This is a genomic window from Peptococcaceae bacterium, from assembly GCA_024655825.1.
Classification (GTDB): Bacteria; Bacillota; Peptococcia; order DRI-13; family PHAD01; genus JANLFJ01.
Genome location: JANLFJ010000019.1, coordinates 1 through 55,769, shown reverse-complemented (window position 1 = coordinate 55,769; position 55,769 = coordinate 1). Strand labels below are relative to the sequence as shown.

The window sequence follows — 55,769 nt, the reverse complement described above, 5'->3', positions numbered from 1 at the left end:
GTTCTCGCTTACCCTAGGAAAGATGGTATGCGCCACGATTTCCGGCATGCAAGTAAGGGGCGCCACCTGGACAACTCCATCAAATCCTTCGGCGGCGAAAGCAACCCCCGCACCAATGGATTCCTGCCCGTGTCCTCCCACAAAGTGATTGAGAAACGGGCTGGCATAATGCTTAAACGGTTTGCGGCTTGCTTTTTTCCTGAACAAACCCATGAAAAGGTGCTCGTTAATCCATTCGCTTAAATAAATGGACCTTGTCACCAGGGCTCCCAAATAACCCAGCTTCTTTTCCATTTCCAGGCTTGCAAACGGCTCAAGAAGGGTAAAAATCTCGCCGACAAGCCCCACTTTCAGGACTTCCCCGCTTTCTTCATCAATAGGAACGTGGAGCAGTTTTTGCCTGGCCAGGCCGAAGGCTTCCTCCAACTCACTCCTGTTTTGGGCCCGGTCAATGGTAAGCAGCGAGTGGTTGAATACTTTATCGGCCGTACCTTTTTTCAGTTCACGCGGCCGGATTTCCTGGACCATTCTTTCCAGGTCATCAATAAGGCAGGCCTTGTAATAGGCAAACCTGATCGCTTGAATGACCCTCAACCAGGAAACAGGCCCGATCAGCCTTTTAATCCTTTGCAGGAACCGCCATATCCCTCTTTCCGGAGGTTCCAGCACCAGTGAATCATAGCCGTACCCCAGCTCTTCCAGTATTTCCCTTTCCAGCTGCGCATACAGGCCGAAACGGCAAGGCCCGACACCGCCTGCCATGATGAAAGTGTCAGCCCCCAATTCCCGGGCTTCGATCAAGTTGCCCAGGTTCAGTTTCAGGGGCAGGCAGGCGAACTCCGGCGCGTGCTGCACGCCCAAGCTCAGCGTCCGCTTGCTGGTGGCGGGAGGGACAATCACGCTGAGGTCAAGGTATTCTAAAAGCCCCTTTAATATTACCCATGTATGGCCCATGTGAGGAAAAGTAATCTTTGCCATATGATTTCCTCCAGCAAATCATGTCCAGGAATGCTTCGATGCGGGTATCGACGCCAGCCTCACCGGTGTGTTCATCCAACACAATGCTGAGCTGGGGAATACCTGCCTTTTTGAAGTGTCTTACTATCATATTAACAACAAACGAATCAATTCCACAACCAAATGATGTCAGTATTACAGCCCCTTTTTCTCCCCGCAGCCCTGTAAAGCAGCGTGCTGCGCCCAGCAGCGTTTTCCCGAATGTCCAAAACATTTTTTTGGGCAAACCGCTAACGGCAGCTTCCCGGTTTTCAAAAGGCACCTCCAGGGGGGTCAAAACCAGGCAGCCCCGGCATTTCAGCTTTTTAAGCACATTTAAGTTCAAAAAACTATCTTCAATCAGGTACTGGTGCCCAAGCAAAAGAATAATGACTTCCCCTTCTTCCAAGGAACCGGCAGCCGCGTTTTCCAGGATTGTTCCCTTCCCAAAAAGCGGACTGGTTTTCAAATTGTCTTCCTTTTTTTGCTCCTCCACCGCTTTTTGCCAGGACATCCTTATTTTCTTTACGCCGCACCCCAGGAATCTATCGATCTCTTGAAAGAAAAAGTTTATCCTCGCTGGTGAACCAGCCAAATTAATGGTCGGTTTCAACAGCGGCGGAACAGGGTCCCGGCCTGCTTCCAGCATGTCAGGCAAACCTATCACCTTTGGACAGGCATAGGCCTTCCTTTCGATACTCACAATCCTGGGAACAAAAAGGAAATCCGGTTCCTGACCGGCCAGCTGGACCGCATGTCCGAAAAAAATTTTTACGGGCAGGCAGGCCTCGTCTGCTACCCGCAAGGCCCCTTCATCCAGGACCCGTTTGTTTGTTTTGCCTGAAACAACCACTTCCATATCAAGGCAATTAAAAAAAGTGCGCCAGAGTATAGCAAATTCATAGTATAAAAGCGCACGAGGTATTCCAATTTTATAAATCAACAGCCAGTCCTCCCCACGATTTTGCGATACATGGTTATCCCCTTGTTATCCTTTGCCCTGCTCCCAGTGCTCCACTATTCTCTGGAGCGCCTTTGTCGTTATTTCGGCGCCCTGAACAGGATCGTCTCGGCCATCCATTTTGCCCAGGTCACCCACCCCAACAATAAAGGGAACCTTTTCTCCTTTAAGATCGTTCAGCACATCCACTGTGTCACCAAGGACGCACTTGTCTTTAGATACCGTATTGCCGTCTTTGTCAACCTGGCCTTCGATCACCTGCTTCTCCGCGGTGACTGCGCAGTCAACATCTGCTCCACCTGCTCTACCCGTATTGGAGGCCACAGCCAGCACTCCCATCACTTCCAAATCCGGGTGTTGGGCTACAAATTCAAGCGCCGTTTCACCCCCGCCTTTTTGGCTGGAACCTTTATCGTCAAACATCACCACGACCGGATCATACTTGGCCTGCTTGACCAGCTCCACTATTTTCCTGCCGCTTAGCGGTGTAGGGTTGCCGGCCGATGCAGATATGCACCGTCCCCCAATCCTTTTTACTGCTGTTTCAACGGCCTTTTGGGCTATCCGGTCACCATCGGTAACAAGAATAACCCTTCTTTTTTTGGGCGTTCTCATGAAACTCCTCCCCTGTCAACCCCTGGGTTTGAAAAATGTTGCTGTCAACAGCCCGAATACCACGGCTGCGGCAATTCCAACCGAGGTCGCTTCCAAGCCCCCTCCTATTGCCCCCAACAGCCCTTTGCTTTTCACCCCTTCAATCGCCCCCTGGGCCAGCAGGTGACCGAATCCTGATAGAGGGACGCTTGCCCCTGCGCCGCCCCAATCCACAAGAACCTGGTATATACCCGCCGCGCTTAAGAGTGCCCCTACCGTCACATACCCCACCAGGATATGACCGGGCGTGATGTTAAAAGGAGTGAGGTCCATAAGGAGCTGACCAGCGGCGCAGAGCACTCCTCCAAGTACAAACGCTTTAAAAATGCTCACCATTTTGTTGTCTCCTCTCAATTCAATAGTACTCAAGGACCACCCCGTGGGCGATGCAAGGAATGGAGTCTCCTTGAAAAACGCTGGTGGGGCTCAGCAGGGCGCCCGTTCCCACGAAAAAAACACGATGGTACTTTTTCTCCAGCATCTGCTTGAGAAGATAACCCAGCACTACTGCCGAGCATCCGCAGCCGCTTCCTCCCGCATGCGTATCCTGGTCGGGGTCGTAAATCAGCGTCCCGCAGTCGCTGACATTGTTCGTGCTGTGCCCTTCCGACGCCAAAAGTTCTTTTAAGGCGTTCAAACCCAGCTGCCCCAGGTCACCGGTAACAACCAGGTCGTAATCACTCATTTTTCTTCCCAGGTCCTGGAGGTTGACATTAATTGTGTCAAATGCTGCCGGCGCCATGGCCGTGCCCATATCGCTGGCATTGCTGATCCCCATGTCTTTTACTTTGCCCACAGTGGCGTGAGCGATCCCGACGCCTGTTTTGGACATGTTTAAAACATAAGAACCAGCCCCTGTCACCGTCCACTGGGCGGTCGGAAGGCGCTGGGCTCCAAGCTCTGTAGGATAGCGAAGCTGGCGTTCGGCCGTGCCGTAATGGCTGCTGGCCGAGACGCCCACATTGTCCGCATAACCCGCGTTGAGCAGTGAAGCGCCGAGGGCCAACCCCTCCGCAAGAGTAGAGCAGGCCCCGTAGAGGCCAAAAAACGGGATGCCGAAAAACCTGGCCGAAAAATTAGCGGTAATAATCTGGTTCAACAGGTCGCCAGCCAGGTAAAAATCAAGGTCATGGGCCTTCATCCCCGCTTTTTCTAGAGCCAGTTCCATACTGTGCTGCATCAACCTCTGTTCCGATTCTTCCCATGATTTATCACCTTTGACCAGATTGCTGTCAAGAATCATGTCAAAATGGTCCCGCAAAGGCCCCTGCCCTTCCATCGGCCCAACCGCTGTTCCCCAGGAAGCGATAACCGGACGGGCCGCAAACTGCCATGTTTGTTTGCCGATCTTGTTTTGTGCCATAGTTTCGCAACCGCCCTACTTCACAAAGTAATAGATCAAGCCGATAAAAATGGAGACAATCGTCCCGTAGACAATAACCGGTCCTGCCACCGTAAAAAGGCGCGCTCCCACGCCGTAAACAAAGCCTTCCCTCTTAAACTCCAGGGCCGACGAGGCAATGGAATTGGCAAACCCGGTAATAGGCACGATTGAGCCTGCTCCAGCCACTCTTCCCAGTTCATCATATATACCCAACCCTGTAAGCAGGGCACCGGCAAAAACGAGCACCGTCGAGGCGGCTGTGCCCGCCTCCCTGTCAACCAGCCCTCCTGAAGAAAACAGGTTGGTGAGGACCTGCCCGATGGTACAAATGAGACCTCCCACAACAAAGGCCAGAATCGCGTTTTTAACGACTGCCGGCCTGGGAGCCAGTTTTAACATTTTTTTCTGGTACTCCACCGAATCAACCTGTTGAAAATCTTGCTGCTGTTTTTCAAGCAGCTGTTTTAAATTCATTGCTTTTTGCTTTTCGTCTCCTTCGGCCCTTGCTTCCCAGGCAATAACAACCTGGTGGTCTGCTTGGATTTCCTGCTGGACTTTTGCTTTATCATCCTGCTTCATTTCAGCCCAACCCGGCAAAAGTTTTTTGCGCTGCTCGTAGCGGTTCAATATATCCTGTTCCTTTTCCATCTCTTGTTTCACCACCACAATCTATTCTTGGACTGCTAATATTATTGTTCACACTATGGTTTGTTATTCATGCCTTCCCTACGAACCTGTCCGGGTATTTTCCTCCTGCAAAAGCGCCCTGAACCGTTTTAAAGCCTGCCGCTCAATCCTTGATACCTGGACCTGCGAGAGCCCAACCAGGCTTGCCACTTCCGTTTGTGTTTTATCCTGGAAAAACCGCATCAAAATGATTTCCTTTTCTTTTTCTGACAGTTTGTTCATTATTTCTTTAAGGGCAATTTTATCGAACCAGTTGATTTCCTCCTGGTCGCTGCTCAGCTGGTCAATCACGTAAATCGGATCCCCGTCATCCTGGTAAAGTGTTTCGTGAATGGAGGTCGGCGCCTGAACCGCTTCTAAGCTGGTGATTATTTCTTCCAGGGAAAACCCGGTTTCATCGGCAATCTCCTGCAGGGTTGGTTCACGGCCCCATTCTTTGGTCAGCGCATCCCGAACCTTATTGATTTTATAGGCGTTTTCCTTCAAAGAACGGCTAACTTTAACGGGATTATCGTCCCGCAAAAAACGGCGTATCTCCCCGATAATCATTGGCACCGCATAAGTGGAAAACTTCACGTTATATGAAAGATCAAACTTGTCGATAGCCTTTATTAAGCCGATCGTGCCTATCTGAAAGAGGTCTTCCAGTTCATAGCCCCTGTTGGCAAACCTCTGGACGAGGTTGAAGACAAGCCGCAGGTTGCAGTTTATCAATTTCTCCCGTGCTTCCATGTCTCCCGCCTGGGCTTTTTCCAGCAAACTGGCCATCTCCTCATCGCTAAGTAAAGGAAAACGCGGGAGATTCATTTCCGACAGCCTAACGTTCATATTCATACCTCATTAAGAAACCGCTTTATTTTCAGCTCCGGCGCTGCCAATCCGCTTGCGAAGCGTCACTTTCGTCCCGCAGTTGATCTGCGACTCGACATCCACCTGATCCATAAACGACTGCATGAAGACAAAACCCAGACCCATTCGTTCAGGATCTGAAGAATACGCAGGCTGCATGGCCTGTCTAATATCGGCAATTCCTATACCCTCGTCAGCGACTTCAATCACAATCTCATCTTCGTATAAGGTCCCCACAACCTTGACTATGCAGTCGGGGTTATTCTGGTAGCCGTGGATAATGGCGTTAGAAACCGCTTCCGATGTGGCAACCTTGATTTCCTCCAGGTCATTTAGCGTCAGGTTCAACTGGGAAGCAAGGGCGGCAATGGCTATTCTCGATAAGGCCACGTTTTCTCCCCGGCTCACGAACTGTAATATTATTTTATTTTTTACTATTTTATCCATTTTTATTCCCCCTAAATTGCTTTTTTATCCAGCAAGCGCCAGGCATCAGCTTCCGAGGCACAGACAGGAATAAAAGACTGTACCCCCGACATTTCCAAAATCCTCTTAATATTAGGATTAAGACCAATAAGGATAACCTGTCCGCCTTTTGCCTTTACCTTGCGGTACCTTCCCAGGATAACACCCAGCCCGGAACTATCAATAAAAGTGACCCTTCCCATATCAATGATCAGGTTCTGGGCGACCATTTCATCGAGGGCCTTATCAACCGTTTCCCGGAATTCCCCCGCTGTAACCAGGTCAAGTTCTCCTTTTACCCTAACAGTCAACGTCCTGTTTTTACTATGTAAAATAAACGACATCTTGAGTATCCCCTCCTTACAGCCATTTTAAAATAATATTCTCTACTGTCTGGCAATATTCCTGCTAATTTTTGGCAATTATTTTGGGCGCCAGCATAAGCACTGGCGCCTTCTCTTGATTATCCGGCAACTGTGGTCTTCATCACTTTTTTGAATTCTCGCCACCAGGAACCCTTTTCCACGCTTTCCCCCGCTTGAAGATCCATCCGGCTAAGGACCTCGTCGTTTTTCATGATGGAAACATACCCCACCACATCTCCCGCCCTGACAGGGGCATCAATCATCGGAAACAACTCGACCTTTGCGGTCAGGCCTTTATCCTCTCCTTTGGGTACTGTAAGGCCAACCTTTTTCCCGGGAACAGCGGCTACAGAGTCAACCGTACCCTTGCCAACCCTCACCGAACCCAAAACCTCGTTTTCCTGATAAAAATTCTTAAAGACGAACTGTGAATAACCCCAGTTAAAAAGCGTCTTGGTATCTTCAAACTGCCCGCTTTTAGCCGGAACGCCCATTACTACGGAAACAAACCTCAACCCGTTCCGTTCGCAGGTGGCTGTCAGGCAGTATTTAGCATCCACGGTCCAGCCTGTCTTAAAACCATCGGTCCCGGGATAAAACCAGAGAAGCTTGTTCTTATTATCGTATTGGAACGGCTTGCCGGTTTCCTCGCGTATCCTGTAATGTTTAACCGAGCAAAGCTCCCTGACCAAGGGAAACTTGAGCGCATACAGGCCAAGCAAGCCAAAATCATAAGCCGTGGAGTAATGGTCCGGGTCGTGGAGGCCGTTGCAGTTGACAAAATGGGTTTCTTTCATCCCCAGTTCCTGTGCTTTATTATTCATCATTTCCACAAAGCCTTCGTGCGACCCGGCGATGTACTCGGCCACGGCCACACTGGCATCGTTTCCCGAGGCCATCGCTATCCCCAGCAGCAAGTCCTTCAAGGACAGCACCTCACCCGGAGCCAAAAAGATTTGGGAACCCCCGTAAGAGGAGGCGTTTTCACTTGCTGCCACCATGTCAGTCAGCTTTATTTTGCCGCTGTCAATCGCTTCCGCCGCTAGAACCAGGGTCATCAACTTGGTCATGCTGGCCGGATATGCTTTCAAATGTGGGTTTTTCTCGTACAGGACCCTGCCGGAATAAGCATCGAATAAAACGGCCGATTCAGCCCTCAGGGGAAGCTCGGCACCCGGTGCGGCTCGGGGGAACAGTGAAGAGACAAGCAAACTAAGAAAAATCGCTGCCCATATAACGTTTCTGGTCATATTCTTATTGCGGAACAAAAAACCACCTCCCACCATGTTGTCTTTATTTTTCCCCTGCTAATCGCCGGACTATGTAAAGCTTTACATAGATCATCCCGGAAGGGAAAAACTAACAACCAGGGAGGTGATGTTTTAATTATGGAAAGGTTTTTGGCGGCCTTTTTATTGGTCCTGATCGGCGGCGCCGTTTTCTACCTGCTGATTGCTTATGTAATCCTGCCTGTCATCAAGCTTTTTCAACAACAATCCCGTTTGAAGAAATGATAAAAACTCCTACTCAATCATCCCGTAAACAAGGGGGTTGGCCGGCACGACATGATGAGAAAGGGACAGGCACTTCGCGGCCAGTTCCGCCGCTTCCGGCAATCTCCTGTCGTTATTGTAAAAAATGGTCAGGAGCGGCTGGCCTTTTTCGATTTTATCGCCTGTTCTGGCATGCAGTCTGAGACCCACTGAAAGATCGATTTTTGCCCCTTTTGTCTCCCGGCCTGCGCCCAGCAGCATAGCCGCTTTTCCAAGACCTTGAGCGTCCTTGATTTCAAGATACCCCTCCTGGGGCGCTTCAATCACGCGCCTGTACCGGGCCTGCGGTAAGATGGAGGTGTCTTCTGTCACGGCAGCGTTCCCGCCCTGGGCGCGAATCATTTCCGCCATCTTTTCCAGGGCAGCGCCGGAATCCAGGAGCCTGTCCATGAGTTTTTCCGCCTCTTCTTCCCCTTTTACCCTGCCTGCCGCCAGCAAGAGCAGTCTCCCCAGGATGAAGCAGTGCTGGCGCAGGCGTCCTCTCAATTCACCGCGCAAAACCCTAATGGCTTCTTCCACCTCCAGGGCATTGCCAATCGCGCTGCCCAATGGTTCGTTCATATCCGAGACCACGGCCAGTGTTTTCCTCCCCAGCCCTTTCCCGATGGCTACCATCGCCCTGGCAAGCCTAAAGGCCTCCTCTTTCTTTTTCATAAAGGCCCCGCTGCCGGTTTTAACATCGAGGACAATGGCCTGCGCCCCGGCAGCTATTTTTTTGCTCATAATGCTGCTGGCAATAAGGGGAATGGATTCGACTGTTCCGGTCACATCGCGGAGAGCATATAATTTCTGGTCGACCGGTACCAGGTCCTCGCTTTGCCCGGTTATGGCCAGGTTGATCCTGTTCACCTGGGCAAAAAACTCTTCCTTGGAAAGAGAAGTGCAAAAACCCGGAATGCTCTCCAGCTTGTCAATGGTCCCGCCCGTATGGCCAAGACCCCGTCCCGCCATTTTAGCCACCGGAACCCCTGCCGCCGCAACCAGCGGTGCCAGGACGAGGGTGGTCGTATCAGCCACCCCGCCGGTGCTGTGTTTATCGACTTTAAAACCGGGAATCGGCGAAAGGTCTACCGTTTTTCCCGATGCGACCATGCTCATGGTAAAGCGGGACGTTTCTTCATCATTCATCCCCTGGAAGCAAACCGCCATGCAGAATGCCGCCATCTGGTAATCAGGAATTTCTCCTCCAGCGTAACCGCCTACCAGGTAGTCAATCTCCTCCGGCAGCAAAACCTGACCTTCGCGTTTTTTTACGATTATATCAACAGCCCTCATCATCATTCCTCCTTCCCCTGTTTTTTCACCAGGGAAAGAAAACTCTCCCCCCGGCATTTAAACGGAAGTTGATACAGCTCGCTTATGGTGGCGGCAATATCGGCAAAAGTTTTACGGATTCCCAGGTCGACACCCGCTTTTACCTCGCGGCCATAGACAAGAAGCGGCACATATTCCCTGCTGTGGTCTGTGCTTAGGGTGGTTGGGTCGTTGCCGTGGTCTGCGGTGATTATCAACAACCCTCCCCTTTCCACCAGTTCCATTAAATCCGGCACGTGCCTGTCGAAATCCTCCAGCGCGCCGGCATAACCGTCAACATCATTGCGGTGCCCGTAAGCAGAATCAAACTCCACCAGGTTGGCGAAGACCATGCCGTCTTTTAACCCCTGCCACGCCTCCTTAATCCTGCGTATCCCTTCTTCGTTGCTCCTGGTGGGGATACTGCCGGTAAGACCACACCCGGCAAAAATATCGCCTATTTTCCCGACGCCGATCACTTCATATCCCTTTTCTTTCAGACTGTCCAGCACTGTGGGACGAGACGGCGCCAGTGAATAATCGTGCCTGTTCGCAGTCCTGGCAAAGCTACCCGGTTTCCCCACAAAAGGCCGGGCAATAACCCGCCCCACGGCCCAGGGGCCGGTAAGCAGCTCCCGCGCTGTTTTGCATATTTGATAGATCTCTTCCAGGGAGATCACCTCTTCGTGGGCCGCAACCTGAAAAACGCTGTCTGCAGAAGTATAAACTATGGGATAACCGGTTCGCATGTGTTCTTCACCAAGCTCCTCGATTATTTCCGTTCCCGAGGCGGCGACATTGCCCAGCGTCTTACGGCCGATCCGCTTTTCAAAAACCTCAATCAGCTGTGGGGGAAACCCGTAGGGAAAGGTGGGCATGGGATCTTCGGTGATGATACCCGCAATCTCCCAGTGGCCGGTGGTCGTGTCTTTACCGCAGGACATTTCGGCCATTTTACCGTAGCAACCCCTGGCCGGTTCTACGGCGGGAACACCCTCCAGGGGTACAATTTTTCCCAAACCCAAAGAAGCCAGGTTAAAAAGCTTTATCCCTTTTTTTCTTTCGCAAATATGACCCAGTGTATTGCTGCCCGCATCGCCGTAAAGGCCAGCGTCAGGCAGCGCTCCCACTCCTACGCTGTCCATTACCACAAGGATGACTTTTGCCATTACCCGTTACCTCCAGTCATACCCTTCTTTTTTTCTCTCCCCTTATGCCCGGGGATGAGTCCGGTCATAAACCTCCTTCAACCTGTTTTTTGTCAGGTGAGTATAAATCTGGGTTGTGGCCACATCGGCGTGTCCTAAAAGTTCCTGCACAGAACGGAGGTCGGCCCCGTTAGCCAAAAGGTGCGTGGCAAACGAATGCCTGAGGGTATGGGGGCCAATCTCCCTGTTTATTCCTTTCCGGCGAGCGTGAAGCTTGATGATTTTCCAAAAACCCTGCCGGGTAAGGCGACGTCCCCGGCTGCTCAAAAAAACAGCCTCAACCCCGGGATCTCTTAACAGTTTAGGCCTGCCGTAATCAAGGTATTCCCTAACCCAGCGGGCAGCGCAGGAACCGAGGGGAACAATGCGCTCCTTATCACCTTTACCCCGACAGCGCACGAAACTCATCTCCAGGTTGAGCTGCTTCAAATCCAGGTTCACTAGTTCCGAAACGCGCATGCCAGTCGCGTACAAAAGTTCCAGCATCGCCTTGTCCCTTACAGATACGGGGTTAGCATCAACCGGCTCCTGCAGGAGCATGTCCACCTCTTCCACCGAAAGAACACGCGGCAGTTTTTGGGCCAATTTTGGAGTTTCCAGGTTAACCGAAGGGTCGCTTTCAATAACGTTTTCCAGGTACAGAAAACGAAAAAAACCCCGTAAAGAGGCGACCTGCCTGGCAATTGTGGCGGGAGAATTCTTTTCTTTGCGCAAATAAAAAAGATAAGCCGCCAGAAAGTCCTTGTTTATCTTCTCTACTGCGTCAACGTTTCTATCCCTGCTGTGCCTGCAGAACTTTTCTAAATCCCTGCGGTAAGCCGCCAGTGTATTTGACGAGTACCCTTTTTCCACCTGCAGGTACTCCAGGAAAGCGGTCAACAGCCTGTCCATCTAAAAGCGCCTCCTCTGTGGAAATCTACATTCTATTTCCACAAAAGAGTTGATTTTCCTTTTATGCCTGCCTTCGCAAACCGCCTTATTTTTCTTTAACTTTTGGCGTTGTTTCCTGGTCAGGTTTGTTCTGAATCTCTGCGGGCTGTCCCTGGACCTTCACCGGCTGGCTGATGACATCTTTCTGCAAACCCTGATCAACCGGAGCATTGACCCTGGAATCTCCGGGTGTCAATAAATGGTTAATCCCCAGCCCCAACCCGATAAAAATCGCCACAAGCACCAGAAGCGCCGCCAGTTTTTTCTTCCACCTGGTAATAGTAATGACATACATTTTTCTCCCCTCCCTCATTTAGTTATATATGACAAAAACGGTTCTCTTAGAATACCTGGCCAGGCTTACTTCGATTTTTTTCCATTTATTCATAAACCCGGCCGGTTCAGGTAACCCTATTCCTATAAAAACAGGCTATATATTGAAAGGGGAGGGATTAAACATGGAAGAGATGGCCTGGAAATCCAGGACCCAGGAAAACAACCGCGGTTGCTGGACGGTTTTTCCTGATCTGTGCAAAGGCTGCGGCCTGTGTATCGAAAAATGTCCCGTAAAAGTCATTTGCTGGTCAGAACAGCTGGGATTCATGGGGACGCCTTCCGTTAAAACACGCATGGAAGGCTGCATCGTCTGCGGCATCTGCGAAGCGGTCTGCCCTGACGCCGCCATCCGTGTGGAACGCAAAGACAGGAAGGAAATGCCTCCTGCCCAGGTAGTGTAAACGGCAATAAATTTTAGTCCTGGCCGTAATTGCCGTGAATAGCTTCCACCCTGTAGAAATGCTCCCTTAAGGCGGAAACGGTTTGCTCGCTCACCTCAAACTCCCGCGCCATCTCCGCATCCGACCTGTTTTCGCGCAAGCGGTCGATAAACTCGCGGTAGTCGATGCCTGCCTCGTCGCAGACAAAATGCATACTGGGCTCAACACCCCAGGGCGGTCCGGGAGCCCCTGGGTCATCACCGTCCGGTCCGGGCTTGAGCCTGTAGCTGCAAGTTTCGGTGCCCACAGAAGCAAAGCGCGCCGATCCCAGTTCCGTGGGAACAAAAGAGCCGCCAAGGCAGGCTTCTCCCTGCAGTTCTCTTCCTTTCTTTTTCACGCGTGCATCCCTCTTTTCATTTTGATTTGTCCGGGTAACAGTTGATCTTATTGTTTGCATGGGTTAAGGTAATTAGTACAGAACTTATCGTAAACCTGAATTATATTTTAAGAATCATGGAAACCCACTCCCATACGGCTGTTCCCGTCCAGCTTGACCCCGCCAAAGGTCTGCTGGGATTCCACACCAGCAAGGACAGGGTTGATGAACTGTTGGCCATCCTCGAAAACATCCCCCGGCCGTTGACTGTTCTTGATTCAAGGCCATAATACCCGCCGCGCATTATCAATAAGGGGTTATGGCCGCCAACTGAGAAGCTGGATGAATAAAGGCGAGAGATAACCTTCAATAAACGCTGCGCTCAGCATCAAAAGAGAAAGTCCCGCCATCACCAGCAGGTAACCGGCAAAATAGTGGGTAAACGAAACAGCCCGGTGATCACTCCGCCCCCTGAGCAAATACAGGGAAAAATTAATCGCCGCAACGGACCCCAGGATGTACGCGGGCAAAGAAAGCAAATTTGGCGGTATGATGACCAGTAAAGCAAGCAGCAGCCCCTGGAGGGATTTTTCCCTGACTAAAAAGACAATAGTAAAGCCCAGCACAAAACCGCGGGTAAAAATAATGGCCAGGATAAAAGGAAAGCCAACCACCGTAAGACCAAGAACGAATATCTTTCCCAGGTTGTAAAAGTTTTTATACCCCGCCTGCTTTGTAGCAATCGAAAAATCAAGGCTGCCGGCAAACCTGGACAGCCCTTTATCCATAAACTCCCTCAGGGAGGAGGCCTGTTTTTCGTCCAGGGCATTTACACCCAGTGAACCGAAAACAAGGCCGGCCATAAAACAGGCGCTTAAAAAAAGATAAACCCACCAACTGGCCCGCAGGTGCTGGATAAACCTGCTTTTAAGCTTTTCCAACTTCCTTCTCCTCCCTCCTTTGTAATGTTATGAAGGGAGAGAAAAAAATATAACTACCAGTCCAAACCCGCAATTACAGCTGCTGCCCTGAACGGGCCAGTATAAGCTGGGCCAGGTACTGCACGGCCAGCACATCTTCCAGGGCGCTGCCGCTCGCGGCCACCAGGGTAAGCGGGGCTCCCTGGGCCATTTTCAGCGCTCTTTTAATCCCCTGCCAGGCGGGTGCAGCACCTTTCATCTTCATGGTCCTGGCCACCGTGGCCGTGGTAACCCTGCCCCCCATCTGCCATACCGCATCAAAAATGGTGCCGCCCGCATCGGTAACAGCGACGGCTACCGTTTCGCGCCAGTCTGCCAGCTTTGCCGTTTCCGCTCCCAGGTTAGGCCAGACCCCGCTTGCCTGCAAGCCCTCCGCCTCAATACCGGCCAGCACGTCGGCTGCCCGCGCCTTCCTTTCCTCGTTGCTGCCGGCCCTGGGTTCGGCGACAACCGCTATTTTTGCCTTCTTTTCTCTGGCTTCCCTGGCGGCGGCACGCCCGACCAGGTAGGGATTGGCATACGGCAGCCCCTTCCCGGCGGGCGCAGCTCCCCAAAGGCCGGCGGCTCCAGCTTCCTCCAGGGCTTCCAGGGTTGTCGACATATCAATAACATCCACCAGGATGATAAAACGGCCCATCTTCACCGCCTCCAGGGCTCCTGAAAGATTATAGGCAACAGTCAAAAGGCTTTTTCTATCCTGCGCCAATCCGTCCATAAACACCTCCGGCCCCGGGAACTATTTCAGGTTTTCTAATGATTGCCGTTCTTTCATGAGCCACAACAGCCCAATAATGGACTTGGCGTCCTTGATTTCGCCTGTGTTTAACATTGCGCAGGCTCTGCTCAGGGGAATTTTTTCGAATTCGATAATCTCGTCGGGATCGGGATGGGGCCCGGTTGCTTCCAGCCCTTCCGCCCGGTAAAGATGAATGACTTCATTGGAAAAACCCGGCGCGGTAAAGAATGAAGCGAGTTTTTCCCACTTGGCGGCTTTGTACCCGGTCTCCTCTTCCAGTTCTCTTTGGGCGGTCTCCAGCGGGTCCTCGCCGGTCTCCAGTTTGCCGGCCGGTATTTCATAACACACCTGGCCAATCGGGTAGCGGTACTGCCTGACAAAAATGATTTCCCCTTCGCCGGTTAGCGCTGCTATCGCCACAGCGCCAGGATGCAGCACCGTGTCCCTAACCGTTTTCTTCCCGCTGGAAAGCATCACTTCATCCTGGCGAAAATGCAGGAACTTCCCCTTCATCTCCTTTAAAACTTGCAGGAACTTTTCTTCCACTTAAACCCCCTCCTTGTCACACCGGTCATATTTGCATGCCCGGCCACATATAATTGGACTGACACAGGCCAACGAATAAACCGGCTATTGAGTCCCGGCTTTGTTAAAATCACCGGCCGCCGCTTCCCCCGCCGCCGAAGCAGCCAGGAAAAAAGCAGGATCATCCCCAAACTTGCGGCCCATGTGGTTTAAAAGAAAACCCATCCTGCGGGCCAGGTTTATTCCTTCATCACCCCGCCCCCAGACCAGCTGGTGATTGTTAATCTCCCTCCCTTGCAGCTGGCTGAGGACGGTCTTTTTTTGCCCTTCGTCAAGCGCGGGCAATACCAGGCGGGTTGAAGCGAGTGCCACCCTGGACAGCACCGTCAGGGTATGGTGGCTGACGCCCTTGTGCCTGCCGCGTTTGTCGGCGAAACTAAGCCGTGGTATGGTATAGGAAGTCCCGTTAAGCGAAGAGACGGCATTGATGATCAGCCCCGCTTCAATGCCGGTATGGCCCCAGGTCGTACCTGTACCTACTACGCCGGGTCCCATAAGGGCTACGATCACCTGGGCGTTTAAAATCGCCCTGGCCGCAAGAAGCCCGCTGTAGAGGTTGACTGCTTCGCAATCGCCGCCAAAGGCATGCCCTGTGGTCACGACTCCGCAGATGAACCCTGCTCTTTTCAGGTCTTGCACAGCCTTGCTGATTCCCAGGGGAAGGGCCCCGCCGTCCGTCATCACGTAGGCGACCCGCAGGTCCTTATTCACAGCCTTAATCCCGCAGACGCAGGGTACGAGCATGCTGTGCAGCGATCCCCCGATGACGGGAATGCCTCCCAGGTCTTGAGTCTTCTCCAACAACCCGCGCCAGGGGCTGCCGGGCTCCTCGGCAGCCATAACCTTCAATTGGAAAGGAGTGTAGCGCAGCTTCATAATATGGCCTGCCTTCCGGCCGGTCTGGACCCCGCCGGAGCTTCGCTCCTCGGTCAGGTTGGCCATTACAAAATGATAACCCCCGCTTCCCAGTTTCAGGTCGACCGCCGTCGTATTCAAAAGGACTTGGTCGCCGATCCTGACCTTTCCGGTTTGCCGGGGAAAAGCATACGCCTTTTGGGACCCGCCTTCCACGCGCACTTCAATCTCAAGAAGTTCATCTTCGCAAGAGCATATTTTCGTAACCACTCCAACATGCCTGTTAATCGACCGGTTCACACCTGTCCAGCCTTCGTTTTAATTATCCATTCTTTAACTACCTTTTCCACATCAGAGCGGCATTATCCTTCTCGTCTTGATTTAATCTCTTCCCCACCTGTCGATTTTCCTGAGCCATTCATTTTTTTCTATAATTCTGCTAAAGGAATACTTCTCGCAGGCCAGCTGAAAAACCATCAGCCCGGCCGCCAGCAGCAGTTTGGCCAAAAAAGGCGCCTGCAGAAGGACCAGTCCGGCAGCCATCCCCAGCGCATTCGACCCGGTGTCCCCCAGCATTACCTCACCCCGCAGGTCATAGCGGGCATAAGCGATGAGAATGCCGGCAGCAGCGCTTAAAAACCGGTAATCGCCAATCGGCAAAAGCAGCGACAACGCAAAAAGAAAAATCGTGCCTTTTACCGCTCTTCCCGGCCGCAGGTCAAGGAGATTTATAAAATTAACGCATAACAGCAAAAGCAGCCAGTCAAGCCCCATGGTTGAGCCTTGTTCATATAAAACGACCCAGAGCGCTATCACCCCTGTCCCTAAAGCCTTGACCACACCGGTAGATATTTTCCGTTTCCTGAACAAACGGCCAAAGTGGCCTGTAAGCCCCCTTGGCCCGGCATCGCCCATCATATCGTCAACCAGGCCAAGGAAAGCAGCTCCGTATACGGCAAACATAAAAATGATCAGACTCTTATCCCGGGCTCCGTTTTGAACAAGCGGAAGGCAAACCAGGCTGAGCAATACAGGGAAAACCAGTCCGGCTGTTCCGGGAATGAGCTTGCCCCGCCAGTTGGGTTTTAAGGCGGCCGGAACGCTGGCGGTATCGAGAAAAAAGGGCAGCAAAAAACCAGCGGCCAGGAATCCTCCTCCAAAAAGCAGCAGGCAGCAAACCAGCGGCATGATCACTCGAAAAGCCTCCCGCAGCGGGAACCCAAGGCAAGACATATATCAACGAATTGCCTGCCCCGGTGTAAAAAACCCTGCCAATCCCGGCCGGGCGGGCAGTGTTCCAGCCCTGTCTCCACTTCCAGCACACTGTATCCCTTTCTCAGCGCATCTACGAGCATGCCGACTTCCAGGCCGAACCGCGGCGCCAGAGGCAGTAGTTCCAGCAAGACCTTTTTGGCAAGACACCTCTGTCCTGAAAGGGGTGACTTGATATTTTGTCCGGTCAACATTTTTATGCCCCAGGCGGCCGTTCGCCTGGCGAGCCCAAAACCCTGCCCTCCCTTCCCGGGGGGAAAACCGGCAATAGCCAAATCCGCTTGCCCCGACGTCACCGGCTCTACCAGCAGCAGTGCTTGCCGGGCGCTCTCCTGCAGATCGGCATCGATAATAAGTACAAAATCGCTTTTTATATACGGGCAAGCTGCGTTTAACGCCCCTCCTTTGCCCACATTTGAGGGCAATCTGAGCACCCTGGCGCCGTTTCTTTTCGCAATCCCGGCAGTGTCGTCCACCGAACCGTCATCCACCACCAGGACCTCATCCACTCTGCCGGCCGATTTAAGGGCGCAAATAGTGGCGGAAATCCTTTGGCCTTCGTTATAAGCGGGAATCACGACGGTAAATCCGGGCAAAACTGCGCACCTCCCCTGGTTAAAACCCTGTGGCCCTGTTCGCTTCCTGAGAAAAAGAAAAACCGGCAATGGACAGGATCAGCGCGGCCTGCTCCGGGATGGATCCGCTGGAATCGAGATAAAAAATCCCGTCCGCCCTCTTACCGGCCTCCGCTTCGCCGGGGTTGGAACGGGTCTCCAGATAGTACACCTTGATCCCCCTGGCGGTGTATTCCTGGATTAAGCCGGCCTGGGCTTTTTTGACATCTTCTCTTTCTTCCATGGCCTGGCGGCAGTTGACATAAATCAAAGCGTCCACAGCCGCGCCGTTTCCATACCTTTCTGCTGTGCCTTTGTTTATATCGCTCCCATATTCCGCGACATAAAATTCTGCGCCGGATAACCTGATGCTGTCTAGAAAAAAGCCGGGTGTTCCTGCTTCTCTGTTCTCAATTACCGCGAGCTTTTTTCCGGCAAGGCAGCCGCCAATCACCAAAGGCAGCGTTTCCCTGGCGTACCTTTGGTAATAATCGTTCATCTTTTTCAATTTATTCATTTCTTCCTGGTAAAACCTTGCTTCGTTCCTTAAAAAGAGATAATCCTGTTCCAGGCGCTGGACGATTATCTCCTGCTCTTTGGCAATATCCTTGACAAAACTGTCCCCAACCAGCAGACTGCCGATAACGATGCCCATGCCCAGGGCCATAAACACTGCAACAAGAGAGGCCGCATGGTACTTGGAATCAATAATCACCTCATAGAAACCTCCTTCTTCAGATTCCCAGCGTTATCTTAAACTTGAGCAACAAAAGGCGGCCCAGCTGCGACAGCAGGGTCGATACCGAGAGGATTATCAAAAAAGGAAAAAAGGCGGCACAGACCACCTGGACCACCGGCTTTATGCCCTCTTTTTCTCCGTATAACCGGCTGACCCCTTTAGCATCAACCAGTATGCTGCCCACCTTGATGCGGGTCAGGAGAGTGCTGGCCATACCGTTTCTGCCCTTTTCCCAAAAATCTATAACACTGGAATGGGTACCCACCGCTACGATCAGCTCGGCCCCTCCATGGTATGCCAGGAGCATGGCGGCATCCTCGCTCGTACCGGGAGCGGCGAAAACCTGCGCCTCCAGCCCCATTTGGCCGATGCGCTCCAGACCGGGCGCCTGGCCGTCCGTATAAGCGTGCACAACCACTTCCGCCCCGCAGGCCAGAACCTGATCGCTTACACTGTCCATGTCTCCAAAAATCAGGTGAGGCCTGTACCCGTTCTCGTACAAGGCATCGGCTCCCCCATCCACTCCGACCAGGACCGGCTTCATCTCTCTGATGTATGATTTCACCGCTTTTAAATCTTCGCAGTAACCCTTGCCGCGAACAACAATCAGGGCCTGCCTTCCTTGAAAAGAAGTTTTGAGCGGAGGGATTTCCAGTTTTCCCAGGATGGAACTGCGTTCATACCGGGCATGAAAGAGCGTGTTATCAACAAATTCCTCCAGGCCCTGGTGAAGGTTGGCTTTGCTCGACTCCATCACCCGCAGAATGGACTCGGCAGTCTGCCTGACACCCTGGGCCAGCAGCTTTTTTTTTAAATAAATCCTGTTTTCCCTTATTTCTACAACCTGGTCGTCCGCCAGTTCCAGCACGGCTGCTCCGGCCTGGTCGATGAGGGGAATATGATGTTTTAAAAGGGTAAGCGGGCCAAGATTCGGGTACCTCCCCGAAGTTGAGGGCTGGGCGTTAACAACCGCCCTGACCTTGGCACGAACGAGCGACAGGGCAGCCACCTCGTCGAGATCGGGATGGTCAATCACTGCGATCTCGTGGGGTTGAATGCGTTTCACCAGTTTTTTTGTGCTGCGGTCTACCTTGACCTTCCCGGTAATAACCATAAATTCTTCTCGCGATTTATGCCGTTTAAGATTAGTATGTTCCAGTCATAAAAAATTTCCCCTGGCTTCTTCTGGTAATACTGGCAAAAATAAAAGCTGACAAAAAGTGATTTTGCCAGCTCAATGCCTGATTATCGCCTGCCAGGCCAGTGGATTATGGCGTGTTTTCAACTCACTTTAGTCCCGATCCTCAGCTTGTCAGCCACCATGGCAATAAATTCCGAATTGGTGGGCTTTCCTCGCTGGATATTAATGGTGTAGCCGAAAAATTTGTTCATCATCTCCACATTGCCGCGGTCCCAGGCCAGCTCAATGGCATGGCGGATGGCCCTTTCCACCCTGCTGGGAGTTGTCTGGTACTTTTCGGCAATCATGGGATAAAGCTCCTTGGTTACGGCGCCAAGCAGGTTAACTTCGCTGATAACCATGAGGATGGCGTCGCGCAAATACTGGTAGCCCTTTATATGTGCAGGGACACCCATTTGATGGATTATATTCGTTACCTCCAGGTCCATACTCCTTGAACGGGCAGGAGGTTGATAGGTCGATGACGGTGCTGGACTGTTGGGTCTATTGGGATTGATTCCCAAGGCCAGCTGGCGCACGCGGTTACCCAGTGTTTCCAGGTCAAAAGGTTTGATCACATAATAATCCGCACCCAGCTCCACAGCCCTCTGGGTCATGTTCTCCTGCCCCAGGGCGGTCAGCATCACGATTTTGGGCCTGTTTACGAGTTCCATCCTGGCCAGCCTTTCCAGCACACCGATTCCATCAAGATGCGGCATGATAATATCCAGAACAACCACGTCGGGTACTTTCAGGTTAATCATATCCAGGGTTTCCTGTCCGTTATACGCTGTACCGACTACTGTCATATCTTCCTGTTTTTCAAAGTATTCGCGTAATATCTCCACAAAATCCCTGTTGTCATCTGCAATTAAGACTTTTACGGATTTGTACATCGCTTATCCTCCCATTGCTTTTTTGTTCGCTTACAAATTCGACATTGAGCATTTATTTCCTGCCTCTTTTTTCCATTTATTGCATTTTAGCTTCAATAAATTTTCCGAGTTAATTCGCAGTTGCCGGATAAATTAATCCTTAATATAACAAATTATAGCATAAAATGTAATAATATTTTCTTTTTTTTACATTATAAAACAAAAAACCCGGGTTCTTTAAACCCAGGGTTTTTTCCCGCCGCAGGACTCCTGCTTCATAGAGCATGTTTTCAATAAATACTCCGTATCCCCAGCCGGGATCGTTTACAAAGACATGCGTGATCGCCCCCACTATTTTCCCGTTTTGAATTATCGGGCTACCGCTCATGCCCTGCACTATTCCCCCGGTGCGGTCCAGCAAGTTTTTATCGGTTATGCGAACAATCATATTTTTGCCGTCCTGCCGGCCATACATGATTCTTTCAATTTCAAGGCCGAATTTTTTTATTTCCTGCCCGTCTAACACCGTCAAGACTTCAGCCTTGCCGGTTCGCACCTGATTTGAATAAGCCACCGGAAGCGGCTGTGAATAAAGCGGGTTTTCCAAGGCCTGATATATTGTTCCATATATGCCGCAATTATCATTCTTTTCAATATTTCCCAAATCGCTGTTTTCCAGGAAAATTCCCACTTTTTCTCCTGGAAAGCCTCTTTTGGCTTTTTGAATTTCTTGCACCGAAGCCGCAAGGATTTTCCCTTCTTTAATGCGTAGGGCCTGATTTGTTTCTGAATCTGTGATCATGTGCCCTAATGCACCAAATTTCATGCTCACCGGTTCGTAAAATGTGAGCGTCCCCACACCGCCTGCGTTATCACGAATAAAGAGCCCTATGCGATATGACCTGGTATCACGACAGTACTGAGGATATACAACTCTTTCATAATACTCGTTTCCCCGCCTGACTTTAAAAATCATTCCCTGGTCCGAAGGTTTCCAGGAGGCGACGATCTCTTTAACCTGGTCGTCAGAAACAACTTTCGTCCCATTTATTTCCACGATAATGTCGCCAATCGCTATATCTGCATCTCTGGCCGGAAAAACGGGAATATTATATTCATTGAGAACCGGCGAAAATCCAACCACCATCACGCCATCAGTTCTTAAAAGAACGCCTATGGAATGACCTCCGGGAACCAAACTGATGTTGGGGACAACACTAACACTTATCTTTTTTAAAGGAATAACATTAAACAATTTTAACTGCAGTTCAATTTTCCCCGGTTTAACAAGCACCGGTGATGTCTCTGCGCCTAATCTGTAAGACCTTTCTTTCAACAAACTTCCTTCCAGGTCAAGAAGTTTTACTCCACCCTGCACGTGAACATTAATGCTTTTTAAAATGAGCGGCGGCAGGTTAAGAAAAAGGTCGAGGGTGTCGCCAACCGATAACATTTGTTCTTCCTGGAAAGAAAAGTAGTTTCTGGCCTGCGGAGCAAGAAAACCGAGTATTAAGAGGAACGTAAAGAATAAACCCAGGATTTGCCGCTTTTTTGGACTCATTAATAATTGTCCTCCTTACTCCGGCAAACCCTTCCTCATCTATTCATTTTTTTTGATGTTAATAAAATAACCTGAAACAAGAGCTTTTATGTTTGGCAACAGGGTTATTATTGGTGGTGATTAAGCGTAAATACCCCAGTTTTAAAACAATTTGCCTGCCCAATCAATTAAAAAGCATTAAACAATTCTTATTTTGCGTTGCTCATGCGGTGGAATCTTTCCTGTACGCAATTAAAAAGAACCCGGCTTGGGTTCCACATTTTTCCTAATATAATTTTTATACTGTTTTATTAACTTTTTAGCATCTGGAGGGCGTGCTTTCTAAGATCATCCGTCTGCTTTTCGCCCCCCAGCATGCGGGTGAGTTCGTCCACTCTCTCTTCTCCCTCGAGAAGGCGAAGCAGGGTTTTTGTCCGTCCGCCTTCCACAACCTTTTCTAAAAGCAGGTGGTGGTCGGCCAGGGCGGCAATAATCGGAGAATGAGTAACACAGATAACCTGCTGGCTTTTGCTGATCCTTTTAAGCTTTTCCGCCATTTTTTGGGCGGCCTTCCCACCGATGCCTGCGTCAATTTCGTCAAAAATGAGCGTCACAATTTCGTCAAGGTCGGCAGTGATGGTTTTGAGGGCCAGCATAATGCGCGAGAGTTCACCGCCAGAAGCGATTTTTACCACCGGCAGCAGCGGCTCTCCAGGGTTGGGTGAAATCAGGAATTCAACCTCGTCAAGGCCTTTTGAGGTCCCTTCACCGTCAGTAATGGCCACAAAAAAGCGCGCGTCAGGCATGGCGAGCTCATTCAGTTCGCCGATCACTTTACTTTCCAGTTTCTTGGCCTGTTCCTTGCGCGCAGTCGACAGCCGCGCGGCCTTTTCTTCGTAAGCCTCTCGCAGCAGCCTGACCCTGCTCTCCAGTTCCTCAGCCCTCTGGACGCTGTTTTGCCACATTGCCAGCTCGGCCTGGGCTTTCTCCCTGAACTCCAGGACTTCCTTCACCGTCGGGCCGTATTTCTTGCCCAGGTCCCTGATTGCCTGGAGCCTTTTTTCCACCTCTTCCAGCCGCTGGGGAGAAAACTCCGTTTCATCCCTGTATTTCCTTAGCTCGCCGGCCGTCTCTTCGAGAACATAAAGGCTTGTCTCCAGCTGGGCAAAAAGTTTTTCCAAAGAAGGATCGACCTTTTTGACTTCGTTTATATTGGCCAGCGCCTTACTCACCAGGTCATACGCCGAAAGCCCTTTTTCGCCGCCAAACAGGTTGAGATAGGCCGCCTGGACGTTGTGGATAATTTTTTCGGCATTGGCCAGCAAGATTGCTTCCTTTTTCAGTTCCTCGTCTTCGCCCGGCTTTAGCTTTGCCCCGTCGATTTCCTTGAGCTGGTATGTCAGAATATCTATACGCTGAAGTCTTTCCTGTTCCTTGGCCAGCAGGCTGTCGAGCTCCTCCCTGGCCGTCTTCCATTCATTAAAACACTCCTTGACCGTTTTTCGAAGCTGTAAATGCTCGGTTCCGCCGAATTTATCCAGTATATCAACGTGGTTTGCCGGGTTTAACAAGGACTGGTGGTCATGCTGGCCGTGAATGTCAACAATGAGCAGCCCCACACCGCGATACTGGCCGAGCGTTAGAGTCCTGCCGTTTACCCGGCAGGCGTTTTTACCGCTCAAAGAGATTTCGCGGGCCAAGACAATAGACTGGTCTTCAACTTCCAGTCCCAGTTCTTCCATATACCGGTAGACGGGATGCTGCGCGGGAACATAAAAAACCCCTTCCAGGACAGCCCTGTCTGTGCCGGTACGGACATATTCAGCCTGGGCCCTGCCTCCCAGCAAGACAGAAACAGCATCTATTACTATGGACTTGCCGGCGCCTGTTTCCCCCGTCAAAACATTAAGGTTCTCGTTAAAAACAACCGTCAGCTCCTCGATTAACGCAAAATTTTTAATATATAACCTTTCGAGCATCCTTGCCAACACCTACTCCATCATGCTTTTTAGCTTAAACATTAAACGGGCCGATTCGGGTCTAACCTCATGTGGAGTTTTAACAATCAATATTATTGTATCGTCTCCAGCTACGGAACCGATAATTTCCGGCCATCTAGCGCCGTCAATCAGGGAAGCGACGGCCTGGGCATTCCCGGGATAGGTTTTCAGCACCACGATATTGTCACTAGCGGCAATGCTCACCACCAGTTCCTTCATCATCCGGCGCAGGCGTTCTTCGTTTTTGGCCGATTCCTGCTCCACAGGCAGCCCGTACCTGTAAGTGTTCTCACCCGTTGCCACCTTAACCAGGCGCAGTTCCTTAATATCGCGGGAAACTGTCGCCTGCGTTACGTTGTACCCCGCCGCGCGCAGCGCGTCGGCGAGTTCTTCCTGGGTTGAAACAGCGTTGTTTTCAACAATCTCCAGGATCTTTTTCTGCCTGCTTGTCTTCAAAAGAATCACCTCTTTTCATGCCTGCCTGTAGGCAACGATCAAAGCCGGGGCAGCTTTTTCCCCGTTCAGTTTTTTCCAGGCCAGCACGTGCCAGTAAGGAGAAACTAAATTGCTTAAGAATTCTTCGGTTTCCCTGGCCTCCTCTTCGCCCCCGGGATGGCCGGGATAAACAACCACCGCAATGATGCCGCCGGGGGCTGTTCGTTCCACTGCCTGCCGGAGGGCGTTGATTGTTGTGCCCGCAGCCGTGGTGATCCTTTTATCACCTCCGGGCAGGTAGCCCAGATTAAAAATGAATCCATTGACCGGCTCCGCGAGATAATCGTTTATTTTTTCATGGCTGTCATGGATGAGTTCCACCTGCTCGAGGCAGCGGTGCGCTTCCAGCAGGCTGCGCGTTTTTTCCAGCGCTTCAGCCTGGATGTCAAAGGCATAAACCTTGCCGCTTTTTCCCACCGCTTTTGCCAGGAACAGGGTATCTTTACCGTTTCCCGCCGTGGCGTCAACCACGGTTTGCCCCGCGGCTAAAAGCCGGCCCAAGAGCAAGTGGCAAACCCCTGTGGCGCGAAGGGTTTCATTCATAGGTCATCCTGCCTTCTGTTTTCAACTTTTCCTGTAATATATTAAAGAACTCGTATTCCTTTATCCGCACCAGCCGGGTGTAATTGACCGCTTTCCCCGCATTGATTTGGTCGCCGTTTCTCAATTCAAAGCCGTGCTGGCCGTCAATGGTAAGCATGGAATCGGGCTGGGTGCTGACAATATCGACCCTGACCGTCTTATGTGACGGGATGACCAGCGGGCGTGCCTGCAAGGTATGAGGACAAATGGGAGTGATGATAATTACCTCCACCTCCGGGTGAACGATGGGCCCGCCTGCCGACAGCGAATAAGCCGTAGAACCTGTCGGCGATGAAATTATCACTCCGTCCGCTTTATACGTGGTGACGAATTCATCGCCGACAAAAATATCAAGAATGACCAGGCGGGCCAGCGGTCCCTTGTTTATTACGACATCATTGAGCCCCACAAACGAACCGGCCTCCCCGCCGTCCCGGATAACCCTGGCTTCAAGCATCATCCTGTCTTCCAGGTAATAATCGCCTCTGATAAGCTTTTGCAGGGCCTCGTCCATTTCACCAAGCTCCACTTCCGTCAAAAACCCAAGCATCCCCATGTTGATGCCAAGAATCGGGATACTGTACGGCGAGGCCAGGCGCGCCGCCCTCAGAAAGGTCCCGTCTCCGCCTATGGTGATGACGCAGTCAACCTCCTGCCCCAGCCGGCCTGTGGTCATGTCCTTTTCGACTCCCAGCACGGCCCCGTCTTCTTCGGTGGTATAAACCTGGATACCCTTTTTCAGAAACCAGTTGATTAATTCCCTGGCCAACTGGACCGGCTGCTTTTTCCTGTTGTTGACGATGATACCTACCTTGTTAAACATTCAATACCCCCCACCAGCCATTTTGAACAGTAGCCCGCCGCATAAAAAGCCGAGCAGTCCCGCCGCGGCCGCAATTATAATCCAGCGCTTTTTTTCGTTCATTTCGTCGCATATCTCAAAAGCGATCTCATGAAGAATCCCTTTTTCCATGTCTACCAGCAGGATTCCATGGGGCCTGAACGCTAAATAGTATTCGAGAAGCTGCCTCCTGGTGCCGGCAAGAGCCGGCCTGGAAACCTTCCGGCCTGTTTTCACCTCCGCGACATAAGTTCTGCCTCCTTTTTTCACGTAGTAATCAACCGCAAGGTGGCTCCGGCGCGGCTTCCCGTTAATCCAGGTTATTATTGTTTTCTTTTTTTGCGCTTCAATTATAGTATATCCCCGGTCTTCCAAGAACCGAACGGCCCCGGTTTCTCCCCTTTTGGCACGTTTAAGCCTTTTCTTTGAGCTGCTGCTTTTCCAGGTCTTCAAAAAATAAATAAGGATAATCCCTCCCAGCAAAAGCCCAAGAATAAAGGCATCCTTCACCGTCATGAAAACAAGCACCCCTATATTAAATTCGACAGACTCCAGTAATTCCCTTTTTTATGCAAAAAAATCGCCTATTTGGGCGAAGTTTATGTTATTATGTTTTCACTACCCGGCTGTTATGTCTCTTTCTTCTTGCTTAACCCCAAGCCCGTCAACTCCTCGCGCGCTTCCCGCACCACGTTTTCGATAACCTGTTCCCAGTCCGTCCTTACGCCTTCCCGGCCCTTGTTGAGCCACAAAAGGAACTCAATGTTGCCTTCCGGCCCGGCAACAGGAGAAAAATCGAGCCCCAGCGGCGACAGGCCTATCTCCCCGCAGTAATCAACAATTCCCCTGATAACACTAACGTGAACCCTTGCGTCCCTAACCACGCCTTTCTTCCCTACCTTTTCCGGCCCGGCCTCAAACTGCGGTTTGATAAGGGCCACGACATCTCCGCCGTATTTAAGAAAAGGGTAAACGGCCGGAAGTATTTTTCTCAGAGAAATAAAAGAGACATCAATAGTTACAATATCAACCGCCTCGCCAATATCGTCACCCGTCAAATGCCTGGCATTCTTTCTCTCCAGGCATACCACGCGTCTATCCTGCCTAAGGCTCCAGTCCAGCTGGCCGTAACCCACGTCAACAGCGTAGACCCTGGAGGCCCCGTTCAACAGGGCGCAATGCGTAAACCCGCCCGTAGAGGCCCCCACATCCATTACAACCTTCCCTTCCATATTAAGCCGGAATTTCCGCAAGGCTTTTTCCAGCTTGAGCCCGCCGCGGCTGACATAGGGAAACGGTTGACCTTTCAGTTCGATTTCATCGCTGTCGCTTACCAGGACGCCGGGTTTATCCGCCCTAACCCGGTTAACAAAGACCTTCCCGGCCATGATCAGGGCCTTCCCTTTCTCCCTGCTGGCAGCCAGCCCTTTTTTCACCAGAACCTGGTCCAAACGTTCCTTCCCCATAATGCACATTCCTTTTGGCGATTTCTTTTAGCGATTTTGAACCCGAGGCCATGACCGGGCCTTTTACTTGCGGTTCAAAACCGAAATCTTTGGTCCCTTCGGCTTGGCGGTTCGCAGCGAGAAGTGCTGCTTGATCCTTTCCGCCATCTTTGCAGGAGTAAGGCCCAGGTGATCTTTCAGAACATCGATGGCTCCATGCGTAACAAAACAATCGGGCAGCCCGATGGTAAGTCCCTTCATCTGGCTGATCCCGTTTCTCAAGAGCAGTTCCAAGACCGCGCTGCCGAACCCGCCGGCCACAACATTTTCCTCCATTGTCACAAAACAGGGATGTTTTTGCACAGCATCGATGATCAACTCTTCATCCAGGGGTTTCACGAACCGCGCGTTTATTACCGTCGAAGTTATCCCCCCGTCTTTGAGTATTCGATGCACGGCCAGCGCTGGATAGACCATTGATCCCACAGCCAAAAGAAGGAGATCGTCGCCCACGGCCAGCACTTCTCCCCGTCCCCAGGGCAACTTTTGGTAGCTGGCGCTGAATTTAACTCCCACTCCCCGGCCCCGCGGGTAACGAATGGCCACCGGCCCGTCAAACTGCAAAGCCGTGTAGAGCATGTGACGAAGTTCGTCTTCGTCTTTGGGGGACATCACAGTCATACCGGGCATCTGCCTTAAATACGACAGGTCAAAAGCCCCATGATGAGTTGGACCGTCTTCTCCAACCAGCCCGGCCCGGTCAACAGCAAAAAGGACTGGCGCATTTTGGAGGCAGACGTCATGAAGAACCTGATCGTAAGCGCGCTGTAGAAAGGTCGAATAAATCGCCAGGACCGGTTTTAATCCTTTCAAGGCCATAGCAGCCGCCATGGTCACGGCGTTCTGCTCCGCTATGCCCACATCAATAAAGCGGTGGGGAAACTTATTCCCGAAATTGCTCAATCCGGTTCCATCAGGCATTGCCGCAGTTATGGCCATCACCTTGCTGTCGCGCATGGCCAGGTCAATTATTGTCTCTCCAAACACCTCCGTATAAGTGGGCGGGCCCGGCGGCTTTAAAATCTTGCCGGTTTTAAGTTCAAAGGGTCCCACCCCGTGAAAGACGGCGGGGTTTTTTTCCGCCGGCAAATACCCCTTGCCTTTCTGCGTCAGGACATGAAGCAAGACAGGACCCTGCAAGCTTTGAGCCTTGTACAAGACCCGGGTGAGTTCTGTTATATTGTGCCCGTCAATGGGGCCAAGATAAGTGAAGCCGAGCTCTTCAAAAATCATGCCTGGAACAAGAAGGTATTTGAGACTGCCCTTTACCCGCTCAACAGCCTTCACCACAGTCGGGCCAATCGCCGGAACCCTGTTCAAAAGATACTCAATATCCTTCTTGCGCCTGGCATACAAAGGATCTGCCCGCAGGCGGCTTAAATAGGACGACATGGCGCCAACATTCTGGGCTATGGACATCTCATTGTCGTTCAAAACAACCAGGAGATTGATCCCCAGGTGCCCAGCCTGGTTCAAAGCTTCAAACGCCTGGCCTCCCGTCAGGGCGCCGTCGCCGATCACGGCTATCACATGATTTTTTTCCCCTAACCTGTCTCTGGCCAGGGCGTATCCTAGGGCAGCCGAAATGGAAGTGCTGCTGTGCCCCGTGTTGAAAGTGTCGTGGAGGCTCTCTTCCCTTTTAGGGAAACCTGATATGCCCTGAAACTGCCGCAAGGTATGAAATTTTTCTTTCCTGCCGGTCAGTATCTTGTGCCCATATGCCTGGTGCCCCACATCCCATATAATCTGGTCTTTCTCCGAATTAAAAACGTAATGCAGCGCCAAGGTCAGCTCAACCACGCCCAGGCTGGGAGCCAAATGCCCGCCGGTTTTTGATACGGTCTCCAGGATAAGACTGCGGACCTCACCAGCCACCGTATTCAGTTCACTTACGGGCAATTTTTTCAAGTCCCGTGGGTTTTCGATTTTTTCCAGCTGTCCCACAAAAGCACCTGCCTTAGTAAATTATTCAGGAGTTAAACGAATCCCAACCAGAGGTGATTGTTTATGATCCCGGTATAGAATTCATGCATATCTCTTACTCATGTTTCCCTTTCCAGCAGGTACTGCGCCAGCTGTTCAAGGGGACCGGTTGAACCCGGAAGCGACCCAACAGCTGAAACAGCCTTCTTAACTGCCTCCTCAGCCAGCACCCGCGATTTTTCCAGGCCGTAAAGAGAAGGATAAGTGACCTTTTCGTTCCGGACATCGCTCCCCACCGGTTTCCCCAGTTTGGCTTCATCCCCGGTAATGTCCAGCAGGTCATCGGTGATTTGAAAAGCCAGCCCGAAATTCTCGGCATAAGCGGTCAAAGCGTCCAGTTCTTTTTCCGACGCACCGCACAGGAGCGCCCCCGCCCTGACGGAAGCTAAAAAAAGCGCCCCTGTCTTGTGGGTATGAATGTAGGTCAAAGTATCGCCTTCGATTGGCTTCCCTTCGGAGAGGAGGTCCACAACCTGTCCGCCGATCATTCCTAAAGACCCCGCAGCACGGGCCACCTCGCGGGTCACCTGCAGCACAACCGGTTTCAGGCTGTTTTCCGCCTGGCAGCCGAACTCCGCCAAGAGTTCGAAAGCCCTGGTAAGAAGGGCGTCGCCCGCCAGGATGGCTATTCCTTCGCCAAAAACCTTGTGGCTGGTAAGTTTTCCCCGGCGGTAGTCGTCGTCGTCCATTGCTGGCAGGTCGTCATGGATCAAGGAATAGGTATGGACCATTTCCAGGGCGCAAGCCACAGGCAAAAGAGGGCCGCTCTCTTTTCCCAGCGCTTCGGCGCTGGCCAGGCAAAGAATGGGCCTCAACCTCTTACCGCCGGCAAACAGGCTGTAGCGCATGGCTTCATGTATTATCTCCGGATAAACGCTGTTTTCCGGCAGCAGCGCGCTCAGGGCCTTGTCTACCTGGCCGGCCTTTTTTAGCAAGTATTTTTTCAAGTCCATTCATTACCCCTCCCCGGGATCCTGCGCTAGGCCTTTCAACATTCCTTCCTGGGTCAGTACTTTTATCCTTTCCGAGGCCCGGTCCAGCTGCTTTTGACAAACCTTAACCAGGGATACCCCTTCTTCAAAAGCGCTGAGTCCTTCTTCCAGGCTGATGTCTCCCCGCTCCAGGCGGCGGACGATTTCTTCAAGCTTTTTGATGTTTTCCTCAAACGAACGCTCCTCGCTCATTCGCCGCTGTCCTCCTTTTTGGTTACCACACATTCCAGCCTGCCGGAAAAAAGCTGGATGCCGACAGTTTCATTCAATTCCACCTGGCTTGCTCTAAAGACAACCCGGCCGTTTTTATCCTTGCAGATGCTGAAACCCCGGGCCAGTGTGTCCAACGGGCTCAGTGACTGGAGCTTCCCGCTCGCCACCTGCAGCTCATGTCGTTTATTCCGCAAATAGCCGTCCAGCAGGTCAAACAGCAAGACTTCCTGTTTGGCCAGTTCTTCCTGGTAGTTACGCAGCCAGCGGGCCGGGCTGTTTAACGCACCTGACCCGGCCAGGTAGCCCAGCCTCATTCTTTCGCGCTCCAGGCGGTTTTGTAAAACATGGTATAACTTTTCCCTGGATTTATCAAGCGCCTTAAAAAGCTCATCCTTTACTGGAACCGCGAGTTCTCCGGCAGCAGTGGGAGTAGCCGCCCGAACATCCGCCACCAGGTCGGTGATGGTGTAGTCTATTTCGTGGCCGACCGCCGAAATGACAGGTTTGGGAGATTTGAAGACCGCCTCCGCCACCGTTTCCGTATTAAAAACGCCCAGGTCTTCCATCGACCCGCCGCCTCTGGCCACAATTATCACATCGATGTCTTCCCTGGCTCCCAGCATCCTGAGCCCTTCGGCCACTTCCTGCGCCGCCTTATCTCCTTGTACCAGGGCTGGGTAAAGGATTACCGGCATTCCCGGATAACGGCGCTGCACCACATGATGTATATCCCTGATGGCCGCCCCGGTGGGAGATGTGACCACGCCCAGTCCCCTGGGTAAAAAAGGCAGCGGCCTTTTGCGTTCAGGAGCAAAATAGCCCTTTTCCTGCAGCTTTTTCTTTATTTCCTCGAGAGCAAGGTGCTGCAGGCCAATCCCTGCCGGGATAATTTCCTCAACATAAAATTGTACCATGACTTCCCTGGGATACAAAGACACGTAGCCCCTGACCAGGCAGTCCATGCCGTCCCTGGGAAGGAAATTCAAAGACCAGGCCCGGCTTTTGAACATTACAGCCCGTACGGCGGCCTTTTCATCCTTTATTGAAAAATAGAGATGCCCCGCCGCGTGCTTCTTAAAATTTGAAATTTCGCCCCTGACCCAGAGGTTGGAAAGCTCCGGCCGGTCATCCAGCATCTTCTGAAGCAAAGCTGCCAGGTCGCTAACTTTTAGTATTCTGTCAGCACACATCTTCACAATTGTTTTCCACAGCCTTTAACGTATTCATAAGAAGCATCGCCACAGTCATGGGCCCCACGCCCCCGGGAACAGGCGTCAGCATTCCCGCTACACGGCTGGCCGAAGAAAAGTCTACATCCCCGACCACCTTACCGCCGGGGAACCTATTTATACCTACATCCAGCACGAGCGCACCCGGTTTTATCATTTCACCGCGGATAAAGTTTGCCTTCCCGGCTGCTGCGACCAGTACGTCGGCTTCTCTGGTTATTGTTCCCAAATTCCTTGTGTGCGAATGGCAGATGGTGACTGTCGCATTCCTGGAAAGGAGCAAGGCCGCCATAGGTTTCCCCACGATATTGCTCCTGCCAACAACTACAGCATGCTTGCCGGAAAGGTCGTAGCCGGCCGATTCGATAAGTTTCATACAGCCATAGGGAGTACATGGTATAACCCGTGGGCGTCCCATAAAGAGACGCCCCATGTTGAAGGGGTGAGAGCCGTCCACATCCTTTCCGGGGTCAACAGACGGAATGATTATTTCTTCTCTAACCTGCTTCGGCAGCGGGAGCTGTACCAGTATGCCGTGGATTTCCGGCCTTTTATTCAATTCTTCCACCAATTTCAGGACTTCTTCCTCCGCCGCGCCGGCAGGAAGCTTGATGATCTCCGAGTAGAAACCAACCTCCCGGCAGGCTTTTTCTTTAAGTCCCACATAAATATGAGAAGCCGGATCGTCGCCGACCAGGACTACGGCCAGCCCAGGGGTAATCCCGCGCTTCTTCAATTCCCCTGTCTTCTTTTTTATTTCTTCCCTTATTTTTTGGGCTACTGCCTTGCCGTCGATGATCTGGCAGGACATGCCATCACCCCCTGCGTTTTTTCAACCCTTTACTTCCCTTCTTAATTTCCTCTTCAAGTATTCGTCAATCGACCGGGCCGCCCTTTTCCCTGCGCCCATAGCCAGTATTACCGTGGCTGCCCCCGTAACAATATCGCCGCCGGCGAAAATATTGGGCCGGGAAGTGGCGCCGCTTTCCTCGTCAGCCACTATGTTCCCATGTTTTCCGATAACAAGCCCTTCCGTCGTCCGGGGCACAAGAGGATTGGGCGTCTGCCCGATGGCCACCACCACCGTGTCGATTTCCAATTCGAATTCCGAACCGGGAATAGGTACCGGACGGCGGCGGCCGGATTCATCAGGCTCGCCTAGGGAAAAACGCTGGCAGGTCATGCCTTTAACATGACCGTTTTCATCGCCCGTATAAGCTACCGGACTGGTCAGAAGCATAAACCGCACTCCCTCTTCCTTGGCATGCTCGATCTCTTCGTGCCGCGCCGGCATTTCTTCCGCTGAACGGCGGTAAATGATGCTGCTTTCTTCCGCGCCCAGCCGCAAGGCCGTGCGCGCGGCATCCATAGCCACATTGCCAGCCCCGATGACGGCCACTCTCCTGCCGACCTTGATCGGAGTGGAGTACTTGGGAAACAGGTAAGCCTTCATCAGGTTTGTCCTGGTCAGGAATTCGTTGGCCGAATAAATCCCGGTCAGGTTTTCTCCAGGAATGTTCATAAAATTGGGAAGACCTGCGCCTGTCCCGATAAAGACGGCGTCATAACCTTCTTTCTGCAGGAGCTCGTCAACAGTAAAGGTCTTGCCCACCACCTGGTTAACCTGGATGTCGACGCCCAGTTTTCGGATATAGTCTATTTCCTGCCGCACCACTTCCTTGGGCAGCCGGAACTCCGGAATGCCGTACATAAGCACTCCTCCCGGCGTGTGCAGGGCCTCGAAAACCGTGACCTGGTAACCCATTTTGGCCAAGTCGCCGGCTGCAGTCAGCCCGGCCGGCCCCGAACCTATTACGGCAACCTTTTTATTCTTGGGGACTGGCCTTTCAGGCTGGGGCGCGCCGGATGCCCTTTCCCAGTCAGCCACAAACCTTTCCAGGCGCCCGATTGCCACCGGCTCGCCTTTTATTCCCAGTATGCAGCGAGCCTCGCACTGGCTTTCCTGCGGGCAAACCCGCCCGCAAACCGCCGGGAGATTATTCTTCTCTTTTAAGACCCTGGCTGATCTTTTCAGGTCCCCTTCTTTCAAGGCCTGAATAAAGCCGGGTATGTCCACTTCCACCGGGCAACCTTTGACACATTGCGGGTTCTTGCAGTTAAGGCACCTGGCAGCCTCTTCTCCGGCCATTTCCGGTGTATATCCCAGCGCTACTTCGTGGAAATTGTTTTTTCTTGCCTGCGCGTCCTGGACAGGCATTCCGATTCTCCCTTTTTTCACCTGCGCTCACCTCCGCACTTGCACATCGCCAGGGCCTGCTGTTCCTTATCCTTAAAGAAGGCCGCCCGTTTCATTGCCAGATCAAAATCCACAAGATGCGCGTCGAATTCGGGCCCGTCCACACAGGCAAACTTGGTCTCTTTTCCCACGGCCACCCGGCAGGCGCCGCACATTCCCGTCCCGTCCACCATGATGGGGTTAAGGCTGACGATGGTGGGAACACCATACGGCCTGGTCGTATCGGCTACCACTTTCATCATGATCATCGGACCAATAGCCCACACACGCTGAACTTTTTCTTTATCCAGTATTTCCTTCAGGACATCGGATACAAAACCCTTCCTTCCTTCGCTGCCGTCGTCGGTGGTAATGAAAAGCTGGTCGCTGACTTCCGCCATTTTTTCCCTCCAGAACAAAAGGCCGGAATTCCGCGCTCCGATGATTGAAAACACGCGATTTCCCGCTTTCTTGAGGTCACGGGTGATAGGGTAGACTGGAGCAATCCCCACTCCTCCTCCCACGCAAACCACTGTTCCATAATTCTCGATTTCCGAAGGAACACCCAGCGGTCCTACCAGGTCTAAAATCGTGTCGCCGGCCTGGCACCCGGCCAGTTCGCGTGTGGAAAACCCCACTTCCTGGAAAATGATGGTCAGGGTCCCCTTTTCTCTGGAGTAATCGGCAATGGTCAGGGGTATTCTTTCCGCTTCCTCTTTCAGCCTGAGAATGATGAACTGCCCTGATTCCGCCTTCCGGGCAATCCGGGGAGCCTCGACTTCAAGCAGGTGAAGATTTGTTCCCAGAGACTCTTTGTGTAGAATTTTGTACAATGTTTATACCTCCTCCGTTATCGTCTACATTGTATAACCTATCTCTTGTAAAAGGCAACTGCTTCAATCAAATCACCGCAGCGCGCTGCGGGCGACAAGACTTACACCGACTGCATTGTCGCCGCAGAACCGCACTTCCGGGAAAAGCAGGCGGGCTCCCACGGACCGGTGTTCCAGCTTCTGTCGCAAATGTGAGCGTAAGAAGTCGTTCGCCGCCACGCCCCCTACCAGCAGTACCTCTTTTTGTCCCGTGTCGTTTACAGCCCGGCGGGCTGCTTTCTCCACCGCCGCCGCGATGCAGCGCTCCACACCTCTTGCCACCAGTGGCGGCGGAATACCTTTTTTCAGGAAAGCTATGGCCTGCGTTTCCGCCCCGGAAAAGCTCATCTCTAATCCCTTTACGAATGAAGGTATGGCAGCTTTGGCGCGTTCTTTTTCCGAATAGCACTCGCTTTCCCGGGCAAGTTTTTCTAGCGCTGGTCCGCAGGGAAAAGAAAGCCCCATAGCTGTTCCCACCCGGTCAACCAGCTGTCCTGCCTGGATGTCTGAAGAACCTCCCAGGATTTTTATTTCAAAGCGCAGGGGCCGTTCCCGCTTCCTGTTTACCAACAAAAGTTCGGTTGTGCCTCCGGATAGGTGTATGACCAGACAACTCGCCAGGTCCTGTTTTTGGACTGACCACAAACCTGCCAGCACGTGTCCTTCCTGGTGCGATGTCGCCACTGCCGGCACCTGAAGCAAGGCTGAAACACTCCCGGAAAGAACAGTTCCGGCTCTGAATACAGGCATATAAGAACCTTCCTGCGGGCGGGGTCTGCTGCTGGCCGCCACGGCCAGGATTTCCCGTCCTTTGATTCTTGTAAACACTTCTTCCATCAATTCTGGTATGTTTTGCAAATGATAAAAGAGGGCTTTGGATTGCTGCAGCCCTCGTTCTCCCTCTGGAACCGGAAGTGTTTTTCTCCTGTCTTCAAGAAGATCGCCTTTTATATCGACCACAGCTAAAGAAGTGGTATAGTTGCTGGTGTCAATCCCCAAAAACACAATAAGCCTGCTATCTCCTTTCCGGAGCCGTATCTTCACCGGTATTTTTAATCACACTGCCCAGAATGCCATTGACGAAACGGGCCGACTCGTCACCGCCGTATTTTTTAGCCAGTTCAACAGCTTCGTTAATAGCCACGGCTTTGGGGATCTTCGCCGAAAAAAGCATTTCAAAGAGGGCTATGCGCATGATGTTCCTGTCAACCGCAGCCATTCTCTCCAGATTCCATTCTATTGCGTTTTGGCGAATAACCTCATCTATAGATTCCTGTTTCTGGAGAACCCCTTCAACGAGCAGCTTGCTGAATTCACGGACGCTCCCGGCAGTTGATTCCTCCTCCCATAGCTGTTCCAGCACGGCAAAAGGATCGTTTTTTCCAAGGTCACGGGCAAAGAGCGCTTTTAACGCCTGTTCTCGAGCAGCGCGTCTTTTCAAAAAAAATGCCCCCTTTTTGCGGCCATTACTATTTCTCTTTAAAAAAATGTTCGATCATTTCTCTGAGGCTTTCATTATCATCCACGCGTTTACCGATAATATACCCTACATAAATGCAGGCGGCAATAAAAATCGTTTGTAATAAACCGATCACCATCACCAGGATGCCGAAAAGCAAGCCGGTCAGAGCGCCGAAAAACTTGCCGCGGTGGCTGTGAAGCAGTTCGGTGAACAATTCCCTCCACATTCACGCTTCCCCCTATTCTACCCGGCTCTTCGTTTCCCAGGCAATTTTATTCACTGTCACCTTAATCTCGCAAACGTTCACCCCCGCCGTTTTAGCCAGGTATTCTTTTACTTTCTTTTGCAGGTCTTCTGTCATCTGGGGGATGTTAACGTCCGGAAGCACCTGGACCCTTAGCCAAATATAAATTCCCTCTCCCGTGCTTCTAAGCAGCGTCTTTACTTCCCGGATTCCCTGCACGCTTTTACTCGCCTTGACAATCAGGTTATCCAGGGCCATCAGGGTGATCCTGACCTGTCCAAGCGAGGTTTCATGAACAACGGTTTGTTTTTCAGGCCTGGAACGAAAACTGCTCGCAAAAAGGGTAAAAGCGATCAAAAACAGGACTGCACCCGATAAACCCAGTACCCAGCGGTTGGTCATATAAAGCAGGTAGTTCTGTACAAAAAGCAGGGGACTTGTCCAGCCCAACGATAAAACAACCAAAAAAACAGATGCCGCCATGTAGCCGAACGACATTACCCCAATTATGATCTTGTCCAGCGTCCGGTGCATCGAAACCCTCCTTCCCAAATCTTATTTAACGCGGGGGTGTTCATCTTCTTTATGCTCGTGAGGCAAGGCCACTCCCTGCACATGAACGTTCACTTCCACCACGGTAAGCCCGGTCATGTTTTCAATGGCCTTTTTAACACTGCGCTGTATTTCATTGGCAACCTCCGGGATGCGGGCTCCAAACTCTACAATGACAAAAATGTCAACGGCGGCTTCCTTTTCGCCCACTTCTACTTTTACCCCTTTGGAAGGGTTCTTTTTACCGACAAATTCGGTAATACCTCCCACAATGCCGCCGCTCATCCCGGCCACTCCTTTAACTTCCGAGGCGGCCAGCCCGGCAATAATCGCCACCACTTCATCCGCTATTCTTATTGAACCGCTGTCTTCAGGATTTGCAAAACCGTCTGAATCAACAGCGGGTATCTTTTTTTCTGACCGGTCTTTTTCCATAAGAATACCTCCTCGTATTCTCAAATATTATATCAGATTCCAATAAAACTAACAAACACTCATCCGAGCAAAATCTCCAGGTCCTTTAATACCGAACTACGGCGCTTTGGGAACAATCACCACGTCCTCTTGCTTGCACCCGACAACCTTCACCACAATGTCGCTGATGCGGGCAATTTCGTCCTGCCGCAGCCCGCCCGAAGAAACGATAACCATGACCGCTTCCTGCTGGATTACCACCACGGCATCTTTAAACCCCTTGGCCACAAGGGTGTTTTCGATTTTAGACTCCTTCTCCAGGTTATCGGAGATCCTGATAAGCTTGCTTTGCGCTTCCTGCCGCATTTGCGCCGAGGAATTGGGATTGCTTACTATCTCGCGCAGTATTTCGATCTGTTCCCCGCGGGTTCGTTCCCGCTCAATCCTGTACTCGCTGAAAAAACTGTCCTCCGTCTTTCCCGGGTCCTGAGGAACAATGGTCACTGTGGGCCCGGGCTCAGCGTCAAAACTGGAAACCTGGACTTCTTTTTCTTGCAAGGCCTGTATTGTTTGGCGCTTTTCCCATCCCGTCACCGCAAGCCAGGCCGTGGAAACGCTCAATAAAACCAGGCCAAACGCCAGCAAGCTTTTAAACCTGATAAATACTGTTTTCATCTCCTCTTTATTCACCTGCTTTCTTTAGGTAGTACCAACACGCGGTGGGCCGGCACATCTAGAAGGGCCCGCGCTGCACGGATCAGTTTGGCTTTTACTTCACTATCCCGGGCTCCCTCCGCAACTATGAGTACCCCCCTTATTTTAGGCCCTATTTCTTTTGTAACCAGTGCATTCCCTCCCCCCTGGGCAAATACGACTTCTGTTTTTTGGTTCAGGGTGGTCGTGCTTCTTGTCCCGCCGGCCGTATCCCTTTCCTCCACGGTCGAACTGTCATTGGTCACATTGCGGGCGAAATCCTGTTCATATCCGGCATCCAGGGTCAGCGAAACCGCCACTTTTCCCGCCCCTTCAACCTGGCTCAGGATCTGGCTGACCTGCAAGGCCAGGGCGCTCTCGAGACGGGCCAGTGAGGATGCGGTAATTTCTGACTTCTCCTGGATCTGGATAGGGGCGGGAGCAGCCTTTTCTTTGCCCAAAAAGAGTCCTGGTATAACGAGCAGGGTTATACCCAGTAGCACCATCAGGCCTATTCCCCAGATACCGAATTTACCTTTGGGATCGAATACGGTCTTATATAATTGACTCATATGCACACCTCTTTTGTTAAAAGGTCAGCGGTTGAACACCACCCTGATTTGCCCTTCCTGCAGCTCGAAATAACGGCCAAGCATGTTTTTGATCTCTCTTTCGATCCCATTTTTATTTGTTGCCTGTTTTTCCGAACCCGCCTGCCGCGCAGGATTGTTCTCGGTATTGCTTTCGCCGTTCCCAACCCCGACCTTTACCGGCTCAACACCGGAAACGCCCGCGCCCTGTTTTCTTTCGCCCTGAATTCCGACCGTCACCAAAACGCTCCTTATTCTCTTCACGTCACCTGCCTGACCATCTCCTTCCAGTTCAACCTTAACCCAAGCCTCTTCTACGCCCCTGACCAGCTTAACCAGGGCTTCCATTTGCATTTCCATCCTGCGGCCGTATTCCTGCCTAAAGATACCACGGTTTACTTCTGCCAGCCTCTCGCTTTTTTCCAGGTAAGAAGCGCTGTCAAAAAAAGCGCTTTCCTCCTGCCAGGCCATAACTTCGAATTCCTGTCTATGAAGAAAAATAGCGAGAAGAGGATTTAATATGGAAACAAGCACAAACAGTCCCATCACCATTTTGATATAAGAACTCATTTTGCTTGAAGGCAAAATCAGGTCAAGAAAAGCTGCCAAAAGAACGATTAACACAATGTTCCTGACCAGTTCTTTTAATACTTCCAACATCAATCACCTACCTGAGCATCACCGTAAAGTTTGCCGTCCCCACAATAACAGCGATGGTCATAAAAAACATGATGGCCACACTGGCCACGGCGGCAAATACCAGAAAGAGGCTGCCAGCCATATCTTCCAGGGCATCGGCAACAAGGGTATCGCCAAGCGGCTGAAGCAGCGCTGCCGCCAGCCGGTAAATTACGGCGATGGCCAGTATCTTTATAACGGGAAACAGGGCGATTGCTCCCAGCACTAAAACACCGGTCAGTCCAACCGCATTCTTCAGCAGAAGTGAACCTCCCATTACGGCGTCCAGGGCATCCGCGAACATGCTGCCGGCTACCGGAACAAAAGCGCCCGTCATGAATTTCGCCGTTCTCAGGGTAACCCCGTCAATCACGGCGCCGGCCGCTCCCTGCACTGTGACAACACCTATGAACAGGGTGAGTACAAGTCCAATTCCCGCTTTTGCCAGCTGCCTGATCAGGCTGGCTATCCGCGTCACCTTAAACCGATCGGAAATACTGTTCACAATAGAAATCATGGCAGTAAGGTAAATAAGCGGGAAGATTACCCCCTGGATAAAAACCCCCATCACACTCAAAAAGACCATCAGGAACGGCTGCAGCAGGGCTGTGCTGGTCAAACCGCCCACGGCTGTAAGAAGCACAAGAAGAACAGGAAGCAAGAGCTTCATAAAACCAACCATTTTACTGATGGACCCCAGCCCCGTTTTTACCGCCAGATTGAAAGAACCCAGGGCAATGGTAATCAGGGCTGCCAGGCAAACAAAACAGGCGAGCCTGGCGACTGTCCCTCCCTCAAAAGCCGACTGGAGATTGATGAGTATCGAACAAACCACGGCGATGATCAGCAGCTTCCCCAAGAGGGTCAAATTGGCTGTCAATTCAAAGACAAAGAGCTTAATAATCTTGCTGACCACTTCCTGTGGAGAAAAGCTAAACTCTCCCTTTTTAAAAGAATCGATCATTTTCGAAAGCGACAGCTCCGGCAAGTACGACCCCACTTCCCTGTCAACCTGGCAAATGAATTCTTCAAGTTCACGCAAATCCAGGGCTTTTTTTTGTTTTTCCACCGCCGCTTCCAGGCTTTGAGCAGGCTTCCTCTCTGCCTGGTTCATCGGAAAGCCGGCCGCCGCTGCCCCTGCCGGCAAAGTGAAAAACAGCAGCAAAATGACAACTCCTGGCAGTCTCCTCATTCTCCACACCACCTAAGGAACCAGCCTCAAAACCGACTCCAGTATTGCCACGACAATGGGCAGCGCCAGCACCATCACCAGAACTTTTGCTGCAAATTCAATTTTGGCGGCTGTAGAGCTTTCCCCTGCGTCTTTGCAAACCTGTGCCCCAAATTCGGCTATATAGGCTATGCCGATGATTTTCAGCAGGGTGGTTAAATAAAACATGTTCACATTTGCATAAGAGGCCAGTTCCCGCAAAACCTCAATAACAGCGCCGACCCTGCTCAAGGCAAAGATAAAAATAATGACACCGGTTGCCAAGCTTACCAGAACAGCTGCCTCCCTGTTGCGTTCCCTGACGAAAACTGCCAGAACAGTGCCTAACAGGCCTATGCCGACAACCTGGAATATTTCCATTTCGCACCCCTATGACAGGAAAAATACGCTCTTGACCTTGCTCAAGAGTTCGGCCAAAAGCTGCACCACCATGATTAAAGCAATGGATACCCCGGCCAGCGTAGCGATAAAAGAATATTCCTCTTTTCCCGCCTGTTTTAGGACAGTATGAAAAATAGAGGTCAGAATACCAATTCCAGCGATTTGAAAGATCAACTCAATATTCATCGTCTTTTCCATTTCCCTTCAAAGGATTGTCAGATCAACGCCAGCACAATCGCCGCGCCCAGGCAAAAACCAAGATACCGCCACATCCTTTCGTATCTCTCCCTGGCCAAACAGGCTTCCTTTTCAGCCATAAAAAGCTGTTCCCTGGCCAATGCAATATTTTTAAGCTGTTCGTTTTTAGCCGAATTGCCCAGCCCCTGTCCAAAGCTTTGCAGAATACTTATGTCCTCCAAGCTTAAAGAGACGTTCTGGGCAAGCTTTTTTACCCCTTCTTCCCAGGCTTCCCCCGCGGTAGCCCCCCCATGCAGGTGAAAGGCTTGCGCGGCATACGAAAAAACGAGGCTGCTTTCCCGGCCAAGTTTCTCCCCGACCCTTTCCAGGGCAAGGGGCAGCGGTGTGGAACCGTAACTGATTTCCGCTTCCAGGAGATTCAAACCGTTCTGCAGGCTGCGCAAGACCTCGGCTCTAAGGCGGTAGCCGCGGGCAATTGATAACCCGCCGTAGCCGCAGCCCCCGATCACTAAAAGGGCCCCGATCATTTTAAACATGTTAGTTCATCCTTTCCAGGGTTTTACCGTCATGGATGCTTTCCAGGGTCCCGGCCCCCTTGCGCCTGCTCAACACGACAAGGCGCTCAAAAAAGCCGCCGCAGAGCAGGTCCTTCAAAACAGGCCTTTCAAGCACATCTTCCATGCTGCTCCCATGAACCGTGGTTATCACCGATACCCCTGCTCGCAGCGATTCATAAAGCGCTTGAACATCCTCCTTTTTCCCGATCTCATCTGTGGCGACAATCCCGGGAGACATTGACCTGATAAGCATGATCATCCCCTGGGCCTTGGGACAAGCATCCAAAACATCGGTGCGCAGCCCAATGTCAAACTGTGGTTCTCCCAGGTACATCCCGGCGATTTCCGACCTTTCATCCACCAGGCCGACGTTTACCCCGCCAAATCCCAGCTCTTCCACACCGTCGCTCAACTGCCTGACCATATCCCGCAGAAGCGTGGTTTTACCGCACCTGGGAGGGGAAACAATGATGGTGCTATAAACCTTGTCTTTACCGACCACAAAAGGTATCACCTCGTCGGAACAGCCGCGAATTTCCCTCCCGATGCGGTAATTGAAACCGGAAATGTCTTTTAAGGTTTTGATTTCCCCTTTCTCCAGCACGCCCCGGCCGGCAAGCCCGATACGATGCCCGCCGGGTATGGTCAGGTAACCGTTTTTGAACTCGTCTTCCCAGGCATAAAGCGAGCTCTGGCTTAAGATTTCCAGATTCCTTTCCAGTTCCTGGCGTGTGACGGCAACGCCCCTTTGAAGATGCGAGGTCAGCCTATTGGCGTTGTCCACCGTCACTTCCTTCTGGCCCAGCCGGAGAAGAACAGGCCTGCCAATTCGCAGTCTTATTTCCTCCACTTCCGGGAGTAAATCCCCTAATGCTTCCTTCAACATAATACGCAAATTGGGAGTCATAGCCTGAAGCCATGTGGGAAAAGGCCTGAAGCCAGCAGTGTTGTTTCGGCCTGAGACCACTGTGCAAGGGCCTGTTGCCTGGCCGCTGTATGCTCCTCCCCTGACCCTTTTGTCTCTTTTGTTGATAATGACTTTTGCCATAGGACCCCTTTTTGCTCAACAATTATCTTTTCCTGAGCAATAATATGTATATTGTCCCGCTCTTTCTTTTATGCAAGCTATGAACACAAAAGGCCTGACACGGGTTACCCCATGTCAGGCCTTTCGCCACCGGCAGGCAAATGCTCAAGCCGGATTATTCATCCTCTTTCATCAGCGCCTGTTCGTCGTTGACGTAAACAACCTCATCGCAGTTCGGACATGTCACCTCGATCACATCCTCATCGGCAAGGATACCGGCGTCAAATCTAACCACATCGTGGCACTTGGGACACTCGACTTCGATGTAGTCCCCTTCATCCTCTTCATTCTCGTCTTCATCCTCGTTTTCCTCATCCTCATCGGGGTATTCATCTTCCCCGTATATTTCCCTTTCCAGTTCACCAAGGTCTTCATCTATCGCCTCAAGATAATCGCTCAGTTCATCCTGCTGCTCGGACACCTCTTCGATCTCTTCCACAACCTCGTTAAGGAATTCCATAATGGCGGCAAGCATTTTCCCCTCTTTGGACTCCTTGTCAATGTCGAGACCTTCGGCCAAACCCTGCAGGTAGGCTGCCTTTTCCCTCAGATCGCTCACTTTATTTCCTCCTCAATTCAACATTACTACCATAGTATCTCATTTTGTCAGGCAAGCTAAACATCGCCGGTCTTGCCGTTCAGGCCCGGCTCACATAGTTCCCGGTGCGGGTATCAATAACCAGCACGTCGCCTTCATTAACAAAGAAAGGCACGACAACCACAAGTCCCGTTTCAAGGGTGGCGGGTTTTCCGCCGCCGGAAGCGGTATCGCCCTTGATTCCCGGTTCAGTGGCCGTTACCCTGAGTTCAACCTGTTTAGGCAAATCCACACCTATTACCTGGCCCTGGTAGAAAAGAATACCTGTGGTCATGTTTTCTTTCAAATACTTGGGAGCGTCTTCCAGTAATTCTTCGGGAAGCGAAACCTGCTCGTAAGTCTCCGTATCCATAAACACCCACTGATCGCCCTCTTTGTAAAGGTATTGCATTTCCTTGCGTTCAATGTGCGCCTTGGGAAATTTTTCTCCGGGGCGAAAAGTCCTTTCCACAATGGCCCCGCTCTTTACGTTCCTCAACTTGCAGCGAACAAAAGCAGCACCTTTTCCGGGTTTAACATGCTGGAAATCCAGGAGCTGAACAACCTCTCCTTCCAACTCAAAAGTAAGCCCCGTTCTGAAATCCGTAGTCGAAATCATATTGAACCTCCAATCCCGTAGTTATCACAAAAAGTGTTCTTGTTATTAACTGTCGATAATCATATCATCCAAATTTTTGGGTGACCTGGTTAAAACCTCGCAGCCCTGCGGTGTCACGGCCACAACATCCTCAATCCGGACACCGCCCCAGCCCGGCAGGTACAAACCGGGCTCCACGGTTACAACCATTCCCGGCTCCAGCATGGTTTCATCTAGCGGGGACAGCCTCGGCCCCTCATGAATGTCCAGCCCCAGGCCGTGACCGAGACCATGACCGAAATTACTGCCGTAACCGGCTTCTGAAATGATGCTGCGAGCCACCATATCCACCTCAGAAGACTTCAGCCCCGGTTTAATGCTTTCAACGGCTGCTTTTTGGGCCCTGAGAACCAGTTCGTATATGCTTTTCTGGCGTTCATCCGGCGGTCCCATCACCAGGGTCCTCGTAATATCGGAACGATACCCGCTGTATACCGCGCCGAAATCCACCGTCACAAGTTCACCGCGTGCAATAACCTTGTCCGTTGCCGTTCCATGCGGCAGTGAAGAGCGACCGCCGGAGGCGACGATGATTTCGAAGGCGTTCCTTTCGGAACCCAGCCGGCGCATAAAAAACTCGATTTCTAAGGCCACCTCTTTTTCCGTCTGGCCCGCGGTGACAAAGCCTTTCAGGTGCAAAAAAGTCCTGTCGGCTATCTCTATCGCCTTTCTAATAAGTCCAATCTCCTCGGCCGACTTTATCCTGCGCCAGGCGGCGACAGGATCGCTGACTGGAACGAACACTGCACCGGGAATGCTCTTTTGGTATTCTTCAAAAGAACTTAGGGTCGTAACCTCTTTTTCAATTCCTACCTTTTTAAGCCCGTAACAATCGATAAGCTCCCGTAAAGTCTGCATGTGCTCGAGACCCTGCCGGACCACTCTGAATTTTTGCGCCTGCGCGGCGGCCTGTTCCGCGTAACGAAAATCCGTTACAAGAATATCCTCCCGTTCCGTCAACAGAAGATACCCGCTGCTTCCGGTAAACCCGCTCAAATAACGGCGGTTGCTCGGTTTTGTTATGATGAGGGCGTCAAGTTCTTCCTGGAGGTAATTGGTTTTCAAGCGGGAAAAGGTCGAGTTCAAGCAGTCCCTCCTCCCTGTTTCAGATAATGGGCAGCCGCTCTCACGGCTAAATGGTAACCCAGAATGCCAAGCCCGCAAATCTGGCCCTGGACCACGTCAGCCAGGAAAGATTTATGACGGAAGCTCTCCCGTTTATAAATATTGCTTATATGCACTTCAAGGGCAGGTATCCCAACCGCAAGCAGCGCGTCGCGTATGGCTATGCTTGTATGGGTGTAGGCCCCGGCATTTATGATGAGGTAATCCGCCCTGTTCTTAGCTTTTTGAATTATTTCCACGAGTTCGCCTTCGTGGTTGGATTGAAAAAAATCAACCTGAAGACCTAATTCCCCGCCCGTCTTTGCCAGGTCCTTGTGCAGTTCGTCCAGGGAAACGCGGCCGTAATAATTTTCTTCCCTGGCGCCCAGTAAATTGAGATTGGGCCCCTGGATGACAAACACCGTCTTCATCTGCGTCACCCGCCAGTTCGTTTTACTTGGTTATTAAGGCAAATTTCTTCCTGAATTTTACCATAAAGTGCCGCCGTTTCCTAGACATTTTTAAGTGCCGCTTACGTTCAAACTCCTGAGGCGAACGCTGGGAGCCCCCTTGCCGATAAAAAACCTTATATCGTTGGCCACCCCGTCTATATCCAGGAGCATTTCTTTGAGATTGCCGGCAATGGCCACACCTTTGACCGGCACGGTGCATTCGCCGCCTTCGATTAGAAAGCCTGCCGCCCCCAGGGAAAAATCGCCGGAAACCGGATTGGCCGTATGCATGCCCAGGATGTCGGTGACATATAAACCCCTGCTCAGGTCTTTAACCAGTTCTTCAGCGGAAAGGTTCCCTTCTTTCAAATAAAAATTGGTTATTCCAACCTCAGGCGTGTTTTTATAAGAAACGCGCGTGCTGTTCCCCGTTGGTTCAACTCCAAATCTTTTCGCGGTGTAACTGTTGTGCAGGAAACCTGAGAGTTCACCCTCCCTAACCAAAACAGTTCTCGCGGTCGGAACGCCTTCCCCGTCAAACGGCGCCGAACCCAATCTTCCGGCCATTGTTCCATCGTCAACAATCGTAACCAGGGGACTGGCCACCATCCTGCCCTCCAGTCCCTGTAAAAACGACTTGCCCTTCAAAACCGCCTCCGCGGAAAAAGCTGCCTGCAAAACGCCAAGGAAACTGCTCGCTGTGTACGGGTCTAGTACGACCGGTATTCTGCCCGAGGGAATCGTTTTCGCACCCAGCAGGCGAACGGCTTTTTCACCGGCCTCCCTGCCTATTTCCAGGGGATCGAGTTCATGGTATTTCAAACTGTACTGCAGGCCAAAGCCGGTCTGGCTATCCTGGTTTTCACTCGCCACCACCATGGCGTAACCGCCGCAGTACGATCCGCGGTAACTCCCGGCTAGGCCGCGGCTGTTAAGTATGATCACGCGGTATTTCGCCTCGTGATATACAGCCTTTTCCGTAATCACCACCCGCCGGTCATAGCTGCGGGCTGCCGCTTCAATATTTTGAGCCAGTTCAATTTTACTTTCCACCGGCATCTGGAAAGTTGCCTCATCAAAGATGTCAAGGCCGGGATATGAGATTTGCGGGCGGGGAAGAACCCAGCTTTCATCCGGGTGTGTTACCCTCGCATTATGCAGGGCTTTTTCCACTACGCTTTCCAGGGCTGCGGGTGAAAGGTCCGAAGAATGGGCAAAACCCAACTTCCCGCCGGAAATCACCCTCACACCAAGGCCGCGTTCCCGGGCAAGCTTCATATTCTCCACCTTTTTTTCAGCAACTTCAACCGTCAGTTCTTCCGAATCAAGCAAAAAAACCTCGGCTTCGGTATTCGCTTGCCGGCAGGCCCTTTCCAGAACCTTTTCCGCTGCTACCTGCAACTGGTCTTTCATTTTCCTTCACCTTTTTCTTCGTACTTACAAAGATCGTCCAGCGGGCATTCCCCGCAGCCGGGATTTTTTGCCCTGCAGAGGCGGCTGCCGAGGCAGTCCAGCAGGGCATGATATTCATTGTACAGCTGGACATCAGCTTTGAGGTGGCGCATAAAAAAAGTTTGCATCTCCCCATACCCGATATTTTCGCTGAAGAAGCCCAGGCGATGGAAAATGCGCCGGGTATAGGCATCCACCACGAAAATCGGCTGCCTGCTGCCGTAAAGAACGATTGAATCCGCTGTCTCTTCCCCAATCCCGTAAACCTTTATGAGTTCCTCGCGGAGGCTGGTTAAAGGAAGACCAAGCAGCCTTTCCAGGTCCCCCTCATATTTTTCACCCACCAGGCAGGCAAAAGCCTTTACTTTTTTAGCTTTCGTTCTGTAGTAACGGGTAGGCCTGATCAATTCTTCCAGTTCTTCGACAGGAACCTGAAGCAGCTTTTTTAAATCAATTAATCCTTTTTCCCGAAGGTTTTGCAGGGCGGCCGCGGTATTCTTCCATGAAACGTTCTGGACCAAAATCGCCCCGAGGACCATTTCCAGGTTATTATCAGCCGGCCACCAGCGGCGCGGTCCGAATTTTTCAAACAGGCGGTTGTATATATCCATTAACTTTCCCGTTAATTCCGTTTGTTCGCAGCTCATTATCTCTCTCCCGTATCCCTTACAATCTCCTGATTCGGCCGTTTGGACGGCCGTTCCCTCTCCCGCCCACAATCAATTCCTTCACAGCCAGGGTGGGCTGGGCATCAGAAACAGGTACCCCTTGCCCGTCTTTTCCGCATACCCCTATAGAAAAACCCCAGTCCTTTCCTACCATCTCCACAAGCTGCAAAGTTTCAGGTCCGTTTCCGGTAAGAGTTGCCCCTCTTACCGGGCAGGCGACTTCTCCGTCCCGGATCAAGTAAGCCTCGGCAACGTCAAAGACGTAGTCACCGTTTGTGGTGTTAACCTGGCCGCCGCCCATGGCCGTGACCAGCAACCCTTCCTTGGTTTCTTTGATAATCCTTTCGGGATCAGTTTTCCCCGGGGCGATGTATGTATTGCGCATGCGGGGAAGCGGGCGGTTGTGATATGACTCGCGCCGCCCGTTTCCGGTGGACTCGCGCCCTTCCCTGCGGGCGGTCTGGTAATCATACATAAACTCCTCCAGAACCCCGTTTCTTATCAGCACTGTCTTTTGAGCCGGGCATCCTTCATCATCATAACGAATGGAGCCGTATTTCCCCGCAAGAAGCCCATCGTCAACAACTGTTACCAGCAGCGAAGCCACCTGTTTTCCCTTTTTTCCAGCATAAACGGAAAGGCCTTTTTGTACAAGATCTGCTTCCAGCCCGTGCCCGCAAGCCTCATGAATCATCGTCCCGCCCGCTTGCCCCGAAATAACCACGGGCATCTTGCCTGCCGGAGCAGGACCGGCAGACAGCATGAGAACAGCCCTCCGGGCTGCCTTTTCTCCGATTTCAGCCGGGTCATTTTCCTTGAACATTTCAAAGCCGGTCGTACCGCCGGCCGTAAAATACCCTGTCTGGACAATTCCTTCCCCGGTGGCAACGGCATTTACGGAAAGCCGGGTCCTCGTGCGGAGGTCCTCAACATATACACCTTCCGAATTGGCTACAATCACCTGCTGCCGGACATCGCTGTATCCTACCGACACCTGGCGGATCCTGGGATCAATGCGCCGCGCGGCCTCGCTGGCTTCCAAGACCCTGCCGGCCTTGGTTTCCATTTTTACTTCACCGGGAGGAACCTCGATGTCGAAACCGGCCTTGGTCTTTGGGGTAAAAAACTTTATTTCTCTTTCCCTTTTCTCCTTATTCCAGGCTACCTTCCCGGCGATCTCCGCCGCTACAAGCAGCCTGTCCAGGCTCAGCTCATTAGTGTACGCGTACGAAGTGCTGTCTCCGCAAATGACACGTATGCCAGCGCCTTCATCTATCCCCGAATTAATCCGCTCGATACGGTTTTCCTCGCAGCCGATAGTGGAAGTTTCTTTATGCTCCCAAAACAGTTCGGCAAAATCGGCCCCATGACGGAGAGCTTTTTTTAACACTTCCAGTATTACTTTTTTATCCATATTTTGCCTCCGGTACTTAGTCTAATTAAATACTGCCCATAGTATTGCATCATCTTTACGGGATCATTCAAGATGGTGAGGGTTTTTGCTCACCTGTTCTATCGCCCTGATAACTTCCGTAAGCACTGTAGCTTGGTGCTGCTGGGAAAGCATCTTAGTTCTGGTATATACCGAACCATGCTTGCTGACGGCGTAATGAGGTTTAAGACGGTTGAGAGCCAGACAGGCCATGTCATAACGACATTTCTCACACCGGCAGATCTCGGGTCTCTGTGCCAGCATTTCGTCTAACACATCCCACACCCAAATCAATGTATAATTCACCAGTTCCAAAGAAGTTCCCCCTTTTCTTTGATTCTCAACTCGCTTTTCATCATTCCACAAGCACTGCCTGTCTTCAACCAGTATACGTTCCGGTCAGGAAAACAATGATAAAACCCAGGGCCAAAAATGGTCCAAAGGCAATGGTGTCCGCTTTCTTTTTCTTCCCTGCGGCCATCAGGATAAGGCCGGCCAGGCTTCCCCCCACTGCGGCGATAAAGAGGGCGTAAAGGACGCCCGGACAGCCAAGCCAAAACCCTATAGCCGACAGCAGTTTAACATCACCGCCGCCCACGCCCCCGCGGCTTAAAAGACATACTGAAAAAAGCGCAAGGAACCCCGCTCCCATTCCCGCCAGCCGGCTGGTAATACTGAGGTCCCTGGTAAGAAAATGGTACATGACCCCTGCCAGCAGGACAGCCGCTACAAGCATATTGGGGATAAGGCGGGACTCAAGATCAACGCGGGCTATCAACAAAAAAAGCGAATACATTACTGCTCCGGCCACCCCGCGGACTGTCGGCCCCAGCAAAAAGATGACTACCAGCCACCCAGCAGCATTGGCCATATAAAAACCGTTCCTCATCTTATGAGCTGAGCCCGCGAGTAAAGCTTTCCCTATCCGCACAGTACTGCAGGGCTGTTTCCAGGCTGACCTGGCCCGTCCTTACAAGCTCTTTCAAGGACATGTCCATAGTTGCCATCCCCCACCGCCCGCCTGTTTGCATCGCATTGGAGAGCTGGTGGGTTTTCCCTTCGCGGATCAGGCTGCGAACCGCAGGTGTGGCTATGAGAACTTCAGCCGCCAGCACCCGCCCGCTGCCGGCTCTGCAGGGTAAGAGCTGCTGGGTGATCACCCCCTGGAGAGTAGCGGCAAGCTGGACTTTTATTTGTTCCTGCTGGCCTGCTGGAAATACTTCAATAATATGCTCAACCGTCTTGGCCGCACTGTTGGTGTGCATTGTGGCAAAAACGAGGTGACCCGTATCCGCAGCCGTTATCGAAGTGGATATAGTCTCTAAAGCCCGCATATCTCCCACCACGATCACGTCAGGATCCTGGCGAAGCGACGCCTGCAAAGCGGCGGTCATTGAATGGGTATCACTCCCGATTTCCCGCTGTTCCACTATGCTTTTTTTGTGCTGGTGAAGGTATTCGATCGGATCTTCTATGGTTATGATGTGGCAGGCCCGTTCCCTGTTGATCTTGTCAATAAGCGCAGCCAGGGTTGTGGATTTGCCGCTGCCCGCAGGGCCCGTAACCAGCACAAGCCCTTGCTTTTTATCCGCCATACCAGCGACAGCAGGAGGTAGTCCCAGCGACTCAAGAGAAGGTACTATATAAGGCATCAATCTGATGGCCAGGGTTGCGCAGCCCCTTTGCCGGTACGAACTTACCCTAAACCTTCCTACCCCCGGAAGTGAATAGGAAAAATCCAGCTCCCCTTTTTGCTTCCAGGTTTCGAACTGCTCATCAGTCATCAAGGCCCTGACCGCCTGCATTGTGTCTGATTGGGTCAAAGGGTAACCCATTTCTTCACCCGCTTCCAATTTTACCAGAACCCCGTTTATCCTCAATACCGGTGAAGTTCCAACCGTCAAGTGAATATCAGAAGCGTCCATCGCCAGCGCTTTTTTTAATAGTGAAACAACATCCATGCAACTCTGACCTCCGTCCACAGTCCATTCCAGTTTTCTTTTTTCGACATCCAATCTGCAAAATCCTTTTACACACAAAAAGAGCCTTGCCCAAGGCTCTCAATCTCTTGATGACTTTTTCATTATTCAAATTCAAGGAAGCAGTAATACCTTGTGAGAATCAGGCGTTCTCTTTTTCCTGCTCCTGCCTGCGGTACTCGTTAAGGAAGGCTATAATCCTGTCGATAATATCCTGCAAGTCCATGTCGGAAGTATCAATGTAAAAATCGGCGCACCTGTAAAAATCCTCTCTTTGGGCCAGCAATTCCTTAATGGTCTGGTACATGTCGCCCTTTCTCAAAAGAGGCCTGTTGTTACGGCGCCTAACCCTTTCGTAGATTACTTCGGGAGAAGCGGTCAAACAAATGATAATCCCTTTTTCAGCAAGCAGCTCCATATTCCTTTTATCAAGCACCACACCCCCTCCGGTGGCAATCACCACATCCTCATGCTGGGCCAGCCTGGCCACTGCAAGGTTCTCTTCGGAGCGAAACCGGACCTCGCCGTACTTATTAAACAGCTGGCTTACTGTCATCCCGGAAACCTCTTCAATTTCCTGATCGGTATCATAAAAGGTTTTATTTAAAAGCGCCGCCAGTCTTTTCCCCACCGCAGTTTTGCCTGTTCCCATAAAGCCTATTAAAACTATATTAGGTTTCATACGGCCACCTGCCCCATTTAATTGGTTTGATTGTTCCAGCTTTTTTTCAACCTTTTATTCTAAATAAACCAAACAGCTTTTTACCGCGAATTTCCTCAAGTTGTGTCTCGATCCTGTTTTTCGTTTTTTTCAATTCCTGCAATTCACAGGACAGGGCTTGGGCCTCACCACGGGCCCTCTGCAGTTCATCCATTATATTGGAAAACATGAATAGAACAGTGGTCTTAAAATTATGTTCAACTCCAAGGGAGTCGCCGACAGCCCTGTCCAGTTCCAGCCTTCTTCTGGCTCCCTTAATGGTATACATTTCAGTATGGAGCAATTCGCGAATTTTACCCAGCATTTCCAGGTTCTCCGGAGTATACCTGTTTCTTTGACCTTTTTGCGCCTTAACCTGCAAGTATTCTCCAAACTCTCTCTCCCAAAAGCGGATGGTGCTCTCCTCTACTTGAAGGATCTGGGCAACTTCTTTCACCGTAAGCTTTCTTTTCACTTTGACAACCTCCCGTGTGAAAAGCTATGGTAATAAATACCAATAATATACATTCACCGGGATTGCCCTTTTTCCTTTTATTGCCTATTGTTTTTTTTAGAAAAAAGCGGATAAAACAAGACATACTACCGCGTTAATCAACATTTTGCGAGCCGTTTTCTATTACCAGGCTTTCCACGGCTCTCATCAAACGAGTCCAAAGAAACTCCCTTTTATTCAGTGGCGGGACAAGAACGGTATAGCAGCCTGACCGGTTACCACCCAATACATCCGTAAAAAGCTGGTCCCCCACCGCTATAACCTGCTCGCTTTGCAGCTTCATCAAGGCCATAGCTTTCCGGTAAGGCTTTTTCAGAGGTTTTAAGGCCGGGGCGACAAAGGGTATATTGTATCGCCTAGCGATGCTTTCCACACGCTTGGAGGAGGCATTGCTCAGCAAACAAACTTTATACTTCAATCTGAGAGCCTCCCTGATCAGTGAATCAGCTTCCGGAGTTACTTCATTCTCCCTCCAGGGACTGATCGTGTTATCCAGGTCAAGGACCAGTCCTCTTTTCCCCTGTTTCCATAAACAGGCAAGGTTGATTTCTTTTAATGACTTGAGCTGGCGTCTTGGTTTTAGATATCGGCTTTTCCGGAAAATGATCAACCCTCCCTATGACCAGTGAGTTGTGTCAATATTATTTTATCATAAAGGTTCTAGAACTTATTACTTCACTTTCTTGTTTTATCCTTTACCAGCGGAATAAAGTTCATGTAAGAATCATGATTTTTTTTTCTCTTTGAGGGTCCCTCCCCGAATGTTCTTTTGATGTATTTTCCGCAGTATGGACACTGCCAATCGGGATTGTTATGGGATGAATAAGAATCCTTCCCACAATGAGGGCAAATCTTTTTGATCATAATTTATCTTCCTCCCGTAGATATCTCGTGGTCAGGGCTTGAAAGCCCTGTAACCACGGTGTTTTTTACATCAGCTACATGTAGTCGATGTAAGTTATTTCATATCATAAAGCCGCCCTCGCAAACGTTCATTCTCAATTCTGAGTTTTCGGTTTTCTTCTTCGAGTTTGGCTATACGTCTGTCTTTTGCTGTATGACCAACTCCGCCTTGTCACCAGGCTCCTTAAAAAACGCTTTGTCATCTTCCGATAGTGTCCGGGTACGTCATAGAAGCTAAGGCTCCTTTTTGTGCCGCTCTTTTCGGCTGCGGATAACCTTGCCCCCGGAATGTTCACGGCAATCCACACATCCTTTTCCGTTTCCTCACGTTCATCATAGTAAGCCGTAATGAATCTAAGCAACCCGCTCCTGAACCTGAAGTGGTTTCTATATGCCACACTGTCTGATTTCTCCGAACATATCCCCATGTTTTTCAGAAACCGGACCAACTGCATATCACCAATTTCCACCCCGTTAAAACTTATTCCCTTACCATGAGCGTTCATGAAAGAGGCGAGGTAATCCAACGGAGCTTTGAACATGTTGAACACGCTAAGCGGTGAGAGAAGCCGATTTTTCAATGAATATGCAAGATAGAATTTTGCCTCATTTTTCAGCCGTCCCTCCTTAAATGTCGAGAAATGAATCTGTTTGGTAGCATTGCGGATGCTGATAGTAAGCCCGTATGTTGCAAACACACTATCTCGTACATCCCATGTGTCATTATCCAACCAATAGCCTTCATCCTCTTCCAGGTAGAGTAGTATCTGTGCATATTTGTCCCCGGCTTCAAATGACGGGGCAACTTTGCATGAATTCACCTCCCTTGCACCTCCCCGTCTGCTTCCGGTGGCTTAAGCGCCGGTGCCACGGCACGGAAGGCTTCTGCCACTTCCTCATCCGAAGGGTGCACGTATGTGTTGATTGTCGTATAAATGTTTTTATGCCCAGCCCTCACGCGGAGAAGTTCAGGCTCCCACCCTGCAGAATGAAGCAGGCTGAGCGAGGTGTGGCGGAACATATGCGGTGTTACGGCAATACCGGTTTTCTTCCTTAACGTACGGAAAAGGTTGTCAACGTCCGTATAATCCATTGCCTTCCCAGCATCACCTCCACGGAGCTTTATGAATATGTGGTTTGTCTGCACCTCTTCGGTATGGAACGTGCAGACATACTCTGTGAATATATCCATCAGTTCCTGCGTGGCATCAAGCCGCCTCGGGCTTGACACTGTCTTTATCTCGGCCTGGTTTTCCAGTTCGCCTCTATCCTTAAGGAAGATAGCGTTGCCGGAAGAGTCAAAGTCCTCAAGCCACAGCGATAGTGCTTCGCCAATTCGCATGCCTGTCTCAAATAATAGGTAAAGCAGGAAATAATCCCTTAGGTTCCCGCAGGCTCTCAGCAATTCCGCCGCATCCTCCCGCTTGATCGTCCTAAGACCCATATGTGGTATCCGGAGTTTCAGTACATGGCTCTTTATTGCTTTTGTCTCTGCTATACCATAGAGGAAGCCCCTGTAATTCCTACCCGGGTTCCTGATGAATTTCATCAGTGCTTCTGGTAACTTCCCTTCATACTCCCCATGCCTTGTCAGGTAATCATAAAAAGCCATTATTGTATCAACTGTGCTGTTTATTGTGCGCGGCTTCCTGGCAGGCTTGTGCAGGAGTGGCACCACTTTCTGGTGGATATATGGGTTCTGCAACCATGCTATAAATCCTGCCAGGTCATCAATAGTGGCATCGGTAAACCCCTTCTTTCTCTCGCCCAGGTATGTAAAATATTGCTTTAGGTGCTGGCAGTATATACGCAGTGAATTTCTTGCATACCCGGTATTGTCTTTGAACTTCAGAAACCTCAGTACCGGTTCTACCGGAAGTCCGTTATCATCTGCCAGATAATAACGGATATGGTTCTCTTCAGTCCTTACTCGAACTACTTCCATTGTCCATGCTCCTTTCATATTTTCTGCATGAACAATGTATCTTTTTCACTTCCAGCGGTCAACTTCGGCTACTTCAACTACTATAACTACCCACCACGAGATAGGAGTGTAGTCCATGTAAAAAACTTCTGCATCGACTACTTGGACTACTATGTTTTCCTATCACGAGATATCAAATCTTTTTCCAATAACACATTTTATATTCAATTTTCAATTGATTTTACCTTTAATATATTTACAAATTATTTCGATATTATTCGACAATATTATACTTTATCCGACACGAATCTATACTAAATAGAGATTTTTGCGATGCCCGGCAAGCCCGGCGGCCCAAGCGATGGAAGGAACACAAAAAAGAAATTTACCCCATAAAAGAACGAAGAATGTGGATTTGCGGGGCGGCAATCATTAATTAACAGAAAATCCACCCCAAATAAAAATACAGGTAAGCTTTTTCATGGTAAAATGTAGTAGTGACTAATCCACACATTAAACCAAGGAGGCTTACCTGCATGGCTATTATACCACAACTTC

At 51.1% G+C, this 55,769-nt stretch carries 70 protein-coding genes (1 of these 70 running past the window's edge); 3 read left to right on the top strand and 67 right to left on the bottom strand.

Annotation, left to right across the window (positions count from 1 at the left end):
• The 10 genes from NUV48_09000 to NUV48_08955 form a co-directional block, all read right to left on the bottom strand.
• Positions 1-978, bottom strand: partial view of a CoA protein activase gene (locus tag NUV48_09000; GenBank protein MCR4442273.1) — the 5' portion only. The gene continues 135 nt to the left of window position 1, outside the view; the window shows 978 of its 1,113 coding nt (coding positions 1-978); it begins with the start codon at positions 976-978; the stop codon falls past the left edge of the window.
• Positions 908-1,939: an acyl-CoA dehydratase activase-related protein gene (locus tag NUV48_08995; GenBank protein MCR4442272.1), complete on the bottom strand. Its 1,032-nt coding sequence runs from the start codon at positions 1,937-1,939 to the stop codon at positions 908-910. Before NUV48_08995 ends, NUV48_09000 begins: the two co-directional genes overlap by 71 nt.
• A gap of 45 nt (positions 1,940-1,984) precedes the next feature.
• Entirely contained in the window at positions 1,985-2,572 is a 588-nt protein-coding gene (locus NUV48_08990; protein MCR4442271.1) for a stage V sporulation protein AE, read from the bottom strand.
• Between the two features lie 15 nt (positions 2,573-2,587).
• Complete coding sequence (locus NUV48_08985) at positions 2,588-2,947, bottom strand: SpoVA/SpoVAEb family sporulation membrane protein (GenBank protein MCR4442270.1); 360 nt, start codon at positions 2,945-2,947, stop codon at positions 2,588-2,590.
• Positions 2,948-2,966: 19 nt separating this feature from the next.
• The gene (gene spoVAD, locus NUV48_08980; GenBank protein MCR4442269.1) at positions 2,967-3,974 is read right to left on the bottom strand and encodes a stage V sporulation protein AD; all 1,008 of its coding nucleotides are present in this window, start codon (positions 3,972-3,974) and stop codon (positions 2,967-2,969) included.
• A gap of 15 nt (positions 3,975-3,989) precedes the next feature.
• Positions 3,990-4,469 (bottom strand): stage V sporulation protein AC, encoded by a 480-nt coding sequence (gene spoVAC, locus NUV48_08975; GenBank protein ID MCR4442268.1) that lies wholly within the window; start codon positions 4,467-4,469, stop codon positions 3,990-3,992.
• Between the two features lie 252 nt (positions 4,470-4,721).
• Positions 4,722-5,510: an RNA polymerase sporulation sigma factor SigF gene (sigF, locus tag NUV48_08970; protein MCR4442267.1), complete on the bottom strand. Its 789-nt coding sequence runs from the start codon at positions 5,508-5,510 to the stop codon at positions 4,722-4,724.
• Between the two features lie 12 nt (positions 5,511-5,522).
• The gene (gene spoIIAB / locus NUV48_08965; GenBank protein ID MCR4442266.1) at positions 5,523-5,969 is read right to left on the bottom strand and encodes an anti-sigma F factor; all 447 of its coding nucleotides are present in this window, start codon (positions 5,967-5,969) and stop codon (positions 5,523-5,525) included.
• A 20-nt stretch (positions 5,970-5,989) separates the two neighbouring features.
• On the bottom strand, positions 5,990-6,340 hold the full coding sequence (gene spoIIAA, locus NUV48_08960; GenBank protein ID MCR4442265.1) for an anti-sigma F factor antagonist: 351 nt from the start codon (positions 6,338-6,340) through the stop codon (positions 5,990-5,992).
• Positions 6,341-6,459: 119 nt separating this feature from the next.
• The gene (locus NUV48_08955) at positions 6,460-7,629 is read right to left on the bottom strand and encodes a D-alanyl-D-alanine carboxypeptidase (GenBank protein ID MCR4442264.1); all 1,170 of its coding nucleotides are present in this window, start codon (positions 7,627-7,629) and stop codon (positions 6,460-6,462) included.
• A 120-nt stretch (positions 7,630-7,749) separates the two neighbouring features.
• Between NUV48_08955 and NUV48_08950 the strand changes: the two genes are divergently transcribed.
• Positions 7,750-7,875, top strand: a complete 126-nt coding sequence (locus NUV48_08950; GenBank protein ID MCR4442263.1) for a hypothetical protein — start codon at positions 7,750-7,752, stop codon at positions 7,873-7,875.
• A 9-nt stretch (positions 7,876-7,884) separates the two neighbouring features.
• Here NUV48_08950 and NUV48_08945 read toward each other — a convergent pair whose 3' ends face one another.
• From NUV48_08945 to NUV48_08930, 4 genes are all read right to left on the bottom strand, one after another.
• The gene (locus NUV48_08945) at positions 7,885-9,195 is read right to left on the bottom strand and encodes a pyrimidine-nucleoside phosphorylase (protein ID MCR4442262.1); all 1,311 of its coding nucleotides are present in this window, start codon (positions 9,193-9,195) and stop codon (positions 7,885-7,887) included.
• Complete coding sequence (locus tag NUV48_08940; protein MCR4442261.1) at positions 9,192-10,376, bottom strand: phosphopentomutase; 1,185 nt, start codon at positions 10,374-10,376, stop codon at positions 9,192-9,194. Before NUV48_08940 ends, NUV48_08945 begins: the two co-directional genes overlap by 4 nt.
• 42 nt (positions 10,377-10,418) lie before the next feature.
• The gene (xerD, locus tag NUV48_08935; protein MCR4442260.1) at positions 10,419-11,306 is read right to left on the bottom strand and encodes a site-specific tyrosine recombinase XerD; all 888 of its coding nucleotides are present in this window, start codon (positions 11,304-11,306) and stop codon (positions 10,419-10,421) included.
• Positions 11,307-11,391: 85 nt separating this feature from the next.
• Positions 11,392-11,640, bottom strand: a complete 249-nt coding sequence (locus NUV48_08930) for a hypothetical protein (GenBank protein MCR4442259.1) — start codon at positions 11,638-11,640, stop codon at positions 11,392-11,394.
• A 172-nt stretch (positions 11,641-11,812) separates the two neighbouring features.
• Here NUV48_08930 and NUV48_08925 point away from each other — a divergent pair, with 172 nt between their 5' ends.
• Entirely contained in the window at positions 11,813-12,082 is a 270-nt protein-coding gene (locus NUV48_08925) for a ferredoxin family protein (GenBank protein MCR4442258.1), read from the top strand.
• Positions 12,083-12,095: 13 nt separating this feature from the next.
• Here the strand turns inward: NUV48_08925 and NUV48_08920 are convergent, their stop codons facing one another.
• On the bottom strand, positions 12,096-12,458 hold the full coding sequence (locus tag NUV48_08920) for a hypothetical protein (GenBank protein ID MCR4442257.1): 363 nt from the start codon (positions 12,456-12,458) through the stop codon (positions 12,096-12,098).
• A 50-nt stretch (positions 12,459-12,508) separates the two neighbouring features.
• Here NUV48_08920 and NUV48_08915 point away from each other — a divergent pair, with 50 nt between their 5' ends.
• The gene (locus tag NUV48_08915) at positions 12,509-12,727 is read left to right on the top strand and encodes a DUF4911 domain-containing protein (GenBank protein ID MCR4442256.1); all 219 of its coding nucleotides are present in this window, start codon (positions 12,509-12,511) and stop codon (positions 12,725-12,727) included.
• 27 nt (positions 12,728-12,754) lie between these two features.
• Here NUV48_08915 and spoIIM read toward each other — a convergent pair whose 3' ends face one another.
• From spoIIM to NUV48_08655, 52 genes are all read right to left on the bottom strand, one after another.
• Positions 12,755-13,378 (bottom strand): stage II sporulation protein M, encoded by a 624-nt coding sequence (gene spoIIM / locus NUV48_08910; protein MCR4442255.1) that lies wholly within the window; start codon positions 13,376-13,378, stop codon positions 12,755-12,757.
• Positions 13,379-13,451: 73 nt separating this feature from the next.
• Entirely contained in the window at positions 13,452-14,132 is a 681-nt protein-coding gene (locus NUV48_08905) for a hypothetical protein (GenBank protein MCR4442254.1), read from the bottom strand.
• 21 nt (positions 14,133-14,153) lie between these two features.
• Positions 14,154-14,699, bottom strand: coding sequence for an NUDIX hydrolase (locus tag NUV48_08900; protein ID MCR4442253.1), 546 nt, complete (start codon positions 14,697-14,699; stop codon positions 14,154-14,156).
• Between the two features lie 84 nt (positions 14,700-14,783).
• The gene (locus NUV48_08895) at positions 14,784-15,893 is read right to left on the bottom strand and encodes a DUF3866 family protein (GenBank protein ID MCR4442252.1); all 1,110 of its coding nucleotides are present in this window, start codon (positions 15,891-15,893) and stop codon (positions 14,784-14,786) included.
• Positions 15,894-15,974: 81 nt separating this feature from the next.
• Positions 15,975-16,787, bottom strand: a complete 813-nt coding sequence (locus NUV48_08890) for a hypothetical protein (protein ID MCR4442251.1) — start codon at positions 16,785-16,787, stop codon at positions 15,975-15,977.
• Positions 16,784-17,461 (bottom strand): glycosyltransferase family 2 protein, encoded by a 678-nt coding sequence (locus tag NUV48_08885; GenBank protein MCR4442250.1) that lies wholly within the window; start codon positions 17,459-17,461, stop codon positions 16,784-16,786. The genes NUV48_08890 and NUV48_08885 overlap by 4 nt, the downstream gene beginning before the upstream one ends.
• A 19-nt stretch (positions 17,462-17,480) precedes the next feature.
• Positions 17,481-18,194, bottom strand: a complete 714-nt coding sequence (locus NUV48_08880) for a copper transporter (GenBank protein MCR4442249.1) — start codon at positions 18,192-18,194, stop codon at positions 17,481-17,483.
• Positions 18,195-18,213: 19 nt separating this feature from the next.
• Positions 18,214-19,332, bottom strand: coding sequence for a putative cytokinetic ring protein SteA (gene steA / locus NUV48_08875; GenBank protein MCR4442248.1), 1,119 nt, complete (start codon positions 19,330-19,332; stop codon positions 18,214-18,216).
• A gap of 167 nt (positions 19,333-19,499) precedes the next feature.
• Entirely contained in the window at positions 19,500-20,294 is a 795-nt protein-coding gene (gene spo0A, locus NUV48_08870; protein MCR4442247.1) for a sporulation transcription factor Spo0A, read from the bottom strand.
• Between the two features lie 139 nt (positions 20,295-20,433).
• The gene (spoIVB, locus tag NUV48_08865) at positions 20,434-21,834 is read right to left on the bottom strand and encodes a SpoIVB peptidase (protein ID MCR4442246.1); all 1,401 of its coding nucleotides are present in this window, start codon (positions 21,832-21,834) and stop codon (positions 20,434-20,436) included.
• A gap of 290 nt (positions 21,835-22,124) precedes the next feature.
• Positions 22,125-23,792: a DNA repair protein RecN gene (gene recN / locus NUV48_08860; GenBank protein MCR4442245.1), complete on the bottom strand. Its 1,668-nt coding sequence runs from the start codon at positions 23,790-23,792 to the stop codon at positions 22,125-22,127.
• A 12-nt stretch (positions 23,793-23,804) separates the two neighbouring features.
• The gene (gene argR / locus NUV48_08855; GenBank protein MCR4442244.1) at positions 23,805-24,269 is read right to left on the bottom strand and encodes an arginine repressor; all 465 of its coding nucleotides are present in this window, start codon (positions 24,267-24,269) and stop codon (positions 23,805-23,807) included.
• A 15-nt stretch (positions 24,270-24,284) separates the two neighbouring features.
• Complete coding sequence (locus NUV48_08850) at positions 24,285-24,851, bottom strand: methyltransferase domain-containing protein (GenBank protein ID MCR4442243.1); 567 nt, start codon at positions 24,849-24,851, stop codon at positions 24,285-24,287.
• On the bottom strand, positions 24,844-25,713 hold the full coding sequence (locus NUV48_08845) for an NAD(+)/NADH kinase (protein MCR4442242.1): 870 nt from the start codon (positions 25,711-25,713) through the stop codon (positions 24,844-24,846). The genes NUV48_08850 and NUV48_08845 overlap by 8 nt, the downstream gene beginning before the upstream one ends.
• Positions 25,714-26,247, bottom strand: a complete 534-nt coding sequence (locus tag NUV48_08840; protein MCR4442241.1) for a hypothetical protein — start codon at positions 26,245-26,247, stop codon at positions 25,714-25,716.
• 113 nt (positions 26,248-26,360) lie between these two features.
• Entirely contained in the window at positions 26,361-27,197 is an 837-nt protein-coding gene (locus NUV48_08835; GenBank protein MCR4442240.1) for a TlyA family RNA methyltransferase, read from the bottom strand.
• Between the two features lie 63 nt (positions 27,198-27,260).
• Positions 27,261-29,180, bottom strand: coding sequence for a 1-deoxy-D-xylulose-5-phosphate synthase (gene dxs, locus NUV48_08830; protein MCR4442239.1), 1,920 nt, complete (start codon positions 29,178-29,180; stop codon positions 27,261-27,263).
• 98 nt (positions 29,181-29,278) lie between these two features.
• The gene (locus NUV48_08825) at positions 29,279-30,172 is read right to left on the bottom strand and encodes a polyprenyl synthetase family protein (GenBank protein MCR4442238.1); all 894 of its coding nucleotides are present in this window, start codon (positions 30,170-30,172) and stop codon (positions 29,279-29,281) included.
• Between the two features lie 3 nt (positions 30,173-30,175).
• The gene (gene xseB, locus NUV48_08820; GenBank protein ID MCR4442237.1) at positions 30,176-30,403 is read right to left on the bottom strand and encodes an exodeoxyribonuclease VII small subunit; all 228 of its coding nucleotides are present in this window, start codon (positions 30,401-30,403) and stop codon (positions 30,176-30,178) included.
• Complete coding sequence (xseA, locus tag NUV48_08815) at positions 30,400-31,614, bottom strand: exodeoxyribonuclease VII large subunit (protein MCR4442236.1); 1,215 nt, start codon at positions 31,612-31,614, stop codon at positions 30,400-30,402. Before xseA ends, xseB begins: the two co-directional genes overlap by 4 nt.
• On the bottom strand, positions 31,604-32,464 hold the full coding sequence (gene folD, locus NUV48_08810; GenBank protein ID MCR4442235.1) for a bifunctional methylenetetrahydrofolate dehydrogenase/methenyltetrahydrofolate cyclohydrolase FolD: 861 nt from the start codon (positions 32,462-32,464) through the stop codon (positions 31,604-31,606). Before folD ends, xseA begins: the two co-directional genes overlap by 11 nt.
• A 21-nt stretch (positions 32,465-32,485) precedes the next feature.
• Positions 32,486-33,871, bottom strand: coding sequence for an NADPH-dependent glutamate synthase (gene gltA / locus NUV48_08805; GenBank protein ID MCR4442234.1), 1,386 nt, complete (start codon positions 33,869-33,871; stop codon positions 32,486-32,488).
• A 17-nt stretch (positions 33,872-33,888) separates the two neighbouring features.
• Complete coding sequence (locus NUV48_08800; protein ID MCR4442233.1) at positions 33,889-34,722, bottom strand: sulfide/dihydroorotate dehydrogenase-like FAD/NAD-binding protein; 834 nt, start codon at positions 34,720-34,722, stop codon at positions 33,889-33,891.
• 72 nt (positions 34,723-34,794) lie between these two features.
• Complete coding sequence (locus tag NUV48_08795; protein ID MCR4442232.1) at positions 34,795-35,766, bottom strand: O-sialoglycoprotein endopeptidase; 972 nt, start codon at positions 35,764-35,766, stop codon at positions 34,795-34,797.
• Positions 35,767-35,776: 10 nt separating this feature from the next.
• On the bottom strand, positions 35,777-36,202 hold the full coding sequence (gene nusB / locus NUV48_08790; GenBank protein ID MCR4442231.1) for a transcription antitermination factor NusB: 426 nt from the start codon (positions 36,200-36,202) through the stop codon (positions 35,777-35,779).
• A gap of 28 nt (positions 36,203-36,230) precedes the next feature.
• Complete coding sequence (locus tag NUV48_08785) at positions 36,231-36,449, bottom strand: DUF2273 domain-containing protein (protein MCR4442230.1); 219 nt, start codon at positions 36,447-36,449, stop codon at positions 36,231-36,233.
• A gap of 12 nt (positions 36,450-36,461) precedes the next feature.
• Entirely contained in the window at positions 36,462-37,001 is a 540-nt protein-coding gene (amaP, locus tag NUV48_08780; protein MCR4442229.1) for an alkaline shock response membrane anchor protein AmaP, read from the bottom strand.
• 21 nt (positions 37,002-37,022) lie between these two features.
• A complete protein-coding gene (locus NUV48_08775; protein ID MCR4442228.1) occupies positions 37,023-37,454 on the bottom strand; it encodes an Asp23/Gls24 family envelope stress response protein in 432 nt (143 codons plus the stop codon).
• A gap of 96 nt (positions 37,455-37,550) precedes the next feature.
• Positions 37,551-38,108 (bottom strand): SpoIIIAH-like family protein, encoded by a 558-nt coding sequence (locus NUV48_08770; protein ID MCR4442227.1) that lies wholly within the window; start codon positions 38,106-38,108, stop codon positions 37,551-37,553.
• A gap of 11 nt (positions 38,109-38,119) precedes the next feature.
• Positions 38,120-38,698 carry a hypothetical protein gene (locus NUV48_08765; protein MCR4442226.1) on the bottom strand — a complete coding sequence of 193 codons (579 nt, stop codon included), beginning with the start codon at positions 38,696-38,698 and terminating at the stop codon, positions 38,120-38,122.
• 24 nt (positions 38,699-38,722) lie between these two features.
• A complete protein-coding gene (gene spoIIIAF / locus NUV48_08760) occupies positions 38,723-39,376 on the bottom strand; it encodes a stage III sporulation protein AF (GenBank protein ID MCR4442225.1) in 654 nt (217 codons plus the stop codon).
• A 7-nt stretch (positions 39,377-39,383) separates the two neighbouring features.
• On the bottom strand, positions 39,384-40,586 hold the full coding sequence (gene spoIIIAE / locus NUV48_08755) for a stage III sporulation protein AE (GenBank protein MCR4442224.1): 1,203 nt from the start codon (positions 40,584-40,586) through the stop codon (positions 39,384-39,386).
• 12 nt (positions 40,587-40,598) lie between these two features.
• Positions 40,599-40,985, bottom strand: a complete 387-nt coding sequence (spoIIIAD, locus tag NUV48_08750) for a stage III sporulation protein AD (GenBank protein ID MCR4442223.1) — start codon at positions 40,983-40,985, stop codon at positions 40,599-40,601.
• A gap of 9 nt (positions 40,986-40,994) precedes the next feature.
• Positions 40,995-41,192 carry a stage III sporulation protein AC gene (spoIIIAC, locus tag NUV48_08745; GenBank protein MCR4442222.1) on the bottom strand — a complete coding sequence of 66 codons (198 nt, stop codon included), beginning with the start codon at positions 41,190-41,192 and terminating at the stop codon, positions 40,995-40,997.
• 29 nt (positions 41,193-41,221) lie between these two features.
• Positions 41,222-41,740, bottom strand: coding sequence for a stage III sporulation protein AB (locus tag NUV48_08740; GenBank protein ID MCR4442221.1), 519 nt, complete (start codon positions 41,738-41,740; stop codon positions 41,222-41,224).
• 1 nt (position 41,741) lies between these two features.
• The gene (spoIIIAA, locus tag NUV48_08735; GenBank protein ID MCR4442220.1) at positions 41,742-42,809 is read right to left on the bottom strand and encodes a stage III sporulation protein AA; all 1,068 of its coding nucleotides are present in this window, start codon (positions 42,807-42,809) and stop codon (positions 41,742-41,744) included.
• A gap of 154 nt (positions 42,810-42,963) precedes the next feature.
• A complete protein-coding gene (locus NUV48_08730) occupies positions 42,964-43,407 on the bottom strand; it encodes a zinc-ribbon domain-containing protein (protein MCR4442219.1) in 444 nt (147 codons plus the stop codon).
• Positions 43,408-43,486: 79 nt separating this feature from the next.
• Entirely contained in the window at positions 43,487-44,044 is a 558-nt protein-coding gene (efp, locus tag NUV48_08725; protein MCR4442218.1) for an elongation factor P, read from the bottom strand.
• Positions 44,045-44,089: 45 nt separating this feature from the next.
• Positions 44,090-45,169: a Xaa-Pro peptidase family protein gene (locus NUV48_08720; protein MCR4442217.1), complete on the bottom strand. Its 1,080-nt coding sequence runs from the start codon at positions 45,167-45,169 to the stop codon at positions 44,090-44,092.
• Entirely contained in the window at positions 45,166-45,618 is a 453-nt protein-coding gene (gene aroQ / locus NUV48_08715) for a type II 3-dehydroquinate dehydratase (GenBank protein ID MCR4442216.1), read from the bottom strand. Before aroQ ends, NUV48_08720 begins: the two co-directional genes overlap by 4 nt.
• A 90-nt stretch (positions 45,619-45,708) precedes the next feature.
• The gene (locus tag NUV48_08710; GenBank protein ID MCR4442215.1) at positions 45,709-47,052 is read right to left on the bottom strand and encodes a TldD/PmbA family protein; all 1,344 of its coding nucleotides are present in this window, start codon (positions 47,050-47,052) and stop codon (positions 45,709-45,711) included.
• On the bottom strand, positions 47,049-47,738 hold the full coding sequence (locus NUV48_08705; protein MCR4442214.1) for an endonuclease III domain-containing protein: 690 nt from the start codon (positions 47,736-47,738) through the stop codon (positions 47,049-47,051). Before NUV48_08705 ends, NUV48_08710 begins: the two co-directional genes overlap by 4 nt.
• A 19-nt stretch (positions 47,739-47,757) precedes the next feature.
• On the bottom strand, positions 47,758-49,173 hold the full coding sequence (locus tag NUV48_08700) for a TldD/PmbA family protein (GenBank protein ID MCR4442213.1): 1,416 nt from the start codon (positions 49,171-49,173) through the stop codon (positions 47,758-47,760).
• Between the two features lie 63 nt (positions 49,174-49,236).
• Complete coding sequence (locus NUV48_08695) at positions 49,237-49,497, bottom strand: late competence development ComFB family protein (GenBank protein ID MCR4442212.1); 261 nt, start codon at positions 49,495-49,497, stop codon at positions 49,237-49,239.
• 73 nt (positions 49,498-49,570) lie between these two features.
• Positions 49,571-50,062: an A24 family peptidase gene (locus tag NUV48_08690; GenBank protein MCR4442211.1), complete on the bottom strand. Its 492-nt coding sequence runs from the start codon at positions 50,060-50,062 to the stop codon at positions 49,571-49,573.
• Between the two features lie 19 nt (positions 50,063-50,081).
• On the bottom strand, positions 50,082-51,152 hold the full coding sequence (locus NUV48_08685) for a type IV pilus twitching motility protein PilT (GenBank protein ID MCR4442210.1): 1,071 nt from the start codon (positions 51,150-51,152) through the stop codon (positions 50,082-50,084).
• A 160-nt stretch (positions 51,153-51,312) separates the two neighbouring features.
• Positions 51,313-51,852, bottom strand: coding sequence for a shikimate kinase (locus NUV48_08680; GenBank protein ID MCR4442209.1), 540 nt, complete (start codon positions 51,850-51,852; stop codon positions 51,313-51,315).
• Positions 51,853-51,898: 46 nt separating this feature from the next.
• Complete coding sequence (locus NUV48_08675; protein ID MCR4442208.1) at positions 51,899-52,345, bottom strand: MerR family transcriptional regulator; 447 nt, start codon at positions 52,343-52,345, stop codon at positions 51,899-51,901.
• 133 nt (positions 52,346-52,478) lie between these two features.
• Positions 52,479-52,994, bottom strand: coding sequence for a YqeG family HAD IIIA-type phosphatase (locus NUV48_08670; protein ID MCR4442207.1), 516 nt, complete (start codon positions 52,992-52,994; stop codon positions 52,479-52,481).
• Positions 52,995-53,059: 65 nt separating this feature from the next.
• Complete coding sequence (locus NUV48_08665; protein MCR4442206.1) at positions 53,060-53,248, bottom strand: hypothetical protein; 189 nt, start codon at positions 53,246-53,248, stop codon at positions 53,060-53,062.
• Positions 53,249-53,382: 134 nt separating this feature from the next.
• Entirely contained in the window at positions 53,383-54,108 is a 726-nt protein-coding gene (locus NUV48_08660; GenBank protein MCR4442205.1) for a hypothetical protein, read from the bottom strand.
• The gene (locus NUV48_08655) at positions 54,105-55,232 is read right to left on the bottom strand and encodes a tyrosine-type recombinase/integrase (GenBank protein MCR4442204.1); all 1,128 of its coding nucleotides are present in this window, start codon (positions 55,230-55,232) and stop codon (positions 54,105-54,107) included. The genes NUV48_08660 and NUV48_08655 overlap by 4 nt, the downstream gene beginning before the upstream one ends.
• Positions 55,233-55,769 lie beyond the last annotated feature (537 nt).

Coding starts and splice junctions, on each gene's coding strand:
- spoIVB (MCR4442246.1), bottom strand. CDS start 21,834: ATGAGTCCAAAAAAGCGGCAAATCCTGGGTTTATTCTTTACGTTCCTC.
- sigF (MCR4442267.1), bottom strand. CDS start 5,510: ATGAACGTTAGGCTGTCGGAAATGAATCTCCCGCGTTTTCCTTTACTT.
- NUV48_08825 (MCR4442238.1), bottom strand. CDS start 30,172: ATGGACTTGAAAAAATACTTGCTAAAAAAGGCCGGCCAGGTAGACAAG.
- NUV48_08945 (MCR4442262.1), bottom strand. CDS start 9,195: ATGATGATGAGGGCTGTTGATATAATCGTAAAAAAACGCGAAGGTCAG.
- amaP (MCR4442229.1), bottom strand. CDS start 37,001: ATGCACCGGACGCTGGACAAGATCATAATTGGGGTAATGTCGTTCGGC.
- NUV48_08925 (MCR4442258.1), top strand. CDS start 11,813: ATGGCCTGGAAATCCAGGACCCAGGAAAACAACCGCGGTTGCTGGACG.
- spoIIIAE (MCR4442224.1), bottom strand. CDS start 40,586: ATGAGGAGACTGCCAGGAGTTGTCATTTTGCTGCTGTTTTTCACTTTG.
- xseB (MCR4442237.1), bottom strand. CDS start 30,403: ATGAGCGAGGAGCGTTCGTTTGAGGAAAACATCAAAAAGCTTGAAGAA.
- spoVAD (MCR4442269.1), bottom strand. CDS start 3,974: ATGGCACAAAACAAGATCGGCAAACAAACATGGCAGTTTGCGGCCCGT.
- NUV48_08950 (MCR4442263.1), top strand. CDS start 7,750: ATGGAAAGGTTTTTGGCGGCCTTTTTATTGGTCCTGATCGGCGGCGCC.
- NUV48_08690 (MCR4442211.1), bottom strand. CDS start 50,062: ATGGCCAATGCTGCTGGGTGGCTGGTAGTCATCTTTTTGCTGGGGCCG.
- xseA (MCR4442236.1), bottom strand. CDS start 31,614: ATGTGTGCTGACAGAATACTAAAAGTTAGCGACCTGGCAGCTTTGCTT.
- steA (MCR4442248.1), bottom strand. CDS start 19,332: ATGGTTATTACCGGGAAGGTCAAGGTAGACCGCAGCACAAAAAAACTG.
- spoIIAA (MCR4442265.1), bottom strand. CDS start 6,340: ATGTCGTTTATTTTACATAGTAAAAACAGGACGTTGACTGTTAGGGTA.
- recN (MCR4442245.1), bottom strand. CDS start 23,792: ATGCTCGAAAGGTTATATATTAAAAATTTTGCGTTAATCGAGGAGCTG.
- NUV48_08990 (MCR4442271.1), bottom strand. CDS start 2,572: ATGAGAACGCCCAAAAAAAGAAGGGTTATTCTTGTTACCGATGGTGAC.
- NUV48_08930 (MCR4442259.1), bottom strand. CDS start 11,640: ATGTATGTCATTACTATTACCAGGTGGAAGAAAAAACTGGCGGCGCTT.
- NUV48_08835 (MCR4442240.1), bottom strand. CDS start 27,197: ATGGGGAAGGAACGTTTGGACCAGGTTCTGGTGAAAAAAGGGCTGGCT.
- spoVAC (MCR4442268.1), bottom strand. CDS start 4,469: ATGAATTTAAAACAGCTGCTTGAAAAACAGCAGCAAGATTTTCAACAG.
- NUV48_08775 (MCR4442228.1), bottom strand. CDS start 37,454: ATGGAAAAAGACCGGTCAGAAAAAAAGATACCCGCTGTTGATTCAGAC.
- NUV48_08705 (MCR4442214.1), bottom strand. CDS start 47,738: ATGAGCTGCGAACAAACGGAATTAACGGGAAAGTTAATGGATATATAC.
- folD (MCR4442235.1), bottom strand. CDS start 32,464: ATGTCCTGCCAGATCATCGACGGCAAGGCAGTAGCCCAAAAAATAAGG.
- gltA (MCR4442234.1), bottom strand. CDS start 33,871: ATGCCTGTCCAGGACGCGCAGGCAAGAAAAAACAATTTCCACGAAGTA.
- NUV48_08740 (MCR4442221.1), bottom strand. CDS start 41,740: ATGTTTAAAATGATCGGGGCCCTTTTAGTGATCGGGGGCTGCGGCTAC.
- NUV48_08940 (MCR4442261.1), bottom strand. CDS start 10,376: ATGGCAAAAGTCATCCTTGTGGTAATGGACAGCGTAGGAGTGGGAGCG.
- NUV48_08850 (MCR4442243.1), bottom strand. CDS start 24,851: ATGAATGAAACCCTTCGCGCCACAGGGGTTTGCCACTTGCTCTTGGGC.
- NUV48_08655 (MCR4442204.1), bottom strand. CDS start 55,232: ATGGAAGTAGTTCGAGTAAGGACTGAAGAGAACCATATCCGTTATTAT.
- NUV48_08665 (MCR4442206.1), bottom strand. CDS start 53,248: ATGATCAAAAAGATTTGCCCTCATTGTGGGAAGGATTCTTATTCATCC.
- spo0A (MCR4442247.1), bottom strand. CDS start 20,294: ATGTACAAATCCGTAAAAGTCTTAATTGCAGATGACAACAGGGATTTT.
- spoIIIAC (MCR4442222.1), bottom strand. CDS start 41,192: ATGAATATTGAGTTGATCTTTCAAATCGCTGGAATTGGTATTCTGACC.
- NUV48_08765 (MCR4442226.1), bottom strand. CDS start 38,698: ATGAGTCAATTATATAAGACCGTATTCGATCCCAAAGGTAAATTCGGT.
- NUV48_08700 (MCR4442213.1), bottom strand. CDS start 49,173: ATGGATAAAAAAGTAATACTGGAAGTGTTAAAAAAAGCTCTCCGTCAT.
- aroQ (MCR4442216.1), bottom strand. CDS start 45,618: ATGAAGACGGTGTTTGTCATCCAGGGGCCCAATCTCAATTTACTGGGC.
- efp (MCR4442218.1), bottom strand. CDS start 44,044: ATGATTTCGACTACGGATTTCAGAACGGGGCTTACTTTTGAGTTGGAA.
- NUV48_08785 (MCR4442230.1), bottom strand. CDS start 36,449: ATGTGGAGGGAATTGTTCACCGAACTGCTTCACAGCCACCGCGGCAAG.
- spoIIIAD (MCR4442223.1), bottom strand. CDS start 40,985: ATGGAAATATTCCAGGTTGTCGGCATAGGCCTGTTAGGCACTGTTCTG.
- NUV48_08840 (MCR4442241.1), bottom strand. CDS start 26,247: ATGACGGTGAAGGATGCCTTTATTCTTGGGCTTTTGCTGGGAGGGATT.
- NUV48_08685 (MCR4442210.1), bottom strand. CDS start 51,152: ATGGATGTTGTTTCACTATTAAAAAAAGCGCTGGCGATGGACGCTTCT.
- spoIIIAA (MCR4442220.1), bottom strand. CDS start 42,809: ATGGCAAAAGTCATTATCAACAAAAGAGACAAAAGGGTCAGGGGAGGA.
- NUV48_08985 (MCR4442270.1), bottom strand. CDS start 2,947: ATGGTGAGCATTTTTAAAGCGTTTGTACTTGGAGGAGTGCTCTGCGCC.
- NUV48_08680 (MCR4442209.1), bottom strand. CDS start 51,852: ATGAAACCTAATATAGTTTTAATAGGCTTTATGGGAACAGGCAAAACT.
- NUV48_08905 (MCR4442254.1), bottom strand. CDS start 14,132: ATGGACGGATTGGCGCAGGATAGAAAAAGCCTTTTGACTGTTGCCTAT.
- NUV48_08845 (MCR4442242.1), bottom strand. CDS start 25,713: ATGTTTAACAAGGTAGGTATCATCGTCAACAACAGGAAAAAGCAGCCG.
- NUV48_08770 (MCR4442227.1), bottom strand. CDS start 38,108: ATGAAAACAGTATTTATCAGGTTTAAAAGCTTGCTGGCGTTTGGCCTG.
- spoIIIAF (MCR4442225.1), bottom strand. CDS start 39,376: ATGTTGGAAGTATTAAAAGAACTGGTCAGGAACATTGTGTTAATCGTT.
- NUV48_08710 (MCR4442215.1), bottom strand. CDS start 47,052: ATGAAAGACCAGTTGCAGGTAGCAGCGGAAAAGGTTCTGGAAAGGGCC.
- xerD (MCR4442260.1), bottom strand. CDS start 11,306: ATGGACAGGCTGTTGACCGCTTTCCTGGAGTACCTGCAGGTGGAAAAA.